51 protein-coding genes and 3 pseudogenes (1 of these 54 only partly in view) are annotated in these 50,974 nt (G+C 71.5%); 30 read left to right on the top strand and 24 right to left on the bottom strand.

What is annotated here, in order from left to right; all coding sequences use genetic code 11:
• Window positions 1-153, top strand: partial view of an MFS transporter gene (locus LIU39_RS17935; protein WP_227047756.1) — the final stretch only. 1,116 nt of this gene lie to the left of the window's left edge; the window shows 153 of its 1,269 coding nt (coding positions 1,117-1,269); the start codon falls outside the window, past its left edge; the stop codon is at window positions 151-153.
• 21 nt (window positions 154-174) lie between these two features.
• Here LIU39_RS17935 and LIU39_RS17940 read toward each other — a convergent pair whose 3' ends face one another.
• From LIU39_RS17940 to LIU39_RS17950, 3 genes are all read right to left on the bottom strand, one after another.
• Window positions 175-966 (bottom strand): spermidine synthase, encoded by a 792-nt coding sequence (locus LIU39_RS17940; RefSeq protein ID WP_227047806.1) that lies wholly within the window; start codon window positions 964-966, stop codon window positions 175-177.
• A gap of 309 nt (window positions 967-1,275) precedes the next feature.
• A complete protein-coding gene (gene tuf / locus LIU39_RS17945) occupies window positions 1,276-2,454 on the bottom strand; it encodes an elongation factor Tu (protein ID WP_227047757.1) in 1,179 nt (392 codons plus the stop codon).
• Window positions 2,455-2,563: 109 nt separating this feature from the next.
• Window positions 2,564-2,716, bottom strand: a complete 153-nt coding sequence (locus LIU39_RS17950; protein WP_227047758.1) for a hypothetical protein — start codon at window positions 2,714-2,716, stop codon at window positions 2,564-2,566.
• A 163-nt stretch (window positions 2,717-2,879) separates the two neighbouring features.
• Between LIU39_RS17950 and LIU39_RS17955 the strand changes: the two genes are divergently transcribed.
• A complete protein-coding gene (locus LIU39_RS17955; RefSeq protein ID WP_227047759.1) occupies window positions 2,880-3,581 on the top strand; it encodes a TVP38/TMEM64 family protein in 702 nt (233 codons plus the stop codon).
• Between the two features lie 369 nt (window positions 3,582-3,950).
• Window positions 3,951-4,814: an undecaprenyl-diphosphate phosphatase gene (locus LIU39_RS17960; RefSeq protein WP_227047760.1), complete on the top strand. Its 864-nt coding sequence runs from the start codon at window positions 3,951-3,953 to the stop codon at window positions 4,812-4,814.
• A gap of 1,011 nt (window positions 4,815-5,825) precedes the next feature.
• Here the strand turns inward: LIU39_RS17960 and LIU39_RS17965 are convergent.
• Window positions 5,826-7,043 (bottom strand): GDSL-type esterase/lipase family protein, encoded by a 1,218-nt coding sequence (locus tag LIU39_RS17965; protein ID WP_227047761.1) that lies wholly within the window; start codon window positions 7,041-7,043, stop codon window positions 5,826-5,828.
• Window positions 7,044-7,258: 215 nt separating this feature from the next.
• Between LIU39_RS17965 and LIU39_RS17970 the strand changes: the two genes are divergently transcribed.
• The 3 genes from LIU39_RS17970 to LIU39_RS17980 all read left to right on the top strand — a co-directional run bounded on the left by LIU39_RS17970 (window position 7,259) and on the right by LIU39_RS17980 (window position 9,759).
• Entirely contained in the window at window positions 7,259-8,410 is a 1,152-nt protein-coding gene (locus tag LIU39_RS17970) for a serine hydrolase domain-containing protein (protein WP_227047807.1), read from the top strand.
• A 373-nt stretch (window positions 8,411-8,783) separates the two neighbouring features.
• Window positions 8,784-9,386: an alpha-ketoglutarate-dependent dioxygenase AlkB family protein gene (locus LIU39_RS17975; protein ID WP_227047808.1), complete on the top strand. Its 603-nt coding sequence runs from the start codon at window positions 8,784-8,786 to the stop codon at window positions 9,384-9,386.
• Window positions 9,387-9,501: 115 nt separating this feature from the next.
• The gene (locus LIU39_RS17980; protein WP_227047762.1) at window positions 9,502-9,759 is read left to right on the top strand and encodes a DUF2277 domain-containing protein; all 258 of its coding nucleotides are present in this window, start codon (window positions 9,502-9,504) and stop codon (window positions 9,757-9,759) included.
• A gap of 30 nt (window positions 9,760-9,789) precedes the next feature.
• On the opposite strand, the gene LIU39_RS17985 is transcribed toward LIU39_RS17980, so the two are convergent.
• Window positions 9,790-10,407, bottom strand: coding sequence for a flavin reductase family protein (locus LIU39_RS17985; protein WP_227047763.1), 618 nt, complete (start codon window positions 10,405-10,407; stop codon window positions 9,790-9,792).
• Window positions 10,408-10,535: 128 nt separating this feature from the next.
• Here LIU39_RS17985 and LIU39_RS17990 point away from each other — a divergent pair, with 128 nt between their 5' ends.
• A complete protein-coding gene (locus LIU39_RS17990; protein ID WP_227047764.1) occupies window positions 10,536-11,120 on the top strand; it encodes a phosphotransferase-like protein in 585 nt (194 codons plus the stop codon).
• Between the two features lie 24 nt (window positions 11,121-11,144).
• Here LIU39_RS17990 and LIU39_RS17995 read toward each other — a convergent pair whose 3' ends face one another.
• From LIU39_RS17995 to LIU39_RS18010, 4 genes are all read right to left on the bottom strand, one after another.
• Window positions 11,145-11,516, bottom strand: a complete 372-nt coding sequence (locus LIU39_RS17995; protein WP_227047765.1) for a hypothetical protein — start codon at window positions 11,514-11,516, stop codon at window positions 11,145-11,147.
• A 224-nt stretch (window positions 11,517-11,740) separates the two neighbouring features.
• Window positions 11,741-12,520, bottom strand: coding sequence for a VOC family protein (locus LIU39_RS18000; RefSeq protein WP_227047766.1), 780 nt, complete (start codon window positions 12,518-12,520; stop codon window positions 11,741-11,743).
• Window positions 12,521-12,593: 73 nt separating this feature from the next.
• Complete coding sequence (locus LIU39_RS18005) at window positions 12,594-12,920, bottom strand: plasmid stabilization protein (protein WP_227047767.1); 327 nt, start codon at window positions 12,918-12,920, stop codon at window positions 12,594-12,596.
• Between the two features lie 239 nt (window positions 12,921-13,159).
• On the bottom strand, window positions 13,160-13,657 hold the full coding sequence (locus tag LIU39_RS18010; RefSeq protein WP_227047768.1) for a MarR family winged helix-turn-helix transcriptional regulator: 498 nt from the start codon (window positions 13,655-13,657) through the stop codon (window positions 13,160-13,162).
• Between the two features lie 58 nt (window positions 13,658-13,715).
• Between LIU39_RS18010 and LIU39_RS18015 the strand changes: the two genes are divergently transcribed.
• The 3 genes from LIU39_RS18015 (at window position 13,716) to LIU39_RS18025 (ending at window position 17,010) form a co-directional block, all read left to right on the top strand.
• The gene (locus LIU39_RS18015; RefSeq protein WP_227047769.1) at window positions 13,716-14,669 is read left to right on the top strand and encodes an amidohydrolase family protein; all 954 of its coding nucleotides are present in this window, start codon (window positions 13,716-13,718) and stop codon (window positions 14,667-14,669) included.
• Window positions 14,670-14,884: 215 nt separating this feature from the next.
• Complete coding sequence (locus LIU39_RS18020) at window positions 14,885-15,409, top strand: hypothetical protein (protein WP_227047770.1); 525 nt, start codon at window positions 14,885-14,887, stop codon at window positions 15,407-15,409.
• Window positions 15,406-17,010, top strand: coding sequence for a M48 family metalloprotease (locus LIU39_RS18025; protein WP_227047771.1), 1,605 nt, complete (start codon window positions 15,406-15,408; stop codon window positions 17,008-17,010). Before LIU39_RS18020 ends, LIU39_RS18025 begins: the two co-directional genes overlap by 4 nt.
• A 53-nt stretch (window positions 17,011-17,063) precedes the next feature.
• On the opposite strand, the gene LIU39_RS18030 is transcribed toward LIU39_RS18025, so the two are convergent.
• Entirely contained in the window at window positions 17,064-18,200 is a 1,137-nt protein-coding gene (locus LIU39_RS18030) for a baeRF2 domain-containing protein (RefSeq protein WP_227047772.1), read from the bottom strand.
• Between the two features lie 812 nt (window positions 18,201-19,012).
• Between LIU39_RS18030 and LIU39_RS18035 the strand changes: the two genes are divergently transcribed.
• Window positions 19,013-19,522 (top strand): GNAT family N-acetyltransferase, encoded by a 510-nt coding sequence (locus tag LIU39_RS18035; RefSeq protein WP_227047773.1) that lies wholly within the window; start codon window positions 19,013-19,015, stop codon window positions 19,520-19,522.
• Window positions 19,523-19,594: 72 nt separating this feature from the next.
• Here the strand turns inward: LIU39_RS18035 and LIU39_RS18040 are convergent, their stop codons facing one another.
• On the bottom strand, window positions 19,595-19,852 hold the full coding sequence (locus LIU39_RS18040; protein WP_227047774.1) for a WhiB family transcriptional regulator: 258 nt from the start codon (window positions 19,850-19,852) through the stop codon (window positions 19,595-19,597).
• Window positions 19,853-20,057: 205 nt separating this feature from the next.
• Window positions 20,058-20,240 (bottom strand): hypothetical protein, encoded by a 183-nt coding sequence (locus LIU39_RS18045; protein ID WP_227047775.1) that lies wholly within the window; start codon window positions 20,238-20,240, stop codon window positions 20,058-20,060.
• 953 nt (window positions 20,241-21,193) lie between these two features.
• Here LIU39_RS18045 and LIU39_RS18050 point away from each other — a divergent pair.
• On the top strand, window positions 21,194-21,601 hold the full coding sequence (locus tag LIU39_RS18050; RefSeq protein ID WP_227047776.1) for an ATP-binding protein: 408 nt from the start codon (window positions 21,194-21,196) through the stop codon (window positions 21,599-21,601).
• A gap of 30 nt (window positions 21,602-21,631) precedes the next feature.
• Here LIU39_RS18050 and LIU39_RS18055 read toward each other — a convergent pair whose 3' ends face one another.
• On the bottom strand, window positions 21,632-22,522 hold the full coding sequence (locus LIU39_RS18055) for a SigB/SigF/SigG family RNA polymerase sigma factor (protein ID WP_227047777.1): 891 nt from the start codon (window positions 22,520-22,522) through the stop codon (window positions 21,632-21,634).
• Window positions 22,523-22,767: 245 nt separating this feature from the next.
• On the opposite strand from LIU39_RS18055, the gene LIU39_RS18060 reads away from it, so the two are divergent.
• Complete coding sequence (locus LIU39_RS18060) at window positions 22,768-23,271, top strand: NUDIX domain-containing protein (RefSeq protein WP_227047778.1); 504 nt, start codon at window positions 22,768-22,770, stop codon at window positions 23,269-23,271.
• Between the two features lie 22 nt (window positions 23,272-23,293).
• Here LIU39_RS18060 and LIU39_RS18065 read toward each other — a convergent pair.
• Both LIU39_RS18065 and LIU39_RS18070 read right to left on the bottom strand, forming a co-directional pair.
• Window positions 23,294-23,497: pseudogene (locus tag LIU39_RS18065) on the bottom strand (hypothetical protein); the annotation flags it as partial.
• 106 nt (window positions 23,498-23,603) lie between these two features.
• Window positions 23,604-24,506, bottom strand: coding sequence for a UbiA family prenyltransferase (locus LIU39_RS18070; protein WP_227047779.1), 903 nt, complete (start codon window positions 24,504-24,506; stop codon window positions 23,604-23,606).
• 119 nt (window positions 24,507-24,625) lie between these two features.
• Between LIU39_RS18070 and LIU39_RS18075 the strand changes: the two genes are divergently transcribed.
• The 4 genes from LIU39_RS18075 to LIU39_RS18090 all read left to right on the top strand — a co-directional run bounded on the left by LIU39_RS18075 (window position 24,626) and on the right by LIU39_RS18090 (window position 27,903).
• Window positions 24,626-25,702, top strand: a complete 1,077-nt coding sequence (locus LIU39_RS18075; RefSeq protein ID WP_227047780.1) for a type III polyketide synthase — start codon at window positions 24,626-24,628, stop codon at window positions 25,700-25,702.
• Window positions 25,703-25,709: 7 nt separating this feature from the next.
• The gene (locus tag LIU39_RS18080) at window positions 25,710-26,237 is read left to right on the top strand and encodes an isoprenylcysteine carboxyl methyltransferase family protein (RefSeq protein ID WP_227047781.1); all 528 of its coding nucleotides are present in this window, start codon (window positions 25,710-25,712) and stop codon (window positions 26,235-26,237) included.
• The gene (locus tag LIU39_RS18085) at window positions 26,234-27,250 is read left to right on the top strand and encodes an NAD(P)/FAD-dependent oxidoreductase (RefSeq protein ID WP_227047782.1); all 1,017 of its coding nucleotides are present in this window, start codon (window positions 26,234-26,236) and stop codon (window positions 27,248-27,250) included. The genes LIU39_RS18080 and LIU39_RS18085 overlap by 4 nt, the downstream gene beginning before the upstream one ends.
• A gap of 83 nt (window positions 27,251-27,333) precedes the next feature.
• Window positions 27,334-27,903 (top strand): I66 family serine proteinase inhibitor, encoded by a 570-nt coding sequence (locus LIU39_RS18090; protein WP_227047783.1) that lies wholly within the window; start codon window positions 27,334-27,336, stop codon window positions 27,901-27,903.
• A 74-nt stretch (window positions 27,904-27,977) separates the two neighbouring features.
• Here LIU39_RS18090 and LIU39_RS18095 read toward each other — a convergent pair whose 3' ends face one another.
• Complete coding sequence (locus LIU39_RS18095; RefSeq protein WP_227047784.1) at window positions 27,978-28,328, bottom strand: FluC/FEX family fluoride channel; 351 nt, start codon at window positions 28,326-28,328, stop codon at window positions 27,978-27,980.
• A gap of 402 nt (window positions 28,329-28,730) precedes the next feature.
• Here LIU39_RS18095 and LIU39_RS18100 point away from each other — a divergent pair, with 402 nt between their 5' ends.
• Both LIU39_RS18100 and LIU39_RS18105 read left to right on the top strand, forming a co-directional pair.
• A complete protein-coding gene (locus LIU39_RS18100) occupies window positions 28,731-29,582 on the top strand; it encodes an MIP/aquaporin family protein (RefSeq protein WP_227047809.1) in 852 nt (283 codons plus the stop codon).
• A gap of 318 nt (window positions 29,583-29,900) precedes the next feature.
• On the top strand, window positions 29,901-31,334 hold the full coding sequence (locus tag LIU39_RS18105; RefSeq protein WP_227047785.1) for an APC family permease: 1,434 nt from the start codon (window positions 29,901-29,903) through the stop codon (window positions 31,332-31,334).
• Between the two features lie 82 nt (window positions 31,335-31,416).
• On the opposite strand, the gene LIU39_RS18110 is transcribed toward LIU39_RS18105, so the two are convergent.
• The 3 genes and pseudogenes from LIU39_RS18110 to tatA form a co-directional block, all read right to left on the bottom strand.
• A complete protein-coding gene (locus LIU39_RS18110) occupies window positions 31,417-32,226 on the bottom strand; it encodes a hypothetical protein (protein WP_227047786.1) in 810 nt (269 codons plus the stop codon).
• 52 nt (window positions 32,227-32,278) lie between these two features.
• A complete protein-coding gene (locus tag LIU39_RS18115) occupies window positions 32,279-32,866 on the bottom strand; it encodes a TerD family protein (protein ID WP_227047787.1) in 588 nt (195 codons plus the stop codon).
• Window positions 32,867-33,189: 323 nt separating this feature from the next.
• Window positions 33,190-33,435 (bottom strand): annotated as a pseudogene (tatA, locus tag LIU39_RS35615) (Sec-independent protein translocase subunit TatA); the annotation flags it as partial.
• Window positions 33,436-33,581: 146 nt separating this feature from the next.
• Between tatA and LIU39_RS18125 the strand changes: the two are divergent.
• Window positions 33,582-35,096, top strand: coding sequence for an LCP family protein (locus LIU39_RS18125; protein WP_227047789.1), 1,515 nt, complete (start codon window positions 33,582-33,584; stop codon window positions 35,094-35,096).
• A gap of 67 nt (window positions 35,097-35,163) precedes the next feature.
• On the top strand, window positions 35,164-36,519 hold the full coding sequence (locus tag LIU39_RS18130; RefSeq protein WP_227047790.1) for a hypothetical protein: 1,356 nt from the start codon (window positions 35,164-35,166) through the stop codon (window positions 36,517-36,519).
• A gap of 56 nt (window positions 36,520-36,575) precedes the next feature.
• Here the strand turns inward: LIU39_RS18130 and mgtA are convergent, their stop codons facing one another.
• Both mgtA and LIU39_RS18140 read right to left on the bottom strand, forming a co-directional pair.
• On the bottom strand, window positions 36,576-39,260 hold the full coding sequence (gene mgtA, locus LIU39_RS18135; protein WP_227047791.1) for a magnesium-translocating P-type ATPase: 2,685 nt from the start codon (window positions 39,258-39,260) through the stop codon (window positions 36,576-36,578).
• Window positions 39,244-39,639, bottom strand: coding sequence for an ArsR/SmtB family transcription factor (locus LIU39_RS18140; protein ID WP_372463951.1), 396 nt, complete (start codon window positions 39,637-39,639; stop codon window positions 39,244-39,246). Before LIU39_RS18140 ends, mgtA begins: the two co-directional genes overlap by 17 nt.
• A 314-nt stretch (window positions 39,640-39,953) precedes the next feature.
• Here LIU39_RS18140 and LIU39_RS18145 point away from each other — a divergent pair, with 314 nt between their 5' ends.
• Window positions 39,954-40,121: a hypothetical protein gene (locus LIU39_RS18145; protein ID WP_227047792.1), complete on the top strand. Its 168-nt coding sequence runs from the start codon at window positions 39,954-39,956 to the stop codon at window positions 40,119-40,121.
• A 15-nt stretch (window positions 40,122-40,136) separates the two neighbouring features.
• On the opposite strand, the gene LIU39_RS18150 is transcribed toward LIU39_RS18145, so the two are convergent.
• The 3 genes from LIU39_RS18150 to LIU39_RS18160 all read right to left on the bottom strand — a co-directional run bounded on the left by LIU39_RS18150 (window position 40,137) and on the right by LIU39_RS18160 (window position 44,721).
• The gene (locus tag LIU39_RS18150) at window positions 40,137-42,431 is read right to left on the bottom strand and encodes a family 2 encapsulin nanocompartment cargo protein terpene cyclase (RefSeq protein WP_227047793.1); all 2,295 of its coding nucleotides are present in this window, start codon (window positions 42,429-42,431) and stop codon (window positions 40,137-40,139) included.
• Between the two features lie 38 nt (window positions 42,432-42,469).
• Complete coding sequence (locus LIU39_RS18155; RefSeq protein ID WP_227047794.1) at window positions 42,470-43,876, bottom strand: family 2B encapsulin nanocompartment shell protein; 1,407 nt, start codon at window positions 43,874-43,876, stop codon at window positions 42,470-42,472.
• 461 nt (window positions 43,877-44,337) lie between these two features.
• Window positions 44,338-44,721: a winged helix-turn-helix transcriptional regulator gene (locus tag LIU39_RS18160; protein ID WP_227047795.1), complete on the bottom strand. Its 384-nt coding sequence runs from the start codon at window positions 44,719-44,721 to the stop codon at window positions 44,338-44,340.
• A gap of 122 nt (window positions 44,722-44,843) precedes the next feature.
• Here LIU39_RS18160 and LIU39_RS18165 point away from each other — a divergent pair, with 122 nt between their 5' ends.
• The 8 genes and pseudogenes from LIU39_RS18165 (at window position 44,844) to LIU39_RS18200 (ending at window position 50,959) form a co-directional block, all read left to right on the top strand.
• Window positions 44,844-45,695 carry an SDR family oxidoreductase gene (locus LIU39_RS18165; protein ID WP_227047796.1) on the top strand — a complete coding sequence of 284 codons (852 nt, stop codon included), beginning with the start codon at window positions 44,844-44,846 and terminating at the stop codon, window positions 45,693-45,695.
• A gap of 32 nt (window positions 45,696-45,727) precedes the next feature.
• Window positions 45,728-46,130, top strand: a pseudogene (locus tag LIU39_RS18170) (IS5/IS1182 family transposase); the annotation flags it as partial.
• Between the two features lie 223 nt (window positions 46,131-46,353).
• Window positions 46,354-46,959 carry a carbonic anhydrase gene (locus LIU39_RS18175; protein WP_227047797.1) on the top strand — a complete coding sequence of 202 codons (606 nt, stop codon included), beginning with the start codon at window positions 46,354-46,356 and terminating at the stop codon, window positions 46,957-46,959.
• 76 nt (window positions 46,960-47,035) lie between these two features.
• Window positions 47,036-47,506 carry a cyanase gene (gene cynS / locus LIU39_RS18180; protein WP_227047798.1) on the top strand — a complete coding sequence of 157 codons (471 nt, stop codon included), beginning with the start codon at window positions 47,036-47,038 and terminating at the stop codon, window positions 47,504-47,506.
• A 104-nt stretch (window positions 47,507-47,610) separates the two neighbouring features.
• On the top strand, window positions 47,611-48,108 hold the full coding sequence (locus LIU39_RS18185; RefSeq protein ID WP_227047799.1) for a nucleoside deaminase: 498 nt from the start codon (window positions 47,611-47,613) through the stop codon (window positions 48,106-48,108).
• Window positions 48,109-48,540: 432 nt separating this feature from the next.
• On the top strand, window positions 48,541-49,080 hold the full coding sequence (locus tag LIU39_RS18190) for a transglycosylase SLT domain-containing protein (RefSeq protein ID WP_227047800.1): 540 nt from the start codon (window positions 48,541-48,543) through the stop codon (window positions 49,078-49,080).
• Between the two features lie 40 nt (window positions 49,081-49,120).
• On the top strand, window positions 49,121-50,239 hold the full coding sequence (locus LIU39_RS18195; RefSeq protein ID WP_227047801.1) for an LCP family protein: 1,119 nt from the start codon (window positions 49,121-49,123) through the stop codon (window positions 50,237-50,239).
• 216 nt (window positions 50,240-50,455) lie between these two features.
• Window positions 50,456-50,959 (top strand): C40 family peptidase, encoded by a 504-nt coding sequence (locus LIU39_RS18200; RefSeq protein WP_227047802.1) that lies wholly within the window; start codon window positions 50,456-50,458, stop codon window positions 50,957-50,959.
• The last annotated feature ends 15 nt before the right edge of the window (window positions 50,960-50,974 follow it).

Raw genomic sequence — 50,974 nt, forward strand, 5'->3', positions numbered from 1 at the left:
GCCCTGTGGGGCTGCTCCGTCCTGATCGCCCTGCTCACGGCGGCCGTGCTGTGCGTCCCTGACGTACGGCGGCTGACCCGGCGCCCTCCGGAGGAGCCGGGCCAGGCGGACGAGCCGGCCACGGCGGCGACGGTGGAAGAACCTGCGGGATAGCGGGCGGGAGCCCCGGTCGCCTCAGCCGATGCTGAAGGCTCCGTCGGGCGGCACGGGCGAGGCGACCGCGTCCGCATCCCCGACGGGTGCCGCGCCCGCGATCAGTTTCCGCAGCGCCGCGCCGTGTTCGACCCGGGCGGGGAAGGCGTCGCCGGCCGCCCGCCGGGCCAGTTCGGCCAGCGGCAGCGGGACGCGCGAGGCGGCCAGCACCGCGTTGCCGAAGCGGCGGCCGCGCAGCACGGGCGGCTCGGCGATCAGCGCGAGGTGGGCGAATTCCGTGGCGAAGGTGGCGAGTTGGCCGCGCAGGAAGCCGAACGGCGCGCTGTCGGCGAGGTTCGCCGCGTAGATCCCGTCCGGCCGCAGCACGCGTGCCACGGCGCGGGCGTACTCGACGGATGTGAGGTGCGCCGGCACCCGGGAGCCGCCGAAGACGTCGCCGACGACGACGTCGGCGCTGTCCTCAGCCGCCGCTTCCAGCGCACTCCTGGCGTCCGCCGCCCGTACCTCGACACCGGATCCGGCGGGCAGCGGCAGCCGCTCGGCCACCAGGCCGAGAAGCCCGCGGTCGGCCTCGATGACGAGCTGACGCGAGCCGGGACGGGTGGCCGCGAGATACCGCGGCAGGGTCAGCGCCCCGCCGCCCAGATGCAGGACGTCGAGCGGACGGCCCGGGGCCGCGGCCTCGTCCAGGACGTGGGCCAGCCTGCGGACGTACTCGAATTCCAGGTGGGCGGGCGCGTCGAGGTCGACGTACGACTGCGGTGCGCCGTCCACCGTCAGCAGCCAGGCGCGCGGCCGGTCGACATCGGGCATCAGCTTGGCGGTGCCGCAGTCCACGGCCCGGGTGACCGGTATCGGCTCGGGTGTTTCGTCCACCGTCCCATTGTGACCGGTCGGCCGGCCCGGCCGTACCGCGCGGACCTCGTCGACGTGCGCGGCCGCCGGGACACGGGCCGCGTCCGCCCGCCTCCACCGGGGAGCGAGGCGGACGGTTCGGACGCGCCACCGCATCCGTACCGCCCGCCCTCACGCGCCGGTCGCCGGCACCGAACACCCGCACCGGCCGGGCGACTTCGGACTCTTGGCCCCGGTCACCCCGTCATCCGGCATCCGGCCCTCCGATCACCTCTGGCCTTCGACCGAGCGCACCGTGCCCGCGCCGACCGTCCTGCCGCCCTCACGGATGGCGAAGCGGAGGCCGGGCTCCAGCGGCACGTCCCGGTCCAGTTCGACCGAGACGGTCACCGTCTCACCGGGGCGTGCGACCGCCTTGTCGCCCAGGTCGAGGTCGCCCGCCACGTCCGCGGTGCGGAGGTAGAACTGCGGCCGGTAGCCCGTGGCCAGCGGCGTGCGGCGGCCGCCCTCCTCCGTGGACAGGACGTACACCTCGGCGGTGAATCGGCGCCGCGGGGTGACGCTGCCCGGCGCCGCGACGACGTGTCCGCGGCGCACCTGGTCGCGGTGGAGTCCGCGCAGCAGCAGCGCGACGTTGTCCCCGGCCTCCGCCGACTCCATCGGTTTGCCGAACGTCTCCAGGCCGGTGACCGTCGTCTCCGCCGCCGCGCCGAGCACCGCCACCCGGTCACCGACCCGTACGGTGCCCCGCTCGACGGCGCCGGTGACGACGGTGCCGCGCCCGGTGATGGTCAGGACGTTCTCCACCGGCAGCAGGAACGGCGCGTCGATGTACCGCTCGGGCATCGGGACGTAGGTGTCCACAGCATCCAGCAGCGCGTCGATCGCCGCCGTCCAGCGCGGGTCGCCCTCCAGCGCCCGCAGCCCGGAGACGCGGATGACGGGGACGTGCTCGCCGTCGTAGCCGTGCGCGCCGAGCAGTTCGCGCACCTCCAGCTCGACCAGGTCGGTCAGCTCCGGGTCGCCGGCGTCGGCCTTGTTGAGGGCGACGACGAGGTGCCGCACGCCGACCTGCTTGGCGAGCAGGACGTGTTCGGCGGTCTGCGGCATGATCCCGTCGAGCGCCGAGACGACGAGGATGCCGCCGTCGAGCTGCGTGGCGCCGGTGACCATGTTCTTGATGAAGTCGGCGTGGCCCGGCATGTCGACGTGGGCGTAGTGCCGGGTACCGGTCTCGTACTCGACGTGCGAGAGGGAGATGGTGATGCCGCGGGCGGCCTCCTCCGGGGCCCGGTCGATCCGGTCGAACGGGACGAAGGTGCCGCTCCCCCGGTCGCTGAGGACCTTGGTGATGGCGGCGGTCAGGGTGGTCTTGCCGTGGTCGACGTGTCCCATGGTGCCGATGTTGAGATGCGGCTTGGTGCGTACGTATGCCGTCTTGGGCATGGCGTTCTTCCTCGCAACACTGCGGTGAGGACGGCGGCTTGGCGCCGTGGAGACCCCTGAGGACTTCCGACCCTCCCCCTGCGGGGTCCGCCGGACGATCCGGAGAGGGTCAGCTTCGCGTGCCGCCGGCTGCGACGGAGACGGCGGCGGCCTGTGCCGCTGCGGCGGTTGCCCCGCCTGCTACGGGGACGTCGGCGGCAGCCTTCAGCGCATCGGCGTCCGCGAGGGCGGACGGGAGCGGGAGGAAGGCGGGCCGGAACATGACGCCCATGGTGCCGGGCCGCGGACGGGCCGTCGAGCGAATTAACGGGGGCCGCCATCCGGTTGGCCCGTACGCCGGGAAGCCCGCAGGCGACGGAGCCGCACCCGTGACCGTACGGGCACGATGACGGGCCCCGGGCAGCCAGGTCGGTTACGCTCCCCGGATGCTCGAACCCGCCGCGACGCCCGACGGCCTCGCCGCGCGCTGCACGCGTGTGCTCTTCTCCCCGTGGGCCCGGCTGGGCCTGCTCCTCCTCCTGCTCGCCTGCGCCGCGGCCGCGATGCTGCTGTGGCAGCCGCAACGCCTCCTGGCCGACGGCTGGCCGCCGCAGATGTCCGGCCCGACGGCTCTGGTGGTCTTCGCCGTGGCGTACGGCGTGCTCACCACGGCGTTCGTGCCGCGCCCGGTGCTGAACCTCGCGGCCGGCGCACTCTTCGGCAGCCAGGCCGGCCTCGCCACCTCGCTCGCCGGAACGGTGCTGGGCTCCGCCCTCGCCTTCGGACTCGGCCGCCTGCTCGGCCAGGACGCGCTCCGTCCCCTGCTGCGCGCACGGTGGCTGACGGCCGCCGACCGGCAGCTGAGCGACCACGGATTCCGCTCGATGCTGGCCATCCGCCTCTTCCCCGGCCTGCCGTTCTGCGCGACGAATTACTGTGCGGCGGTCTCCCGGATGGGCTGGCTGCCCTTTCTCCTGGCCACGACGCTGGGCAGCGTGCCGAACACCGCCGCGTACGCCATCGCCGGGGCGCGGGCGTCGGCCCCCACGTCGCCGGCGTTCCTCATCGCCACGGGATTCATCGTCGTCAGCGGCCTGGCGGCCCTGATCGTCGCCTGGTGCAAGCGGAAGTCCCTGCGCGGAACCTGAGCGCACACGCCGGGCAGCCGCGCAGCCCGGCCCCGGCACCAACCGGCCCTACGGGCCTGCCGGTCGACCGCTCGCCCTGCCCCGCGCCCCGCAGGCACCCGATGGCCAACGGAATGTAGCCCTTTGGCCATCTCCCGTCGCTACGCTGCCGCGACTGCCCCCTGATCTCCCCGCTACGGCGGTTCCTGCCGCCGCCCACCCTTCTCTGCCCTTCCCCGCCCATCTTCCGCAGCAGAACCTCCCGCCGATCTCCGCTCATTGACCGTGCCGCTTCCCTCCACTTTCGTCTGCTGATGCGGCTGGTCGGATCGGCCGGCTCGGACCGGCTGGTCGGATCAACGCCCGATCATCCCTGGATTGCCTCATTCCATGAGCTGGTTTGCCTCTTTCGTTCTCGGACTCGTCCAAGGGTTGACCGAGTTCCTGCCCATCTCCTCCAGCGCGCACCTGCGGCTGACCGCCGCGTTCGCCGGCTGGCACGACCCGGGCGCGGCCTTCACCGCCATCACCCAGATCGGCACCGAGGCCGCCGTACTCCTCTACTTCCGCAAGGACATCGCGCGGATCGTCTCGACCTGGACCCGCTCACTCGTCAACCGCGGCCTCCGGCACGACCACGACGCGCAGATGGGCTGGCTGGTGATCGTCGGCTCGATTCCGATCGGCGTGCTCGGCATCACCCTCAAAGACGCCGTCGAAGGACCGTTCCGCGACCTCCGGCTCATCGCCACCACCTTGATCGTGCTCGGCATCGTGCTCGGCATCGCCGACCGGATGGCCGCCAGGAACGAGACCGGCGGCCGGCACCGCGCGGCAAGGCGGCGTAAAACCCTCGACGATCTCGGCGTCAAGGACGGCCTGCTGTTCGGCATCTGCCAGGCCATGGCCCTGGTCCCCGGCGTATCGCGCTCGGGCGCCACGATCAGCGGCGGCCTCCTGATGGGCTACACCCGCGAGTCCGCGGCCCGCTACTCGTTCCTCCTCGCCGTACCGGCCGTTCTGGCGTCCGGCGTCTACGAGTTGAAGGACGCGGGCGAGAGCCACGTCGCCTGGGGCCCCACCCTCTTCGCCACGGCCATCGCATTCGCCGTCGGCTACGCGGTCATCTCCTGGTTCATGAAGTTCGTCTCCAGCAAGAGCTTCCTGCCGTTCGTCGTCTACCGGATCGCCCTGGGCATCGCTCTGTCCGCACTGATCGGAGCAGGTTCTCTGGACCCGGAAACGGGCGCCTGAGTGGGGTGACAGGCCACTTTCGCGAGCTGCTCGGCACCTCAATCGGTCGGCCGGATGCCGCGCCGGTCGGACGCCAGACAGGCGATCCTCTGCCTGGCCGCGCAGTGCAACGTGGAGTCGTCGCGGTCGGCACGATCCACGGAAACGTTCCGACCGCGACGGTTGACGGGGCTTCCGGACCGAGCTCCACCTCACGGATCGGTGCCTCGCCCCTGTGCGCTGTCACAGGGGCGAGGCGGATCCGAGGAGCGCCAGCAGCTCGGACAGTGGCGTGAACCACGGTACGGGCGACCACTGACAATGCCGTACGCGATCAGCCCACGACGGGTCGCCGTCGGCCGATTCCGCGGCCCGCGCGCACAGCCACCCACCGCACGAGGTCACTCGATCGAGAGATGCGGCGTCGGCGGCCTCCGGTCGCGTCCGGCGTGGTCGCTGAGCGTGTGGGACTGGACACATGCGGACAGCTGCACCGCATCCGGTTTGCGACTGTCTTTGCTGGTCAGCGAGTTGGCGGCGCGTTGAGGAGGTGTCGCGGCAACGCCCCTTCCTGGCTCGGGGCGTTCACGAGGTGAGGCGTTGTCAGTGGCTGCCCCTAGCATGTCTCACATGTCCCCAACTCCCTCTGCCCACCCGGGCCCGTCCGTTCCTGCCTCCGAAGCGAACGAAGCAATCCGACGTTTTGTGTGCGCCAGGCGCGGCTGGTCGTGGACCGCACAGGACATGACGGAGTACGCGGAGCTGCTTGAGAACTGGACGTTCGCGGTGCGCGCGGAGGTCGTCGAGGCGGCGTAGGGAGTTCCGGCGTGAGGCGTTCCGGCGCGGCCTGCTCGGGGCGTTCCGGAGCGCGGAGTTCCGACTCGGGGCGCCCCCGCCCGGGGCATTCCAGCTCGGCCCGCTCGGCGAACCGGTCGTCCGTCTCCGGGACACGGGATGCAGGAACTCCGAGGTGCCGGCCGCGCTCCTCATCCGGCTCAGGCCCTGACCGGTGCCGGATGAGGAGCGGGCGGCTCAGGCACGCTCGGTGGTGAGCGGGCCGCCGGTGCCGAAGGCCAGCGCGGCGAAGCGTTCGCCGATGCGGTGGTGGGTGGCGGCGTCCGGGTGGAGCTGGTCGGGCAGCGGCAGTTCGGCGAAGTCCGCCTCGCCGTAGAGGTCGCGGCCGTCCAAGTAGTGCAGGTTCGGGTCGTCGACCGCCCGCTGTTTCACGATGCGGTCCAGCTCGGCCCGGATGACGTTGAGGGTCAGCTTTCCTGCGGCCCGTTCCGCGGGGTCGCCGGTGGCCTTGAACTGGAGCTGTCCCTCGCTGAGGTTGCTGAAGTCCGGGGCGGCGGGGCCGGGGGTGTCCTCGTGGATGGGGCACAGGATGGGCGAGACGACCAGGAGCGGGGTGGTGGGATGCCCCTCGCGGATGGTGTCGAGGAAGCCGTGCACCGCCGGGGTGAAGGCGCGCAGCCGCATCAGGTCGGCATTGACCACGTTGATGCCGATCTTGACGCTGATCAGGTCCGCAGGAGTGTCCCGCAGGGCGCGGGCGGTGAACGGGTCGAGCAGGGCGCTGCCACCCAGCCCGAGGTTGATCAGCTCCACGCCGCCGAGGGAGGCGGCCAGCGCCGGCCAGATCGTGGTGGGGCTCGCGGCGTTGGAACCGTGGCTGATCGAGCTGCCGTGATGCAGCCACACCATGCGCCCCGCGTCCGGCACGGCCGCGACGGGCGCATCGGTGCGCAGCGCGACGAGCTGGGTGATCTCGTTGTACGGCAGCCAGATCTCGACGTCCTTGACGCGGTCGGGCAGGCCGGAGAAGTGGACGGTGCCGACCGGCCCCGGCCGGGTTTCCGCTGACCCGGTGGCCATGTCCACCAGGAGGACGTTGCCGCCGGTCACGCTGGTCCGACCGGCCGGCCGGCCGTCGACGAGCAGGTCGTACAGGCCGTCCGGGCGGGGCGGGGCACCCTGGTAGGCCATCTTGGTGCGGAGCGTGTCCAGCTCGATGGCAGTGGCCCGCGTGCGGAACACCAGCCGTACGCCGGAGGGTTGGGCCTCCGCCATGGCCAGCTGCCCGTCGGCGTTCTGCGCGCGGGCGCGGGCGGGCAGCCGGTGCGGCAGCAGCCCGTGTTCGGTGCGCTCCAGGTCGAGCGCTCCACGCAGGAGGTCCGCGGTGAGGGGCGTGGTGATCCAGTCCGTTGCCCCGGGCGTGGTGGAGGGGCCGGGGTCGTGCTCAGAGTTCATGGCCCCAGCCTGTCAACCGAATACCTGATCCGCACATGTTTTTCCGGTCCGCCACTCTCCGTGGCCGAGCCCCGGCGACGGCCGTCCGTAGGGCGGCTCGGGACGCGGAAAACCGCTCGTGGACGGGGCACGGGTCACGTACCGTGACACGCCGGCGTCGGGGCGTTCGGTCCCGGCCCGGGTACAGCCACGAGATGGATGCGGGCACGGGAGAGATGCGAGCGGTGGATCACAACGGTGGGGCGGACGAGCGATTCGGGGCCGTGGCGGACGAGTTCGCCAGGAACTTCGCGGATTTCGGTGAACTCGGCGCGGCAGTAACGGTGTTCGTCCGGGGGCGCAAGGTCGTGGACCTGTGGGGCGGCGTCGCGGACCGGCGGACGGGCAGGCCGTGGCAGGAGGACACCGTCGTCCCGGTCTTCTCCTGCGCCAAGGGCATCGTCAGCATCTGCGCCCATCTCCTCGCGCAGCGCGGGCTGTTGGACCTCGACGCTCCGGTGCGCCGCTACTGGCCGGAATTCGCCCAGGCCGGCAAGGAGCACATCACGACGCGGATGGTGCTCGGGCACCGGGCGGGTCTGCCCGCTCTCGACGGCGCGCTCAGCTTCGACGACGTCGCCGGATGGACCCCGGTGATCCGTGCCGTCGAGGAGCAGAAGCCCTACTGGGAGCCGGGCGAGGCGTACGAGTACCACGGTCACGTCTTCGGGTTCCTCGTCGGCGAGGTGATCCGCCGGATCACCGGGCTCACGCCCGGCAAGTACTTCCGGGACACCGTCGGCGACGCGCTGGGGGCGCAGTGCTGGATCGGCCTGCCGGAGGACGAGACCGGCCGGCTGGCCCGGCTCGTGGAGGCCGACGGCCGGCCCGCCATGCCCGACGCCGCGTCACTGGTCATGCGCATCGTGACGATGAACGGCGCCCTCGCCTTCCCCGGCCTCGACGAGCCGCACGGCTGGAACGACCCTGCCCTGCTGCGGGCGGAGCTGCCCGGCGCCGGGGCGGTGGCATCGGCGCGCGGCCTGGCGACGGTCTACGCGGCGACGCTCACCGGAGTGGACGGGCAGGCGCCGCTCCTCGATACCGACACCGTCACCGATGCGACGCGGGAACTGTCGTCCGGCGCCTCGTGGTCGGGCTTCGACATGGGCACGCGCTGGGGATCGGGCTTCCTGCTCGACTCCGCGTTCCACCCTCTGCTCGGCCCGCGCAGTCTCGGAAACGACGGCGCCGGCGGGCAGTTCTGCTTCGGGGACGACGCGCACGGGGTTGGTTTCGCCTACGTCGCCAACAAGATGATCGGGCACGGCGATCCTCGGGCCACTCGGTTGGTGGCGGCGGTACGGCGGTGCCTGGGCGAGGCGTGATCTGACGGCTGTCTGGGGGCGTCTCGTGTGGTGATCCGGCGGCTGCCGCGGGCCGATCCCGGTCCGGGTGTCCCCGTGAGGTCGGTTTTCCGCCGGTCCGATGGCGCCCGGTAGCGGAGAATCGAAGACGTAACGGGCGGGAGGTGCATGGTCCGGCGAACGTGACACGCTGAAAGGGACGCCACCCATGGACAACCCTCCCGCTCCACCCCACCCACCTGCACAGCCGAGGTACCGATCGATGAGCACGCCGCTTCCCGGCTTCGAAGACCTGGGCGGCCCCGATGGCGACTCCACCAACGGGCCGGTCGGCGGACGCTCCGCCGCGCCCTCCCGGCCGGCCCGGCAGATCCTCGCGCCGGGTGCCGTCCACATGCCGGGCTGGCTGTCCCCGGAAGAGCAGCGGCAGCTCGTCACCGCCTGCCGTGGCTGGGCGACCGGTCCGGTGCCCATCCGGCACACCAGGCTGCCCCGTGGCGGCGTGATGTCGGTCCAGACCGCCTGCATCGGCTGGCACTGGCAGCCGTACGCCTATACGCGTACCGCCGATGATGTCAACGGCGCGCGGGTGCCGGAGTTCCCGGACTGGCTGGCCGAGTGGGGGCGTCGCGCGCTGGTCGCCGCGTACGAGGATCCGTCGGCGGGGGACGGCTACACGCCCGATACCGCGCTGATCAACTTCTACGACGGCCAGGCCAAGCTCGGGATGCATCAGGACAAGGAGGAACGCTCAGCGGCACCGGTGGTGTCGCTGAGCATCGGCGACACCTGCGTCTTCCGGTTCGGCAACACGGAGACGCGCACCAAGCCGTACACCGACGTCGAGCTGAGGTCCGGTGACCTCTTCGTCTTCGGCGGACCTTCCCGGTTCGCGTACCACGGAGTGCCCAAGGTCCACCCGGGCACCTGCGACCCGGCCTGCGGCCTCACCCATGGCCGCCTCAATGTCACCATGCGTGTCACCGGCCTCACCTGAGCGTCTCGGGCACCGGCCGCCCCACCCCCCTCGGCCGTTCCCGCCGTCGGCGCCTCACGCCACGCATCCCACCGGACCGGCTGTTCCGTCCGGCCCGTAGCGGCAGACTGGACACATGTGCCGCAGCATCAAGACGCTCCGCCCACCCGCCACCCCCGACGTCACCGACGAGGACATCCGGGCCGCGGCCTTGCAGTACGTGCGCAAGGTGTCCGGGTTCCGCGCCCCGGCCGCCCACAACCATGCCGTGTTCGAGCGGGCCGTGGAGGCCGTCGCGGCCGCCACCCAGGAACTCCTCGACGGCCTCCAGGTCCGCGGGGCAGCCGCTCCCCCGGCCCCGGCCGGCAGCCGCGGCGCGCCCACGCGCCGTTGAGCCGTCGCCCGGAGCGGGGCGCCTCCGCCCTCACCGACCGCCCGCAGGCCCCCGCCAGTCCGCGTGCCGGATGCGCGTGATCTCCCGGATCTCGCCGAGAGTGCCCCACTCGTCCTTGCCCAGCCGGCTCAGCGGTCGCAGCCTGGTGATCTCCGCGTGCCCGTCGACCAGCACGTCATCGGCCACGGACGCATGCACCACGCGACCGAGTACGAGAGTGGAGTCGCCGATACCGACCGTGCTGTGCAACTCGCACTCCAGCGCCACCGGCGAGGCCGCCACCCGCGGCGGCTTGACCCGCAGGCTGGGCTCGGAGGCGATCCCGGCCGCGTCGAACTCGCTCACGCCGTGCGGGAAGTCGGTGCCCGTGTCGTTGATCTGCTCGAACATTTCCTCCGGCGCGAAGTTGACCACGAACTGTCCGGTGGCCTCCACGTTCCGCAACGAGTCCTTACGGCCCACGGACGTGAACTGGACGACGGGCGGGGCGACACTGGCGACGGTGAAGAAGGAGTGCGGCGCGAGATTCGCGGTCCCCTCCGGGCCGAGGGTGGAGACCCAGGCGATGGGGCGCGGCACCACCACCGCGGTCAGGAGGCGGTAGAAATCGTTGCGGGGCATGGCAGCAGGGTCGAAGTCGGTGCGCATGATGATCAGTATCCATGCGCACGGGCGGAGCCCCTACGGTGGCATCCGGTACCGCACGGCATGAGGGGCCACACCGGAGCGGTCGGTACGGACCGGCCACCGGTACAGCGAAGGAAGGGAAAGCCGGCATGACTGCACCGGGACGGGCGATCGTCCTCGCGGGGACGTCCGGAGCGGGCAAGAGCTCAACGGCCGCGCAGCTCCAGGAGATTCTTCCGGACGCCTTCCTCGTTCCGGGCCTGGACACCTTCTTCGGCATGCTGCCGCACCGCTGGACGAGCGAGGGGACGGCGAGCGCCGAGGGGTTCTCCTACCTCCGGGACACCGATCCGCGGGACGGCGGCGCGCGCCTGCGGATCGGCTACGGCGCGGTCGGTGCACAGATGCTGGCCGGCCTGCGCGGGGCGGTGGATGCCCTGCTGCGGGAGGGAAACAACGTCATCGTCGACGAGATGCCGGTCGACGCCGGAGTCATTCCGGCCTGGCAGCGTGCTCTTCAGGGCCACGACGTGATGTGGGTGCACCTCACCGCTCCCTTGGCGGTGCTGGAGGCCAGAGAAGCGGCGCGCTTCCCCGAGAGGTTCCGCGGCCTCAGCAGGGGCCACCTCGACGTATGCGTCCCGGACGACTTCGATCTCGTCATCGACTCCGCCGCGCTCGATCCCCGGGAACGCGCGCAGCGCATCGCGGCGGCGCTACCGCCACGTCGCTGACCGGGTCGCCTGCACGGAATGCCGCTACCGGTGGGCGGCTCGGTGTCCGAAGAGGTGCGGGCGGCGGTGGTGGCGGGCCTCGACCGGCGGCGCCTCGTCATCGCGGCGCACCGCGGCGGGCTCCTGACGGGGCTCCGCAAGGCCGCGCCGCGCAATGTGCCGTTCACGGCGAGGCGTCCTGTGCATACCGGCCAGCAGCATGCTCAGCCCCAGGATGGCCACCGCGCCGACGATCACGCCGAAGAGGAACAGCGCGCCGGTCGTGCCGGTCGCGTGGTAGCCGAACACCTTGAACGCCTGGGTGAGTTCGTGCGCGGCGCCGACGTTCGTGATGATGGCGGCTACCCCGACGACGATCGCGGCGACCAGCAGGATGAGACCGAGAATCACGATCATGACGTGCTCCGAAGCTGACGAAAAGCGAAGACGAAAGGCGAAGGGGGAGATAGGAGAGTGGATGGCGCATAGCCCTCCTGTAGGTCTTGGACCTCGTAGTTCTCAGCCTGGACCCGTCAGCGCCCGGCAGCCACTCGAACGGCCCGCGGCGGCTTGCGCGCACCGTCCATGCGTGCTGTGGACGACCGGCGGGCCCCCGCCCCGGCTTCGCTCGTTCCGGCCGGTTACGGGGTGGAGACCGTGAACAGTCCCCCGTCCGGATCGCGGATGACCGCCTGCGCGCCGGACGTGCCGACGCTTGGCGGCAGGGGCAGCACGAAGCCGCCCGCGGCGGCCGCGGCCGCCGCCGTCCGTTCGACGTCGGTGACGTGAAAGTGGATGTGCCACTGCGGGCGCACGTGCGGGTCGGGGGCGGCCTCGACTCCGCCGCCCCGCAGCGTGGCGACCGTCCGGCCGTTGACGCTCACCACGACATCCTCGTCCGCGTACGTGACGTCGCAGCCGCCGGGACGGGCGGATGCCCAGCCGAAGACCTCTGCGTAGAAGATCGCCGCGTCGAAGGCGTCGCGGGTGCGCAGTTCCAGAAGGGGAGGCGCGCTGCCGTGGCCGACGGACCAGGCGGGGGTGTGTCCCTCCCAGAAGCCGAAGTTGGCGCCGTCGCGGTCGGCCGCCAAGGCCACGCGCCCGTGTCCGAGGCGGAGCGGGCCGACAGCGACCGTGGCGCCGCGTTCCCTGATCCGGGCCGCGGTGTCGTCGGCGCTGTCGACGGCGAAGTACGGGGTCCAGACGACCGGCAGGTGCCATGTCGGCGCGACGGCGGCCAGGCCCGCCACCGGCTGCCCGTCGGCGAGCGCGACGGTGAAGTCGTCGCCCAGGCTGCCCGGCCGGAAGCTCCAGCCGAGCACCTGACCGTAGAAGTCCTGCGCGCTGCGGAGATCGCGAGCCGTCAGGCTCACCCAGCACGGAGCGCCCGGCACGGGAGTGACATACTCCGCGGTCGGCATGGCGTCAGCCTCCTGTTTCCGTCCGGCCGGATCGCCCGGGGCGCCGCTCCGCGTCCCGGGCGGCCGGGACCGGTCAGCGGTCGAGGGCCCTGCGCAGCTGCTGCTTGTTCATCTTCGAGCGGCCTTCGACGTTCTTCTTCCTGGCCTCCTCGTACAGCTGGTCCTTCGTGGGCCCCTGCGCACCACTGTGGGAACGCTCCCCGCCGCGCTGCGACGCGGACTTCGGGTCGCGGGTGGAGACCCTGCCCGGCTCCTTCGCCTCCCCCGAGCGGGCCCGCTCCTTGTTCACGGTGCGCGCCGCGATCTCCTTGGCCCGTCCCACCGATTCACCCCGCTGTTCGGCGCTCTCCTTGACGTGCTCGTACTGGCGCTCGCGCTTCGCATTCGCACCTGCCGGCATGGCACTTCTCCCGCCTGAAGATTCCTGATCGTGCGCCGGGGCGGCCCGTCCCCCCGTCCGGCGCGTACCCGTGGCCGGGCAGCCGGACGCGGAGACGGGCCGCCCTGGGCCACTGCCGCTCCCCCACCACTTCACGCCGAAAGTCCGCCGGCCGCGACACGGGGGCAGCCGAGCAGGTGCCCGGCGCGACGGGAGGGCTTGGCGCACCCCGCCGGAAGGCGGAACGCGTCCCGTTTCCGTCAGGCGTCCAGGGCTGTGATCGCGTCGGCCAGGCCGTGCAGTTGGCGGGTGAGGCGAGCGCGCTCGTCGGGCGGGATGTGGCTGAGGGTACGGGTCTGGCGTTCGCGCAACCGGGCACGTACGGCGGCGAGTTGGCGGCGGCCTTCTTCGGTGAGGGTGACCAGGACCCGGCGTTCGTCGGTGGGCGAGCGTTGCCGGTGCACGCTCCCCTTGCCCTCCAGTTGCTGGAGCATCCGGGTGGCGGTGGGGACGCTGACGTCCGCGGCGGCGGCCAGCCGGCCGACCGGCAGCTCGTCCGCCGTCGCCAGCGGGTCGAGCAGGGCCAGCTGCGCCAGGGTCAGGCCGGAACCCGCCTGGCCGGCGACCGAGCGGGCGCGCCGCATCGCATAGAAGAGGGCGTCGGCGGCCTGTGCCAGCTCCTCCACTCCGGCGGCCGATGCCGCGGATGCGTCCGGCCCCGTGCTCACGTCCGGGGCGCCGTTGTCTCTTTCCTCCATGACGGTTAGCTTACTCAATGAAATCATTAGGAAGCTAACCTATAGGTAGGCAACTGAAATGAACTTCCCCGCACGCATCGATGTTCACCAGCACCTCGTCCCGCCGGTCTGGGCGGCGGCCCTGGAGGCCCGCGGCCTGGACTCCGGCGGCTGGGCGATCCCGGCCCCGGCCTGGAGCGCGGCCGACGCGCTGGCGATGATGGACGAGCAGGGCATCGCCGCCGGCATCCTGTCCGTCACCGCGCCCGGCGTACACCTCGGCGGCGCGGACGCCGAGGCCCGCGCCCTGGCCCGCGCCGTCAACGAGTACGGCGCCGAAATGGCCAAGGACCATCCCGACCGGATCGGCTCCTTCGCCTCCGTTCCGCTGCCGGACGTGGACGGCGCCCTGGAGGAGGCGGCGTACGCGCTGGACACCCTGGGCACCGATGGTGTGGTGCTCATGTCCAACACTCGGGGCCGCTACCTCGGAGACCCGGATTTCGAGCCGCTCTGGGCCGAGCTGGACCGGCGCGATGCGGTGGTGTTCGTGCACCCCGCGCAGCCCCCGATGGCGCTGCTTCCCGGCACCCCGGCGCCGCTCGCCGATTACGTCTTCGACACCACCCGCACCGCCGTGAACATGCTGCTCAACGGCGTGCTGAGCCGGTATCCGAAGGTGCGGGTCATCCTGTCGCACGGCGGCGGCTTCCTGCCGTACGCGGCCTACCGGTTCTCCGGCCTGACCTCGACCGTGATCGACCCCGGCCGCACGGCCGATGACGTCCTCCACGACCTCAAGCGGTTCTACTTCGACACCGCGCTGGCCGCCGGCCCCAGCGCGCTGCCTTCACTGCTGGCGTTCGCCGAGCCGGGCCACGTCCTCTACGGCAGCGACTGGCCCTTCGCCCCGCAGGACGTCGGCAGCTACCACAACCACTTCCTGGAGACCTATCCCGACTTCACCCCCGGCCAGGCCGAGGCGATCAACCGCGACAGCGCCGCAGCCCTCTTCCCCCGCTTCGCCAGCTGAGCACCGGCCGGCGGACGCGGCGCCCTGACGTGGCCAGGGCTCACCGGGCCGAGTCCGCGTCGCTGACGCACCGATGGTTACCCCCGTACGCAGCTGGGCCGCCCCGCCCACCCCGTCACCTTTCGTGAGAGGGAAATCGCGAAAGGTGACCTCACGGGGGCCTTCCGGTGGGAGCATCGGCGTCAACCGTCGGGCGAGGGGGAGCGGTTGACGTCATGAAGTCCGAGAACGCAGAGGGCCGCAGCGCCCTCGTTTTGCACGACAGGCTCGCGCGTCGCGTCGTGGCGCGGGTTGCGCCCGACGAACTGGCGGCGTTTCCGCTGCTCGCGGGGCCTTACCTCGGGGACTCCCGGCGGGGCGCGCGAAGGGCGGCGCGGGACAGGCCGCTGGGGAGTGGGCTCAGCGAGGTATCAGGGGCTGTCACGCCGGTGGTTGTCGTGGTCACCGGCTGGGCGGTCACCGCGCTGGCGGGAGGCGCGGCGGAAGAGATCAAGGGCCGTGGGATGCGCCTGACGAAGGCATTGCTGGACGGATTGTGGCGCCGGCGCCGGAACGGCGAAGCCGTGGAGGTGCCCGTCGAGGCGCTGAGCGAGGGGCAGTTGCGCGCCGTGCACACGTCGGTGCAGGCCAAGGCGGAGCAGCTCGGAATGGATGCGGTCGCGGCGGGGGTTCTTGCCGACGCCGTGGTCGGCGAGCTGGTGCTGCTGCGGGCCGACGGCAGTCAGGAGCCGGCGCCATGACCACCCGTCGCGCACCGGGTCTCGACATCCGGGCCTTTCCGTCCGATCTCGCGCTGCTGCTCGGACTGCTTGCCGCCACCGTGCTGACCGGAGACCTGTTCTTCTCCCTGTGGCTGGCCACTCTGGAAGCCCCGATGGACTGCCCCATCGGCCAGTTCACCCACTGCCCTCGGGATGCCTTGGCGGTGTTCACCGGCACGTGCAAGCACCTGATGGTGGTACTCGTTCCGGGCCTGACGGCATATCAGTTCGTGGCCTGGCGAAGGATTCAGCGCTCCACGCCGTTGACCGAGGCACCGTTCTCGGCCGGGACCGAAGCCATTCGTCGGCTGGTTCAGGAAGCGGGACTGTGGCGCGAGCCGACGGTGATGGTGGATCCCGCGCTGAGAGCGGGCGCGTATGTCACCGGCCGGATCGGAGGGCTGCCGCGCCTGATGCTCGGGCCTGAGCTGCTGGCGCTCAGCGGCAAGGACGCAGCTTCGCGCCGGATCTTCGAGGCGGTGGTGCGGCACGAGCTTGCCCACCTGCACGGCACGGACCTGCAGTCCTACGCCGTCATGACGGCACTGCGCTGGTCGAATCTCTACGCCGGCCTCTTCACCACGTTCACGTGGACGCTCCAGCCCGACGAGTTGGGCGGCGCCCCCACCTTGGTGCGGATCCTCCTCGTGGTCCTGCTCGGCGAGCTGATCGCGCGCGCGTACCTGCGGTTCCGTGAGCATCACGCGGACCTGCATGCCGGGCTGGCGGACCGGGAAGGACTGGTGGCCGCCCTGCGCGCCGCACACAGCGGGACGGCGGTGAAGCTGCGGTCCTGGCTGCGCCACCACCCGATGGGCAGCGAACGGCTCGACGTGCTGGAGGTGCCGGGACGGATCCTGGCGTCCTCGCCCGGCGTGGTGTTTCTCGGCGCGACCACGGCCGGTGTGCTGCTGGCGACGTTCCAGGACATGCTGATGAGGTTCTACGGTCCGCGCGACAAGCTGTTCACCCCGTTTCTGTGCGGGATGCTCGTCGGGATGGGCCTGACCGTGTTCTTGGCGTTCACACTGTGGCGTCACCACTGGTACGCGGGCACCACCACTGTGGTGCGGACCGTGTCCACCGCCGTGCTCGCGGCGGCCGGGATCGTCGTCGGCACCTGGGTCGCCGTATACACAAGGGGCTCCGGCGAGGGCATCTCCGGTTTCCCACTGGCTCCGTCTGCGCTCGCCGCGCTCGTCGGCGGCATGCTGCTGCTGTGCGGGTGGCTCACGCTACTGGGCAGCCTCTGGTACCGAGTTGATCCGTACGCGGAACGGATTCCGCGGTTTCTCAGGGCGGCCGTGCCCGCTGCCTGCGTGGTCGGCGGATGGCTGTTCGTCGTGCTCTGGACGTGGGCCGTTGCTCTGCGCGGTGTGCTGCTGAGCTGCTCGGGGCCGGAGTTCACCTGCTTGTCCCCCGCTCCGGAACGTGACGTGGCCGCCTCGGTCGTGAGGATCTTCGGCCCGGGGCCGGTCATGACGACGGTGGTGCTCGTCGCGTGGGGTGTCCCGCTCGTCCTGTGGTCCCGGCACAGGCTGGGACCGTCGGCGAAGGCCCGTGCGGACCTGCGGGAATAGCCCGGTTACGGGAATCCGCGGGGCGCACACCGGGGTGGCGGGTTCCGCACGCGTCAGCCCTGCGTGGGCTCCGTCCAGCGCAGCAGGGCGCCGAGTCCGCCGGCCGGCGCCTGCGTGGCATCGTGGACGACCACGGCCTCCGCACCGTTCGCCACCGCCGAGCACACCAGCGCATCGTCGGCCCGTGCCGGGGCCGGATGCACCTCGCCCAGACGCCGCAACTCCGAACCGTGTACGGCCAGTTGGTCGGCCCGTGACCCCACCCAGACCTCGCGGCCCACGTCCGCACCGTCCGGGCTGATGAGCAGCGTGTCGATCCGGTGCTCCCGCGCCGCGTCGACGAGAGAGGCAACACCGGCCACCACGTTGGGGGCCGCGCTTCCCTCGGGCCCTGCGCCCGCCTTGAAGCGCCCCAGCACCTCCTCGACGTGCTCCTGTTCGCGGGCCGCCCGCACCTGGGCGATGTCCCGCACCACCCGCTCGCTCTCCGCTCCCGGCCCGCGCCCGCCGTGATCGGTTTCGTAGGTCACGGCACGGAGCGGTTCGGGGAGCTTGCCGAACACCGCGCGGCGCTCGCCTGCGTCGCCGGTCAGCAGCATGATCTCCGCCCCGCAGCTTTCGAACGCCGCACCGGCCGCGGCGGCGATCTCGCCCGCGTTCCGCTCCCAGGTGTTCTCCGTCTTCGTCCGGAAGCGCCGCTCGGACCAGTCCGCCGTGGACGTGCGACGGACCGGCCGGTCGCCGCCCGCCGCATGGCCTGCATCCCGGTTCCCGTGGTCGTCACGCACCACGAAGTCGGCGCCGGTCCGGTCGACGTGCACGACGAGGCAGACGGGGTCGTCTCCGAAGGCTTCGAGCAGCGGTGTCAGGCGGGGCAGGTGCGACCAGGTGGCGAACGGTCCGGTGGGCCGCCCGGGAAGCCGTTGGTCGAGCACCACCTCACCGTTGGCGGCGAACAGCGCCCGGCCACGGTTCGCGGCCGATTCCCCTCTCGCCGGAGTGACCAGCGCCTCGTGCACCGCACCGCACGTGGCCTCGTCCGCACCCAGCTCGAACAGACGGTCCGTGACGGCCTTCGCCGACAACTCCTGCTGCCCGGCCGCATCCTCCGCGCGGTAAGAGGCGTCGGCATACACGGATATCCATGGGCCGGGCCGATCGATGACGGGCCGCAGGAGCGAGAGTCGCATGGCACTGCCTCCTCGTATTCATGCTGAGGATTCGCACGGAGGATTCTTACGGGGTGCTGAGGATTTATCCGGCGGATGCGTAGCGTTTTCATGGAACCGGCCGGGCCGCGAGAGCCACATCAGCCGCGGGCCCTGTTCAGAAGCATTCATTCGGGATTGTTGGGCTCATTCCCGCTGCTGGAGGCGGCATGCACAAGACGAAGACCCACGGAGCCACAATACGCCCGCGATCCGCTCTCCGCCCGGCGCGACCGAATCCAGGCGGATTCCCGATAAATCCCGGACATACGTCAAGCACTAACTGCCAGTTGACGCAAGCCGTGGCAGCGGGTGCAAGTGCGCGGGCCCGTTCCGGAAGGCGGCTTCGAAGTGCGGAGTCACGGTAGCAGCGGGGCGCACGGAGAGCATTTCGCACATCGTTCCCACGTCTCCGATAGTGGTTGAGCACGTCTGTGCCCCGCAGCTACCATGACTCCCCGCAGCGGCAACACCGCCGGCTGCGCGGGACCGGAAGCGGGAGGTGAGTTGATGACTGTCGTAGAGGCCGCTGCTGTCCGCAGCGCCCGGACCATCCTCACGTCCCGGGCCCCGGTCTGATCCGACGTTCCCCGCCGCTGTCCGGACATGCGCCCGCGGCCGGCGAGTTCCGTGCTCTCATCGGGGCCCCTGCCCAAAGGGTCTCTCCGTTGCCGCCGCCTTTCTTCTCTTCTGCCTTTCCCGACCGCTTTCGTGAGGCGTGCGCGCACGCCTTCGCCCTCTCGCCCCGCCCTCAGCGCGCCACCCGCCGTCACGCGCACACGAACGGAATCACCATGCCCACCTGGACCGCCCGCCCCGAGACCACCGCCGACATCCCGGCCATCCGCGCGATCAACCTCGCAGCCTTCCCCACCGCCGAGGAAGCCGGCATCGTCGACGCCCTGCGTGCCGACCCGCAGGCGTGGCTCGACGGCCTGTCCATGGTCGCCGAGGCCCCCGACGGCACCCTCGTCGGGCACGCCCTGCTCACCCGCTGCCACGTCGACGGCCGGCCCGCCCTCACGCTCGCGCCGTGCGCGGTCCTGCCCGCCCACCAGGGTCAGGGCGCCGGCTCCGCCGCCATCCGCGCCGCGTTGGAGGCGGCCCGTTCCCTGGGCGAAAACACCGTGCTCGTCCTCGGACACGGCACGTACTACCCGAGGTTCGGCTTCATCCCCGCGTCCCGTTTCGGCATCCGCGCACCCATCGACGTACCGGACGAGGCGATGATGGCCCTCGCCCTGAACCCGGCTCGCCCCACCCCGACAGGCACCATCCAGTACCCCGCCGCCTTCGGTATCTGACCGCACGGCGGCCGGCCCCGGGGCTCCTGCCCCGGGCCGGCCGCACCGTCGGTGCCGTGCCTCAGCCGGGTCTTATACGGACACCTTGCGCGCCCGCATACGGGCCGCGCGGCGCTTCATGGCGCGGCGTTCCTCTTCACTCGTGCCGCCCCAGACCCCGTGTTCCTGACGGGAGTCGAGCGCCCATTGCAGGCACCGGTCCCTGACGGGGCAGTGGCGGCAGACGGCCTTCGCCTCCTCGATCTGCAGGAGGGCCGGTCCCGCGCTGCCGATGGGGAAGAACAGCTCGGGGTCTTCTTCGCGGCAGGCGGCTTCCTGGCGCCAGTTCATGCGGGCCTCCATTCTCCGCGGACACGCGCGGTCGAAGATCATTTCTGGGAGTTGGCCACCGTGTACGTCGGCCTCCGCTCTCCACTGCGTGCCGTACGCGCGTGCCCCGCAGAACGGCCGCCATGCATGCGGTGCACGAGACACGGGCAATCCGTCCGCCACGGCGCGGGGACGCCGGGCGCCGCGGCGAATCTCGTCCAGGACGTCAATGCCAGGTCTGCATCCACGACGTGAGCAGCGTGACGATGCTCCCGCCCGCCGCGTACGCGGCGCCGCGCAGCAGGTCGTGCCACAGCGGACGGGTACGTTCCATCGTCCGGCGGCGCTTGCGCAGAAGCCGGGCGGGTGTCGTGGACAGCTTGTGAGGGCGCGGGATACGGTCGTTCACGGGTGTTTCCTCCTGATCGCTGGTCTTCGTCGGCTTGCCCGGGTGGTGCACCGCGCGAGGAGCCCTCCCGACCAGTGGCCTCAGAAACCGGGTCGGGGCCGGGCTCCTCTTCGCGTGTTCCACGCATCCGAGGTCACGCCCGCAGGCCGCCTGACTGCTTCCTTCCTGTTCCGTGCGGTGCGGGAGGTGGGGATGCGGGATACGGAGGTGAGGGATGCAGGATGCGGGGCGCCAGGCGGTTTGCCGGCCGGTACAAGAGACCGCCGACGCCAGGGTGTTGCCGATGCCTTGCACGGGAGAGCGGCAGCGCCCCCGTACCGGGGTTCCGGTGCGGGGGCGCTCTGCGCGTCATCTCGTGCGTGCGGAGTGCTTCACCCTTCACCAGAGAATGGGATGCGGTTCCCCCGGAAATCGAGGGTTAAGACGACGTTAGGCCGCCCTACAGGGTGCGTTCGACGACACGCGCGAATTCGCCTGACCGTTCACCCTTCAGGGCGCGCAAGGGACGTCCGGCGGGGGTACCGGTCCCCTGGGCGGCTGCTCCACGGGCGCAACTGCCGGGCCCGGGGCCGTTCTTCGGCTCGGGTCTTGCGGGGGGCGCGGGCCATCGAACGGCTTGCCTGCGCCGGGCCGGTGCCCCGGCCCACGCGTCTTCGCCATGCACCGGACCGCCGCCCTCTCGTGAGCCGGACCGGCGTCCGGGCGTCCGGCGCGAGGGCCGGGCGTCGCTGCGGTCGGGCGCCCGGATATTCTGGACACCGACGACATCCCGGCTCTGCCGCATGCCGACCCGTTCGGGACATCCCGGAACGGCGCTGCCGGGGATCTCTCACGGGCGCCTGCCACGCATCCTTTTCACCTGGGTTCCGCTGGGTAGACGGACCTGGAACGCAGGCGGACGCCTGGGGAAAAGCGACCGAACGAGAGGCCCCACCCACAGGGGTGAAGAAGTGATGCACCAGCTTGCGAAGGACGATCACGCGGCCCGGCCCGCCCCACCCGTCTGCCGTCCGGGAACGGCGGCGGACGCCCGCGACTTCGCCGCGGGCTTCGTCGCCGCGCTCAGCCCCGAGCTGCCCGCGCCCACCGTCCAGAACCTTCTCCTGCTGGTGTCCGAGCTGGTCGCCAACGCCTTGCGGCACGCGGGCGCCGTCACGGCCCTTCATCTGACCGCGGACCTCGACAGCATCCTGGTCGGCGTCGAGGACCCCAGCCCCGCGCACCCGCAGGAGCGCCGCCCCGACCTCACAGGCCGTACGGGAGGCTTCGGCTGGCCCATGGTGCGCAGCCTGGCCCGTGACATCACGATCCGGCCGCACCCCTGCGGCGGCAAGATCCTGCTGGCCACCCTCGCACGGTGATCACGAGGGCCGGCGGGCCCGCGCGGCCGCTCACTCCTCGGCGAGCAGGCCCTTGCGCAAGGTGGTGAAGGCGCGGCTGAGGAGGCGGGAGACGTGCATCTGGGACAGGCCCAGCTCCGCGCCGATCTCGGACTGGGTCATCTCCGCGCCGAAGCGGAGCCGGATGAGGGTGCGCTCCCGCTCGTCGAGCTGCGCGAGGTGCGGCTTGAGCGCGTGCAGGTCCTCGGCCAGCGCGAGCGCCGGGTCCTCCTGGCCGATGAGGTCGGCGACGAGTCCGGTCTGCTGCTTGCCGCGCGCCTGGATGGGACGGTCGATGGAGTCGGAGTCGTAGCCGTTGCAGGCGACGAGTCCCTCGTTGACCTCTTCCTCCTTCAGACCGAGGTGGCCGGCCAGATCGGCGACGCCGGGGTCGTGGACGCCTTCGCCCTCCAGGTCCTCGCGGGCGCGGGCGAGGTCGACGCGCAGTTCCTGGAGCCGGCGCGGCACGCGTACGGACCAGGTGGTGTCGCGGAAGAACCGCTTGATCTCGCCGCTGATGTAGGGGATGGCGAAGGTCGTGAACTCGTTCTCCAGCAAGGGGTCGAACCGGTCGATGGCCTTGATCAGGCCGATCGTGCCGACCTGCACGATGTCGTCCATCTCCTGTCCCCGGCTGCGGAAGCGGCCTGCGACGTACCGCACCAGTGACAGGTTCATCTCGATGAGGGTGTTGCGCGCGTACTGATACTCGTGCGTCCCCTCCTCCAGCACCGTGAGCCGGTCGAAGAACAGCCGCGACAGGTCACGGGCGCCGGACGGGGCGACGGTCCGGGGAGAGGCGATCCGAGGCAGTGCCGACGGGGCCTCGGAGGCGCCCGCCTCCGGCGTGTGCCGCCCCGCCGGGTGTGCGGTGTCCATCGTGATCGTTCCGGTGTCGCGCATGTCGTGGCTCCCGCCGGTTGCTCGGTCTCCGTCTTCCACCCCCATGCCCGTCATCTGCCGTGACATGTCCCTCCGGCGCCAACTCTTCGGACTGACGGGGAAGGTGGGCCACCGGAGACGGACCGCGGCCGCACGCCCGAAAATCCCGGGCACGCCCGATGCGGCTTTGGCTAGGGTCGCGCAGAGCGAACAGGCCGGAGCAGAGCAGCGCGTCGGGCCTGTTCGCCATATCGGAGGAAACGCCCATGGACCGCACGGCCCGTCTCTCGTCCGGACATCCCCCCGAGCGTTCGCTCACGGCGCCGGCCGTCTCCTGTGTCTTCGTCTGCCACGACGGCCGTGGCCGGATCCTGCTGGCCAGGCGTGGTGCGGGCGCGCGGGACGAGCCGGGCACCTGGGACACCGGGGCCGGGGCGCTGGAGCACGGGGAGTCGTTCGAGGCGGCCGTGCGGCGTGAGGTCCGCGAGGAGTACGTGGCCGATCCCCTCGCGATCGAGACGCTGGGAGTGCGCAACATCCTGCGCGGCGATCCCGTCTCGCACTGGGTCGCGGTGCTGTTCGCCGTCGAAGTGGATCCCGGCCGGGTCGCCCTCGGTGAACCCCATAAGTTCGACGCGCTGGGCTGGTTCAGCCTGGAGGATCTGCCCCGGCCGCAGCATTCACAGCTCGGGGAGACCCTGGCGCATTTCCGCTCCTGGAACGGGACCGGCAGAGAGGCAACGACCGCCATGGCCAAGGCCGTTGAGTGAAGGTGCGACGGCACTCGGCCCGTCAGTCCGGTTCCGCTGCGGGCAGTGGGGGCAGCGGGAGAGGGAGGCCCGGCAGGCCGTCGATGCCGGCCGAGATGTGCGGCTTCTTGTGGACGCGGACGTGGACGCGCACGATGTTGGGCGGGCCGGTGAAGGCGCACCACATCAGGGTGATGCTGCCGTTCTCGCGGAGGTGGGCGATCGTCTCGGCGTTGCTGCCGGCGAAGCCTGCCGTCGATGCCCTCGTCAGTCTTCCCCATGGTCGGAACGATGAAGTCGGCACGGTGTCGGCACGATGAAGCTGTGCCGACGGGTTCGCTTCGGCCGTCGCGTCACGCCAGGGCGGTGCCGCGCAGCAGGAGCAGGGCGACGGCGGTTCCCGCCATCGCGAGGGTGGCCAGGAACGGGAGCCTGCTGCGTGAACCGGCCCGCGCGGGAAGGACGGTGCCGACGGCCGCCACCGCGGTACCGGCGAACGCCGCCCACCCCGCGGCCCCGGCCGGTCCCGGCGGCGCGAACACCAGCACCGCCGAGGCGCCGAGCAGCGGTACGGGAGCGAGCAGGCGGGCCCGCCGCAGGCCGAGGCGCTGCGGCAGTCCGCGCACCCCCGCCGCCAGGTCCGCGTCGATGTCAGGCAGCACATTGGTGACGTGCGCGCCCACCCCCAGCAGGGCTCCCGCGGCAACGGACCAGGCCGGCGGCCAGGGGCGGCCGGGCAGCCCGAGCGTGACGAACGCGGGCAGCAGGCCGAAGGCCAGGGCGTAGGGCAGCCAGGAGGCCACAGTCTTCTTGACGCCGAGGTTGTAGCTCCAGGCCGCCGCGACACCGGCCAGGTGGGCGGCGCCCGCGGCCGGTCCGCTCGCCCAGGACAGCGGGACGCACAGGGCCAGCGCGCAGACCGCGGCGAAGGCGACGGTACGCGGCCCGGCAGCGCCTGCCACCAGGGGTTTGTCGCTGCGGCCCGCGTCGGTGTCCCGCCCGATGTCGACCCGGTCGTTGCACCAGCCGACCGATAGCTGGCCGGTGCACACCGCCGCGGCGACGAGCAGGCAGCCCAAGGGGCTCCGGCCGGACGCCGCCGCGAGCACGGTGATGAGGGCCGTGACCGCCAGGGCGGGCTCGGGGTGACAGGCCCGGAAGAGCCCGGTCAGGACCGCGCGGGGCGAACGCGGCGGCGTCGCGTCCGGGACGTCGGTACCACGGGTGTCGGCAGCGCTGGCTCCGGTGCTGGGCACGGCACGATGCTAGATCCTGGCCGGTCGATCCCGTCGGATCGGCCGGGCCCGCCGGACACTCCGCCCCGTCTCGCACTCCGTGCACGGGATTTCGCGCGGGGTCTTCCTATGCTGCGGAAATGACGCGCATCGCAGCCGTGCACGGGGTGCTTCCGCCGCACCGGTACGAACAGCACGAGATCACGGACGCACTCTCGGCCATAGGGCTGGCGGCGGACCGGGACGGGGACCGGGGGCGTGGCGTGCTCGACCGGCTGCACGACAGCTCCACGGTCCGCACCCGTCAACTCGCCCTGCCCCTGGAGCGGTACGCCACCCTGACCGGCTTCGGCGACGCCAACGACCGGTTCATCGAAGTGGCCCTGGAGCTGGGCGAACAGGCGGTGGCTGCGGCGCTCGACGAGGCCGGGCTGCGGGCGCGGGACGTGGAGCTGATCGTGTCCACGTCGGTCACCGGCATCGCCGCCCCCTCGATCGAGGCGCGGCTGGCCGGGCGGCTGGGGCTGCGCCCGGACGTGAAGCGGGTGCCGATCTTCGGCCTCGGCTGTGTGGCGGGCGCCGCCGGTATCGCCAGACTGCACGACTATCTGGCCGGCCGGCCCCGCGGGGTGGCGGTCCTGCTGTCGGTGGAGCTGTGCTCGCTGACGTTGCCGCGTACGCACGCGTCGGCGGCGGATCTGGTGGCCAGTTCGCTGTTCGGTGACGGCGCCGCTGCGGTCGTCGCGGTGGGCCGGGACCATCCGAGCAACCAGCCGGACAACGGTCCCTTCGTGGTGGCGACCCGCAGCCATCTCTTTCCGGACACCGAGGACCTGCTCGGCTGGGACATCGGCGACGGTGGATTCCGGATCGTGCTGGGCGGCGAACTGCCCGAGCTGGTCCGGCGCCATCTGGGCCCCCAGGTCCGCGCGTTCCTGGCCGACCACGATCTCAAGCCCCAGGAGGCGACGGCCTGGGTCTGCCACCCGGGAGGACCGAAGATCCTGGAGGCCGTACGCGAGGCCCTGGATCTGCCGGCCCGCGCGCTGGAGCTGACGTGGCGTTCGCTGGCCGAGGTCGGCAACCTGTCGTCGGCGTCGGTCCTGCACATCCTGCGCGACACCTTGGCGCTGCGTCCGCCGCTGCCCGGATCGGCGGGGCTGATGCTCGCCATGGGACCGGGATTCTGCTCCGAACTCGTGCTGCTCCGCTGGTAGGCCGAAGATGACCGGATATGTACTGCTCGTTCTGCTGGTGGCCGCCGAACGACTGGCCGAACTCGTCACCGCCCGCCGCAACGCGGCCTGGAGCCGCCGCCGTGGCGCCCTGGAGTACGGCCGCGGCCACTACCCGGTGATGGTCCTGCTGCACACCGGCCTCCTGGCCGGCTGCCTGGCGGAGACGGGCTGGGCCGACCGGCCGTTCGTGCCCGCGCTCGGCTGGCCCCTGCTCGTCCTCACGGCGGCCGCGCAGGCCCTGCGCTGGTGGTGCATCGGCACGCTGGGACCGCGCTGGAACACCCGGGTCCTCGTCGTGCCCGGCCTCCCCCTGGTCACCGGCGGGCCGTACCGGCTGCTGCGGCATCCCAACTACCTCGCGGTCGTCGTCGAGGGCGTCGCGCTGCCCCTGGTGCACAGCGCCTGGATCACCGCGCTCTGCTTCGCACTCGCCAACCTCCCGCTGCTGGCCGTCCGCCTGCGCTGCGAGAACGCCGCGCTGCGCACGGCCGCGACGCCGGCCACCGCGACGTGATCGATCTGCTGGTCGCCGGCGGCGGCCCGGCCGGGCTCGCGACGGCGATCCATGCCGCGCGGGCCGGCCTGGAGGTCGTGGTCGCCGAGCCCCGTACCGGCCCGGTCGACAAAGCCTGCGGCGAAGGGCTGATGCCCGGGGCGGTGCGCGCGCTGGCCGGACTCGGCGTCGCCGTCGGCGGCCAGCCCTTTCGCGGCATCCGCTACGTCGGCCCCCGCCACCAGGCCGAGGCGCGCTTCCGTACGCAGCCGGGCCGCGGGGTGCGGCGGACCGACCTGCACGCCGCCCTCTCCCTGCGGGCGGCCGAACTCGGCGTGCCGGTACTCCCGTTGCGGGTGGACTCCGTCCGCCAGGACGACGCGAGCGTCACCGCGGCCGGCCTCACGGCCCGCTACCTGGCCGCCGCGGACGGCCTGCACTCGCCGATCCGCCGCAGCCTCCACCTCGGCGAGCCGCCGGGACCGCACGTGCCGGCCAGGTACGGGCTGCGCCGTCACTTCGCCGTGCCGCCGTGGACGGACTGCGTCGAGGTGTACTGGTCCGCAGGGGCCGAGGCATACGTCACGCCCATCGGCCCGAACCTGATCGGCGTCGCCATCCTGACCTGTGACCGGGCCCCGTTCGACGCGCAGCTCACGCGGTTCCCGCGGCTCGCCGGCCGGCTGCCGCCCGCGGTGACGGCCACCCGGGGCGCGGGGCCGCTGCGCCAGCGGGTGCGGGCCCGGGTGTCCGGGCGGGCGCTGCTGGTCGGCGACGCGGCGGGCTATATCGACGCGCTGACCGGCGAGGGCATCGCGATGGCGCTCGGCGCGGCCGAGCAGTTGGTGCGGTGTGTACGGGCCGGCCGGCCGCAGGAGTACGAGAGCGCCTGGCGCCGGGTGTCGCGGCGGTACCGCCTGCTGACCGGCTCCCTTCTGTGGCTGCGCGGACACCCCGCACTGGCCGCCCGGATCGTCCCCGCCGCCGCCCGCTTCCCGTCCGTCTTCACCGCCGCCGTCAACGGACTGGCCTGAGCCCCGGTCCCGGCGGGTTACCCGCCGCCCCGCGGATCGTTGAACCGGTCACCGGTAGGTCTCGGACACGAGGAGCAACGGGCATGGCGGCAGGCGGACTTGGGCGCAGGGGCGTACTGAAGGGCACGATGGCGGGTCTTGCCGGCCTCGCGGTCCGGGCACCGTTGGCGGCGCGGGCGGCATCGCCCGGCGGTCTCCGGGATCTGACGGACCGGCCGGTCACCCTCACGGTGGGCGGCGCTCCGGCCGTCGTGATCCGTGGGCGGCTCTACGCAAAGCTGCTGGACGTGCCCGAGACGGCCCGCTGGATCATCAGGCGGCAGCCCGACGAGGGCCAGGACGTCTACACGGTGGAATCCGAGCGCGGCGAGGGAGGGCTGGTGGCACCGGTCGACGGGGAGGACCAGCAGCTCACGGTCCAGCCGCTGGCCGTGCTGCCCGCGCTCTCGCCGCGGTTCACGCCGAACGAGCTGTGGCGGCTCGCGCCGGCCGATGACCAGGGCCCGGGGTTCACTCTCCAGTCGTGGTCCACGGGGCGGTACGCCGGCCGGCAGTACTGGGCGGAGGACAGGTCCCTGAACCCCAAGAAGGTGGCGGTGCTGCCCCGCGAGGTCTCCCGGGAGGACGCCCGCATCGACATCACGGCCGTGTAGGGGCATCGGCGGCCGCCCGCGGCGCGCGGGCGGCCCGTCGGACCCACCGACACGTAACGGCCGTGCGGGCGGCGTCAGTTCAGGCTCACGAAGACGCCCATGGCCGCGGCGGGCAGGCCGATGCACCACCCGGTCAGGACGTGGCGCAGCGCGGGCCCGCGCCGGCCGCCGAGCGCCAGGCGCCCGTTGTCGTAACCGGCGACGCTGTACGCGGTGACGGCGCCGCCCAGCAGGATCAGGACGCCGGTCATCCGGTGCAGATGCGCCCATCCCGCGAGTGCGCCGAGCAGGAAGCATCCCGCGGCGTTCAGCGCGAACGTGCCCCAGCGGGCGAGGTGACGGCCGCACGACCGCAGCCCGCGTTCCGCGCCGTAGCGCAGCGCGGCGCCGCTCAGTCCGCCGAGCAAGGTCAGGAGCAGAGACACGGGGCAGCTCTCTTTTCGCACCGGGAGCGGCAGCGGGGCGGGGGCGGGGCGGGGGCGCTCCCGCCGCCCCGGTGCCGTGATCCGGCTGGGCCGGGGGCGTATCAGACCGGAATGCGGGGCGTTCACCAGTGGTCAAAGAGGGTTGTCCGGCGATTCCCTTTCGCCGCGATTGTGCACCCTAATCGCTGATATTCGGGTGGCGCGGAGGCCGCCACGTGGGCGGTGACGCCGCGTGGTGTGCGGCAACTCGGACGGCGCAGCCTCGTCACCCGGCCGGATCAGTTATGGCTGGTGGGACGGACTCCGGGTGGCGCGATGGTCCGCGGTGCAATGACGATCAGTGATGATGCCCTCGACTCGGGCAGGCCGGGCCCCGAATTCATCGAGGAGACGCCGAATCCCATGAGCGAACCGGTTCCCAAGTCCCAGATCATCCGCGAGATGTCCGCGGAATTCCTGGGCACCATGGTGCTCATTCTCTTCGGGTGCGGCGTGGTCGCCCAGGTGGTGGCCGGGGGCGCCCTCACCGATCCCAAGGGGGGCCTGGGAAATCACGACAGCATCGCCTGGGCCTGGGGGCTTGGCGTGACGCTCGGTGTCTACGTCGCGGCGCGGATCAGCGGCGCCCACCTCAATCCGGCCGTGACGCTGGCGCTCGCGGTTTTCAGGGACTTCTCCTGGGCCAAGGTCGTGCCCTATGCCCTCGCTCAGACAACGGGCGCTTTCGTCGCCGCGCTCCTGGTGCGCTGGAATTACACCGAAGTGCTGGCCAAGGCGGATCCGGCGCATTCCCTCAAAACACAGTTCGTCTTCTCCACACTGCCGGGGAACGGCTCGACCACGGCGGGCATCCACGAATGGGGCGCATTCCGTGACCAAGTGATCGGGACTGCCCTGCTGTTGCTTCTCATCTTCGCGATCACGGATCTGCTGAACACACCACCCGGAGCCAACTTGGGAGCGTTGATCATCGGCCTTGTCGTGGTCGCGATCGGCATGGCATTCGGGGCCGACGCCGGTTACGCGATCAATCCGGCGCGCGACTTCGGGCCCCGGCTCGCCAGCTTCCTCACCGGCTATCGGGGTGCCTGGCGGGATCAATGGGGCAATTTCTATTTCTGGGTGCCCATCGTCGGACCGCTGGTCGGCGGCGTCCTCGGCGCCGGTCTCTACAAGTACCTCGTCGGCATCTTCCTGCCGACGGCCGAACCCGAACCGACCGGCCGCGTCCCGGCCCCCGAGGACACCCGCTGAGCCCCGCACGGATCGCCCACTCACGTACCGGCGCCGGGGAGCCACTTCCGGCCACGGAGGAATCCGAAGCGGTCGGCTGCACGAGGACCATGCAACTGATTCCGCGCGTACCTCGCATCTCCTAGGCGGAGAAGCACCTCAAGGCTGGCATCCGTCAACGGATTTCGTTGCCATCCGATCCTTACGAGACCTTGACGTACGTCCCCGGCAGGGGTTGTATTCGGTCACCGAAGCGACGCCCGCGATCCACCGGAAGGCCGTTTCGAGGCACTCTCCCCCAAAGATGCCCCTCCTGCCGCCAGCACTGATGGGACACGGATGACCCAGACGCCCACCACACCCGTTGCTTCCGCGCCGCCCGCGAGGGACACCCGCCGGGCGCCGGACGGGGACGCACCCCAGCTCAACCGCTCCATCGGTGTGGTGGGCGGCACGCTCCTCACGCTGTCCTGCCTGACACCGGCGTCGTCGCTCTTCGTCATCGTGCCGGATTCGTTCGCCACTCTGGGCACCGGGACCGCACTCACGATCGCCGTCGCGGCCCTGCTGTGCATAGGCGTCGCCTTCACTTACTCCGAGCTGGGCACGCTGGTTCCCAGCTCCGGTGGCGAGTACGCGATGGTCGGCACGCTGATGGGACGGCTCGCCGGTTGGCTGGTTTTCGTGCTGTCCCTGATCGTCGTCATGATCGTTCCGCCGATCATCGCCCTGGGCACCGCCGACTATCTGGCCCCGCTCATACATCTGGATCCGCAGCTCACCGCCGCCGCGGTCATGCTGCTCGCCACCGCCATGGGCCTGCTCGACCTGCGCGCCAATGCCTGGATCACCGGCATCTTCCTGGTGCTGGAGGTCGTGGCCTGCGCGGTCGTCGCGTTCCTCGGCTTCGGCCACGCCGCCCGGCCCGCTTCGGTGCTGATCCGTCCCGTGATCGACGCGGGGCACGGACACAGCACCGCGATCACCGCGGGTCTGATCGTCACGGGCTTGGCCACCGCGCTCTTCATCCTCCAGGGCTTCTCCACCGCCGTGTACCTCGCCGAGGAGATGGACAATCCGCGCCGCAACGTCTCCCGCACCGTGCTGTGGACCCTCGGCATCGGCGTGGTCATCGTCCTGGTCCCGGTGGTCGCGATCACGCTGGGCGCGCCGGACCTGGCGGCGCTGGGCGCCGGTGACGTCGCCGGCATGGTGGCGGGCTGGAGCAACTCGGGTGTCGGCACGTTCGTCAGCCTCTGTATCGCCCTGGCCATCATCAACGCCGCGATCGTGATGGTGATCCAGAACTCCCGGGTGGTCTTCTCGTCGGCCCGCGACGCGGCCTGGCCCGACCGGGTCAACCGCGTGTTCTCGCACGTCGGCAGGCGCTTCGGATCGCCGTGGGCGGCGACCTTGGGAGTGGGCATCCCGGGGGCGGCGCTGTGCTTCGTCAATCTCGACACCCTGAGCGAGGTCACGGGGGTGGCGGTCGCGGCGATGTACGTCTTCGTCGCGCTGGGCGCCCTGGTCTCCCGCCGCGGGGTGCACAAACACCGGATGGCCTGGCGTATGCCGCTGTGGCCGGCGATCCCGGTGGCCCTCGTCGTGGTGCTCGTGTGGGTGCTGTGTCAGCAGAGCACCAAGAGCCTGGTCATCACCGGCGTCATCGTCGCCGCGGCCGCCCTGTACTGGGCGGGTTATCTCCGCCCGCGGCGGGCGACGCACTGGGTGATCTCGGTGCCCGAGGACGAGCGGGCCCCGGCGGCCGGGTAGCGAGCCGACCGGTACGCCACCGCCTGCCGCAAGGCCGCCCGCCCCCGCCAGGAGGCCGGCGGCCTGCCGCCTTGTGGCCCGGTCATTCCCGGCTCGGTGCCTCGGGCCCGGTGAAGTCCGGGCTGCTGAAGTCGGGGCTCGCGAAGTCGGGCGCGCTGTACCCGGGCCCGCCGCGCCGCCGCTGACGGCCGGCGCCCGCACGGCCCGCCGCCTCCGCGTCGTCCACTCCGGTCACCGGCAGCGCCCGCCCGGCGTTCGGTCCCGGACTCCCGGCCGGGAGTCCGGCGTCGAGCCGGCCGAGCAGGAACGGCAGCACGCCGCGTTCCAGCAGCGCGCCGTGCCACGCCTCGCGCGCCCGCACCAGTGCCGCGTGCGGGTCCTGATCCGCACCCCCGTCCGGCACCGCGCGGTTGCGCGCCGCCACGACCAGCATCCAGAACAACCCGGCCAGCGTGGCGGCCGCGGCGATGCAGGCTGCCGTCAGACCGGCGAAGACCAGCTCGTCGGCGAGGCGGGACGGCATGCCGACGGCGCGCAGCCCGTAGCCGATGAGCAGGAAGATGGCGGCGGCGGTGGCCGCAAGTCCCGGCACCAGTACGCCCAGCGCGGGCAGCAGTCCGCCGGTGGCCCGTGCCGTCCGGCCGGGCCGACGCGGCAGGGGGCCGGGCCGGGCGCCGGACGTACGGAGCCGGAGGTAGGTCCGGTACTCGGCGGCGGCCGCCGCGGCGATGGCGGCCTGCGATCCGAGTGCCTGGGCGCGCAACTGCCCGGCGTCGATGCCCTCGCCGGACCGGCGCAGCGCGTCCGTGATCTCCGGCGTCCGCAGGGCGCGGTCCAGCAGCTGCTCGAAGTCGGGTCCGTCCTCCGCTCGTAAGCGGACTGGCTCATACACGTTTTCCCCCGGGTCAGGTGAAGAGGGGCGGGCGAGTGGGGCGGCGCCGGTGTCAGCCAATGCCGATCCCGTAGTCGGTGGCGATGCCGGCCAGACCGGACGCGTATCCCTGGCCGATGGCCCGGAACTTCCATTCGCCGCCGCGGCGGTAGAGAGCGCCGAAGACCATGGCGGTCTCGCCCGCGGCGTCGTAGGAGAGTTCGTAGCGGCACATCTCCCGGCTCGTGAGGTTGTCGACGACGCGGATGTAGGCGTCGTCGACCTGGCCGAAGTTCTGGCCGCGTGCTTCGGCGTCGTGGAGGGAGACGGTGAAGACGACCTGCTCGACCTCGGCGCCCGGTGCGTCCAGCCGGTCGAGGTCGACGAGGAGCTGTTCGTCGTCGCCTTCGCCGTCGCCGGTGGTGTTGTCGCCGGTGTGGCGGACCGCGCCGTCGGGGCTGGCGAGGTTGTTGTAGAAGATGAAGTGCCGGTCGGACAGGGCCTTTTGGCCGGCGCCGCAGATTATTGCCGAGGCGTCCAGGTCGACATCCTGGTCCCCGACGGGCCGGGCGTCCCAGCCGAGGCCGACCGTGACATCCGCGAGCGGGGTGCCGTCCTGGTTGAGGACGACGTTCTGGCCCTTGGTGAGGCTGACGCCCATGGTGCTGCTTCTCCTCTTGCCTGCGATGGGTGACCGGACGGCAAGCCCTCCGGCGTCGTACGGAACCGTCAAGGTGCCCTCCATGATGGTTCCCTGCTTGCGCAATATCTAAAGTATTACCCATAGGTGGAAGCAGGTCGGCGCCCGGCAAGGACCAGCCGCATCAGGCCATCTCTGACGCAACGTCAGGAAGCGTGCCCCCCGGGGCGGTTCACAGGTTCCGGATGTTCGGGGCGTTCCGGATTTTCCGGTGCCGGGTATCCGGCGCCCCCGCGCGTCGCACCGGAACCGAACGCCCCCGGGCCGGCCGTTCCCCCGGAGTGCCCCGTGGCCGGGCCGCCCGGCATGGCGTGGATCGTGTGCGGCTCCGGGCGCGCCGGCTCGCCGGACTCGTACGTGGCGGCCGGTTCCGCGCCGTCGTTCTTCATGGCCTTGGTCTCGCTCTTGAGGATCCGCAGCGACTTGCCCAGGGCGCGTGCGGTGTCCGGGAGCTTCTTCGAACCGAAGAGCAGGATCACCACAAGCGCCACGATCAGCAGGTGCCAGGGCTCAAGTCCGTTGCGCAGCATCGTGTGCCCGCCTCTCAGATTGTCGTGCGCCGGTGTCCTGCAGGACCCGGCCCGGATTTCACTTGCTACATTGCGCAACTGTATAACCAAGGCGGTGCCAACCGCCTTCCCCTGCAAGAAAACACCGCACGGATAAGGGTGCACACGTGACAGGCAGCCATACGGCACGAGTAGGACGCCGCAGCGGTGACGGGCCTGCCCGAGGGCGACGGCGCAAGCGCAGCAAGGTCCGGATAGCCGCGATCACCGTGGCCTCGTTCCTCGTACTGCTCACCGCCGGTGCCGGGTGGTTCTACGTCCACATCAACGGCAAGATCACCACGTTCGGCGCCGACGGGGTGAGCCGGGACCGGCCCGCCGCCGGAACCGGCGGCAGCAACGTGCTGGTCATCGGCTCGGACTCGCGCTCGGGCGGGAACAGCAAACTGGGCGGCGGGGAGGGCGCGGTGGGGCGCTCGGACACCGCGTTCCTGCTGCACATCTACGGCGACCGCCGGCACGCCGTCGCGGTGTCCATACCGCGCGACACGCTGGTGACCATACCGGCGTGCAGACTTCCCGACGGGCAGTGGAGCGGCCCGAAGGACAACACCATGTTCAACGTCGCGTTCACCATCGGGGAGACACCTCAAGGCAATCCCGCCTGCGCCCAGAACACGGTCGAGAACCTGACCGGACTGCGGGTGGACCACACCGTGGTGGTCGACTTCGAGGGGTTCTCGAAGATGACGTCGGCCGTCGGCGGCGTCCAGGTGTGCCTGCCCAACGAGGTCCGCCAGGGCAACCTGAACCCCAACCGCGGTTCGCTCGGCAAGATCATCCTCCCCAAGGGACCGCAGACCGTCTCCGGCCAGAAGGCCCTGGACTACGTGCGCCTGCGGCACGGCATCGGTGACGGCTCCGACATCGGCCGCATCAAGCGCCAGCAGGCGTTCGTCTCCAGCCTGATCAAGAAGGTCAAGTCGCAGGGGATGAACCCGGCGGCGCTGCTGCCGCTGGCCAACGCCGCCACCGAGTCGCTGACCGTCGACCCCGGACTGGGCTCGGCGGACAAGCTGATCTCCTTCGTGATGGAACTGAAGGACATCGACCTGCACAACACCAAGTTCGTGACCCTGCCCTGGCGTTACCAGGGCGCGCGGGTCGCGATCGTGCACCCGGAGGCCGACGCGCTGTGGGCGGCGCTGAAGGCGGACCGCACCATCGACGGCGAGGACGCCCGGGGGGACAAGAGCGGGGCGAAGGACGAGGACGGCAAGGAGAGCCCGGCCCCCAGCGCCTCCGTGTCCGGCGCGGGCATCGACGTCAGCGTCTACAACGGCACCCTCGTCACGGGGCTCGCGGGCCGTGCGGCCGACGATCTGAAGCACGCGGGCTTCACCGTCAACCGCACCACCACCGCCTCGTCCCAGCACCTCGCCACCACGGTCATCGCCTACGGCCCGGGGCAGGAGGACCAGGCCCACACCGTCGCGCGCCTCTTCCCCGGTGCGACGACCCGGCAGGCCACCACCCCCGGCATCGACGTCACCGTCGGCGCCTCCTACGCGCAGACTCCGGCACCCGGCGCGTCGCCGTCCGCCACCGAAGTGCCGCCCGACCTGGCCAAGAAGGCCCGTTCCGCCGATGACAACCCGTGCTCGGACCTGTCGTACGGCTAGGGCGCGTCGTCGGATCCCGCCGCGCCTCCCCGTTCACCACTCCGCACCTCCTGAAGGAGATCCGTCCATGTCTGCCCTCAGCCGGGCCCTGCTGCCCAGGCTCCTGACGGCCGTTTTCCTGGCCGTCCTCACGCTGGTGGCCGCGGCCGCCGTGGTGCCGCGGCCCGCCCATGCCGCGGGCGGTCTCGACGCGGTGGCCGCCGCCCTCGCTAAGCGCCCGGTGTATGTCGACCCCCGGGTCGCCGGCCAGTTCCCCGAGGCCGCCGCCGACGCCCTGGCGAAGAAGATCAGGGAGGCGGACCGGCCGGTGTTCGTCGCGGTGCTGCCCGACGCACCCGAGTTCCCCCGCCGCACCCTGCTCCAGGACCTGCGCACCAAGGTCGGCATCGCCGGTGTGTACGCCGTGCACCTCGGCGACGACGGCTTCAACGCCGGGGCCGACCCGCAGGTGATGCCCCGCAACTCGGTCAGCAACCTCAAGGGCGCGGCGCGGCGGTCCCACCCCGGCGACACCCGGGCCACGGTCGACGAATTCGCCGGGCAGGCCGCCGCCCAGGCCCACGGCCATGCGCCCGCCTCATGGAGCAAGGACGGCGCGGACGACGATGACGGTGGCGGCAGCGCGGGCGGGCTGCTCATCGGCGGCGGCGTCATCGTGGCCGCAGGCGCGGGCAGTTACGCGCTGTACCGGCGGACCAGGAAGAAGCGCGAGGAGCGCGAGCAGGCCGAACTCGCGGCCCTGCGGCTGGTGGTGGACGAGGACATCACCGCCTTCGGCGAGGCGCTCGAACGGCTCGACTTCCGCCCCTCCGAGCCCGGCGCCGACGACGCCATGCGGCAGGACTACACCCGCGCGCTGGACGCGTACGACACCGCCAAGGCCGCGATGGACGCCGCGCGCCGCCCCGAGGACGTGCGGGCGGTGACCGAGTCGCTGGACGAGGGGCGGTTCGCGCTGGCGACCCTCGCCTCGCGCCGCATCGGCGAACCGCTGCCCGTCCGCCGCTCCCCCTGCTTCTTCGACCCGCGGCACGGCCCCTCCACCGTCGACGTGCAGTGGGCGCCCGCGGGCGGCGCGCAGCGCACCGTCCCGGCCTGCACCGCGGACGCCACCCGGCTGTCCGCGGGCGAGGAGCCGATGGCCCGCACGGTGCAGACGCCGGACGGACCGCAGCCCTACTGGAACGCCGGGCCCGCCTATACGCCGTGGGCCGGCGGGTACTTCGGCGGCGGCATGCTGACCGGGCTGGTCGCCGGCACCGTGCTCGGCTCGTTCCTCAGTGCCCCGTCCGCCTTCGCCGGCTCACCGGCGGGCGAAGGCGGCGCCGAGGGCGGGGACTTCACCGGGTCCGGCTTCGATGCGGCCGACTTCGGAGGCGGCTTCGGTGACAGCGGCGGCGGCTTCGGCGGCGACGACTGGTGAGGGCCGGAGCCGGCGAATGAACCCGGGTCGCCCGGCCACGGTTCGGACACCGGCTCTCAGCCCTCGCGGCGCGCGTACCGGGCCCTGACCGCGGCCAGCGCCGCACCGTACAGCGTGAGGACCGCCGCCAGCAGCAGGTAGTACAGCGCGGGCGGCGGCGCCATCTCCAGCAGCGGGCCCAGCGGCGAGAGCGGCAGCAGGACACCGATCACCGCGAGGGCCGCGACGGCGATCCGGACGGGGTCCGCCGTACGGCCTTCCGCCGCGCGGCGCCCGCCGCGCAGCAGCAACATCACCATCGCCTGGGTCAGGAGGTTCTCGGTGAACCACGCGGCATGGAACGCCTCGGGGGCGCCGGAGCCCGATGTCGTGTGCAGGGTGAAGGCGAGGACCGCGAAGGTGGCCAGGTCGGCGGTGGCGTTGAGCAGGCCGAAGGCGGTGATGAAGCGGAGGAAGGGGCGCGGGCGCAGCGCCGACGGCCTGCGTACCGCGGCGGGCCCCGGGCGGTCGAAGGCGAAGGCCAGCTGGGCCGCGTCGAAGCAGAGGTTCTGCACCAGGACCTGGGCCGGCAGCATCGGCAGGAACGGCAGCAGCAGGCCGGCGAAGAGCATGGCGATGACGTTGCCGAGGTTGGACGAGAGAGTGATGCGCAGGTACGCGGCGATGTTGCCGCTGCTGCGGCGCCCGGCGGTGATCGCACGGTCGATGGCCGTGAGGTCCTTCTCGGCGAGCACGACGTCGGCGCCCTCGCGCGCGACGGTCACCGCCCCCCGGGGGCAGATCCCCACATCGGCCGCGTGCAGCGCGGGCAGGTCGTTGACGCCGTCACCGAGGAAGCCGGGGGTGCGGCCGCTCTCCCTCAGTGCCGCCACGATGCGGGCCTTGTCCCGGGGCGTGCAGCGTGCCACGACCGTGGCCCGTTCGACGGCCTCGGCGAGCGGCGGCCCGGCCAGCCCGCCGAGCCGGTCGGCGGTGAGGACCTCGCCCGGCTCAAGACCGAGGTCCCGGCAGGCCCGCGCCGCGGTACCCGGGTGATCGCCGGTGAGCACCTTCACCGCCACGCCACGCCGGGCGATGACCCCCAGCGCGTCGGCGGCGGACGGCGCGAGGGCGTCGCGGAAGGCGACGAATCCGATGAAGACCAGGCCGCGCAGGTCGCGGTCCTGGTAGGGGCCGTTGCGGGCGGGCCGTTCGGCGAGCGCGACGGCGAGCAGGCGCAGGCCGCCGGCCGCTTCGTCGGCTGCGAAGCGGAGCAGCCGCGCGCGCCCGGCCTCGTCGAGCGGTGCTTCCGTGCCGTCGGCAGCGCTCCGCCCGCAGCGGTCGATGACGTCCTCGGCCGCGCCCTTGACGACGAGCGTGCGGGTGCCGTGCCGGCCGGGGCGGCGGACGACGGCGGTGGCGAGCCGCCGGGCCGGGTCGAACGGGAGGGCCGCCACGCCCTCGTACGCCATGGGGTCGGCGCCGTGTTCCTCCGCGGCGTCCAGGATCGCCTCGTCCAGGGAGTCCGGGGCGGGCAGTTCGGCGAGTTCGAGGGTCCAGAAGCTGTTGACGGCCGCCCAGCGCAGCACGCCGGGATCGGGGCGGCCGCGTGCGTCGACGGACCGTTCCACGACCGGCCGGTCCTGCGTCAGCGTGCCGGTCTTGTCGAGGCACAGGACGTCCATCGCCCCGAGGTCGTGCAGCGCGGGCAGCCGCTTGACGATCACGGCGCTGGTGCGGGCGAGCGCGGACGCGCCCCTGGCCAGCGCGGCGGTCACGATGACCGGCAGCATCTCGGGGGTCAGCCCGACCGCCACCGCGACCGCGAACGGCAGCGTCTCAAGTCCCCGCCCGCGCACCGCGGCGTCGGCCATCAGCACCAGCGGCGGGGTCAGCAGCATGAAGCGGATCAGGGTCCAGGCGATGCCGTGCACCGAGCGGTCGAACGCCGTCTCGCCGCGCCGCCGCGCACCTCCGCGGTAGGCGGCGGCGAACCGGGTGGCGGCGGCGGTGGCCACGACCAGCGCCGTCCCGCTCCCGGAGGCGACGCTGCTGCCCTGGAAGCACATGTGCGGCGGCTCCGGCCCCGCGCCGCCGCTCGCCGGATCGTCGACGGCCTGCTTCGGCACCGGTACGGATTCGCCGGTCAGCGCCGCCTGGTGCACGGTCAGCCCGCTCGCCCGCAGCAGCCGCACATCGGCCGGGACGAGGTCGCCCGCGCCCAGCCGGATCACGTCGCCGACGACGAGCTGTTCGACGGGTATCTCGCGGGCCACGGGCGGCGACGCGTCGTCCGTGCGCCGCTGTACGGAGGCCGTGGTGGCGACCATCTCGCGCAGTGCGGCCATCGACCGGCTGGCGTGGTGCTCGCCACCGGAGCGCAGGGCGCAGCTGACCACGACGAGGACCAGGATCACGCAGGCGGTGCCCCAGGAGGCGACGACCGCGGACACCAGGCCAAGGCACAGCAGGACCGTGGTGAACGGATCGCGGACGCTGCCCAGAAAGCGCCGCGGCCAGGAGATCGGCCGCCAGGCGGGGACGGTGTTCTCGCCGTCCCGTACGAGGCGTTCGTCGGCCTGCTGCTCGGTCAGGCCGCGCGGCCCGCTGTCCAGCAGCCGCATGAGCTGAAGGGTGGTGAGCGCGGCCGGTTCGCTCGCTCCGGAGCCGTCCGGCAGGTCCGTGCCCGGCCGCGGCCGCGCCTGATCGCGGGACGGTGGGCCGACTCCGGTCGCCTCGGAGGTCTCAGGCACCGATGTCACGGAGCGGTACCGGAAGTGCCTGTCCGGCGCGGGCGGCCAGTTGCACGACCAGGAGCCGTACCACCGCCACGACGTCGGGGTCGTCGACCAGGTAGACGACCCGGCGGCCCTCGCGGCGGGACCGCACGAGTCCGGCGAGCTTCAGCTTCGTCAGATGCTGGCTCACCGCGGGCAGCGCCCCGCCGATCCGCTCGGCGAGCCCGCTGACGTCGCTCTCCCCTTGTGCGAGTGCCCACACGATGTGCAGCCGCGGGGGCGATGCCAGCAGCCCGAACATCGCGGCCGCCTCGGTCAGCACTTCGGCGGACGGGTCCGCCGTGCCGCCTTCGCCCTCGATGCCCATCACCACTGCCGCTCCCCGTCCGTCCGGAGCGCTCATTCTAGGGCGTCACTCGTTCCGAGGTGGCGGGTCACGGATCCTGGCCGACGGCTCCACCGGCACGGGGGGCGAAGGCGGAGTGTGACGAACACGGCATTCTTCGGCGAGAGGGACGGCCCCAGGCCAACGCCGCAGCCGCGCGCGGCTGATGGGCACCGACGCGAATCGCTGGGAAGGTCCGCAATCGAGGCCGGTTTTGATATGTGCGCTTCGGCGCGATATCCACTGGGCCTCTTACGGAATCTCCACATAGTATGCACACCATGTGCCCGACTCCTGCATCGCGACCGGTTCCTGCCCGGTCCTTGGCCGACGTGAACGCCGAAATCCGGGCGTTCATGTCCGACCGGGCAGGGCGACCCCTGGGGCCCGAGGAACAGGCCGAGTACGAGCAGCTGCTCGCGGCGTGGACGGCGGCCGTTGAGCGGCCGCCGTCCGTACCCCGGCCCGGTCCCCCGCCGCTGGCCCAGGCCGGGCAGTAGGCGTCCCGCCCCGGTTCACCGCACCGGCACCCGCGCGCTCCTGCCGATGCGGGCGGCCGAAGTGCCCAGGCCGCGCGGCCCGGCGAGGCGTCGCACCGGGGTGCCGACGGGGCGACGGAGTTCCGCCTCCTCGTAGCGGTGGCAGTCCTGGTGCCAGGTGAGGATTCCGGCGAGCCAGTTCTTGAGTTCCTCCGCGTACCCGGTCAGCGTGGCGCGGGCCCCGGCGTCGAGGCGGAATTCGTCGAACAGGGCCGGGAGTTCGACGCCGACGATGTGCTCGAACTGGCGCATCCGGGACGTCATCAGGTCGTTGACGACGCCGAGGGCTTCCTGGAGGCCGCAGTCGAAGAAGTTCTGGACGACGAGGACCGCGTTGTGCACCTCGCCCTCGAACTGGATCTCCTTCTGGTACGAGAACAGGTCGTTCAGCAGCCCCGCGTAGTCCGCCGCCGCGTTCTCCATGGCCTGGACCGGGCGGGCGCGGTAGACCTCGGGCGGGACCGTCCTGCCGTGCGCGAGGCGCGACAGGCTCATGGTGAGGTCCGCGCCGAAGGTCTTGCGGCGCATCTCGACGTAGTCGACGGGGTCGGGGATGCGGTTCTCCCGGTGGTTGGCCAGTTCCCACAGCCAACTCTCCGTCATGTCCTCGATGGTGCGACGGAAGGTGCGCCGGGCCGCCACGGTCATGGGCCCTGCCGTACGGGTCCACAGGTCGGCAAGCGTGCGCTCCAGGGCGTTCGCCGGGGGCGGGACGTCGGTGGTGGACTCCACCGGCATGAAGGCCGACAGCCGTTCGGTGCAGACCCGGGCACCGGCCACGTCGTGGGTGCGCCCGAAGACCACGGGGTAGTAGTCGTCCCCGTAGGTGCCCCAGGTGAGCCAGCCGGTGGTGAGGTCGAGTTCGTCCAGGGACGCGTCGGGGTGGATGCCGGCCGAGCACAGCGCGAAGTCGAAGGCGCGGAGCTTGTGTTCGTCCCAGATGCCGGGTTCGGGAAGGGCGGGGGCGGACACGCCGGGGGCGGCGGTGCCTGGCAGGCCGTCGAGCATGCCCATCCGGCGCGCCCAGACCACCACGTTTTCGCGCGAGGCGGCCAGGTGCGGGCTGAGCCGGGTGGTGTAGGGCATGTGGAGTTCGGGGACGGCCACCTGCCCGACGGCCTGGAACGGCACGTGGGTGTGCCGCCTGACGCGGGCCGGCATCGTGGCCGCCAGCGAGGCGGCGATCCGGGCCGCCGACGTCCCGAGCCCCGTCGGGCCGCCCAGCACGCGCGCCCCTGGGGCGGGCAGGCCGCCGGGGTGCGCGGCCGAACCCGGGGACGCGGCGTCGTTCATGTAGCGGCTGGACCGCAGATGCCATTCGTGGCCGCCGGACTGCCAGTCCTGGAGTCCCTTGACGTACGCGGCGACGTCGGCGGTGGCACCCGGGTCGAGGGCGTACTCCGCGCACAGCGGCGGCAGTTCGGTGATCGCGGTGTGCTCGAACTGGTGGAGCCGTGAGGTGAGCAGGTCGTTGACCGCGTCGGCCGCCTGCTGGGTGGTGCAGCCGAGGAACTTCTCGAAGACCAGGACGCCGTTGGACAGTTCGCCCTCCTCCTCGATCTCCCGCTGGTAGGAGAAGAGGTCGTTCCGCAGGTGCACCGCGTCGGAGAAGGTGTCCTTCAGTACCCGCAGGGGCCGGCTGGCGGCCACCGCGGCCGGGATCTCGGCTCCGGCCGCGTATTCGACGAGCCCGGCGGACCAGGGGGCGCCGCCGACCTTGCGGCGCATCTCGATGTACTCGACGGGGTTGGCGACCCGCCCGTCCTGGATGTTGGCCAGCTCCCACAGCGACTCTTCGAGCAGGTGCTGGGTGCTTTCGGCGAAGCGGCGCCGCCAGTCCTGCGACATGGCGGGCACGGTGCGCTGCCACAGGTCGGCGAGGCCCCGCTCCACCGCGTTGACCGGCTCGGGCGCGGCGGCGACGGGGTCGACCGGCATGAAGGCGGGCAGCCGGTCCAGGTATGCCTTCGCCCCCGCCATGTCCTGGTTCCGCTTGAAGCTCTCCAGAAAGTGGTCGTCGAAGAAGAAGACCCACACGTACCAGTCGGTCACCGTCGCCAGCTCCGCGGCCGGCGCGTCCGGGTGGGTGTAGGCGCAGAGCAGGGCGTAGTCATGGGCGTCGAAGTCACGCTCGTCCCAGATACCCGACCCCTCGATCATCTCCATCTCGCGGGCCCACGCCTTGGAATGGCTGCGTACCGTCTCCAGATGCGGGCTGAGCCGTGCCGGATACGGCTCGTAGAACTCCGGAAGCCTGAAGGGCTGTGTCATCTGCGCCTCACCTCTCCTCGTCTCGTCCGGGTCTCCGGTTACTCCCGGCCGCGGCCGATCTCGACGTTCTCCAGCACGCCGAGCGCGTCCGGGACCAGGACCGCGGCCGAGTAGTAGGCGCTGACCAGGTAGGAGATGATCGCCTTCTCGTTGATGCCCATGAACCGGACGGACAGGCCGGGCTCGTACTCGTCCGGGATGCCCGTCTGGTGCAGGCCGATGACGCCCTGGTTGTCCTCGCCGGTACGCAGGACGAGCACGGAGCTGGTGCGCTCCTTGGTGATCGGGATCTTGTTGCAGGGCAGGATCGGGACGCCGCGCCAGGCGGGGACCTGGTTGCCGTGCAGGTCGACGTGGTCGGGATAGAGGCCGCGGGCGTTCATCTCGCGGCCGATGGCAGCGATGGTGCGCGGGTGGGCGAGGAAGAACTTCGAGCCGCGGCGGCGGCTGAGCAGCTCGTCGAGGTCGTCGGGGGTGGGCGGGCCGGAGTGGGTCTGGATGCGCTGGCGGTAGTCGGCGTTGTGCAGCAGCCCGAACTCCGGGTTGTTGATCAGCTCGTGCTCCTGGCGCTCGCGCAGCGCCTCGATGGTCAGCCGCAGCTGGTGCTCGGTCTGGTCCATCGGCTCGTTGTAGAGGTCGGCGACGCGGGTGTGCACCCGCAGCACGGTCTGCGCGACGCTCAACTCGTATTCGCGGGGCGAGAGTTCGTAGTCGGCGAAGGTGCTGGGCAGAACCGGTTCTCCGACGTGGCCCGACGACAGGGCGATCTCGGCCTCGCCGTGCTTGTTCTGCCGCTGCTGCGGCAGCGAGCGGAACTCGCGGATGTGGGCCTGGAGGGACGGGGAGCCGTCGAGGACGGCGTCGAACTCGCGGCGGGACAGCGTCAGGACGGTGCCCGCGGTGGCTGCCTTGGCGGTGTACTCCCAGACCGCCTCGGAGTCGAGCAGGCCCTCGGCACCGAAGTGGTCACCGTCGGCGAGTACGCCGAGGGCGGCCGGGTCTCCGTAGCGGCCGTCGGTCAGCTTGTTGACGCGTCCGTGGGCGAGCAGGAAGACCTGGTCGGCGGGGCTGCCCTGGGCGGCCAGGACCTCGCCGGCTTCGACCTCGCGCTGGACGAACCGGCCGGCGAGGGTGGCGAGTACGTCGCCCTCGTCGTAGCCGCGCAGGGCGGCCAGCTCGCCCAACTCGCGCGGGATGACGGCGACTCGGGAGCCGGTCTGGTTGAAGTCGATCCGGCCGTCGCCGACCGTGTAGGTCAGCCGCCGGTTGACCCGGTAGGCGCCGCCCGCCGTCTGCACCCAGGGAAGCATCCGCAGCAGCCAGCGCGAGGTGATGCCCTGCATCTGTGGCGCGGACTTGGTGGTGGTCGAGAGGTTCCGCGCTGCCGCGGTTCCCAGGCTCTGCTGCGTACCGTGCTGTCCCTCGGTGCCGGCATCGATCGACATCCGACGCTCCTCTTCGTGATGATTGCGCACCCACTCGCTCCGTGCCGCAGGCGCGGCAAGGCCCTTGCGCCGGGCGGGAGTTGAGTATGTGCAGGCAGGGGGGTTGCGGGGCGCGAACCTGCGGGCAAGCCAGGCAGGGCGGACCCCGTTGAACTGTTGATCACACTAGGGGCCGAAAGCAGTGCCCAGGAACCGGATCCGGGGATGGCCGCGACATTGAACACGGACGAGTGACAGTGATCGTTTTAAACCCTCGAAAAGTCCTCGATCATCCGCCCGAAGGGGTCTTCGTACCGTCCTCGACAGGTGGGGAGCAGGTGTGAAGAAGCGCTGATAGGGGGCGGCGGCGCGGGAACCGGACGTGAGACAGCGATTCACTTGGCGAGCCGACAGTGGTTGATCAGGCTGGTGGCTACGGCAGGGTCACGCGAGCGGCATCGCGAGTCGGCGCGTCCGTGATGTCAATGCTGGTCGGTCGAGCGGGCGTCGTACGCGGCGCGGGCTGTATGCACGCGGGCTGCGTTGGTCTTGGACCAGTCTGCGATGGCGGTGGTGAGTGCTCCCGCTTCGCGGCCGAGGCCGGTGAGGGCGTAGTCGACCCGTGGGGGGATGGTCGGGTAGACGGTGCGGCTGACCAGGCCATCGCGTTCGAGGTTGCGCAGCGCCTGGGTGAGGGACTTCTGGGTCACGCCCTCGATGTGTCGGCGCAGCTCGGTGAAGCGGAGCGGCCGGTCGTTCCGGCCGAGCACGCCCAGGACGTAGAGCGACCACTTGTTCGCCAGCACGCCCAGGACGGTGCGCGACGGGCAGTCCTTCGAGTAAGTGATTTTCGAGTTGGTATCCATCAGGTACCTATATATCCAAACGGTGCCTACTTCATAAACGATACAGGCCGTGTGCAGCATGAAGTGATCTGCACCGCGTTGCGGAACAGATCACTCCCCTGGGAACTGATGACGGAGGCACCATGATTTTGACAACGGGAGCGACGGGCAGGATCGGCGCCGAAGCGGTTCGGCTCCTGGTCGGCAAGGGCCTTCCCGCCCGGGCCCTGATTCGCGACGCGACGCGCGTGCCGCAGGACGGAAGCTGGGGCGGCGTCGAGATCGCTGTGGGCGATTTCGACCAGCCGGACACGCTGGATGCGGCGATGACCGGCGTCGGCACCCTGCTGGTCATCAGCCCTTCGGTACCCGCCCAGGAGATTGCGGTCATCGACAGCGCCGTCCGTCAGGATGTGAAGCACGTCATCAAGATCACGAATCACAAGGCGACCGAGGATTCTCCCGTCGACCGCCGTCGCGACCATGCGCGTATCGAGGCTCACCTCAAAGCGAACGGTCTGACGTACACGCTGCTGGCGCCGAACCTGCTCATGCAGAACCTCTTCCTCGTGGCCCCGATGATCAAGCAGACGCACGGGTTCGTGATGTCGGCCGGTGACGGCCGGTTCGGCATGATCGATTCACGTGACGTGTCCGCAGCCGCGGCGGCGGTGGCAGCCGCTCCCGCCGGCCATGAGGGGCGCACATACTTGCTGACCGGTCCGGAGCTTGTCACCTACGCCGACGTGGCCGCCGAGCTGACCCGGGCCCTGGGCCAGGAGATCGAGTACCGCCGGGTCACGCCCGATCAGCACCGCGAGGGAATGATCCAGGCAGGGCTTCCTGAGCCGGTCGCCGCCTCCAATGCCCAGGTCTTCGGGCTGATCGCCGAGGGAGATGCCGCATGGCTGTCCGATGACGTTGCCAGCCTCACGGGACACAGCCCCCGCAGTCTGCGCACCTTCGTCACCGACCATGTCGCCGCTTTCCAGTAGCCCCTATGACGCCGTGACGCGTTGAGCCGGGCATGAGGAGTTCTGTCGAACGGATGGCGCCCGAGGAGTGGTGGGAGCCGTTTCGGCGGGTGGCGCCGGAGACGGTCGTACGCCCGCAGGGCGGCGGACGCCGGAGGGCAGGAGACCGTGACCGCCCGCCCGCGGCCCTTTCGTCGCCACCTCTGGCCGCTCCTGGTGGTAGCTGCCGCCGGTCTTCGGGCCGACCTGGCCCACCATCCACCGACGTTTCGCCCGGTGATCCAAGGACCGCGCCCAAGCTCGCCTGCACCGCGTCGTCCTCGATGAGCTCGGAGCCGCCGGTGACCTGGACCGGTCGCGGTGCGCGATCGACTCCGTCAGTGTGCGCGCCCTCGAAGGGGGCTATTGACGGGACCGAATCCGACCGATCGCGGCGAGAACGGATCGAAGGTCCACCCGATCACCTACCGCAGACTCACCGAGTGAAACGACGTCTTGTGACGTCCGGTGCCGCGGCGGCCGGAGCCGGCTCGCACGAAGAGCATCATAGATGTCATCGATAGCAGTGATGGTTATTGCGTCTTGGACGCTATAGATGCAGGTGGTGCATGGTGGATTTCGTCAGCCCCTCGGGGCGGCAACCACCGGAAACCACCGGTTTTCACCGAAGGGAGTCACCGTGCACGACCTCGCAGCGGGCGTGAAGATCTTCCAGCAGGACGTCTTCCCGGCCAAGGCCCCCCTGTTCGCCGGGCTCGCCGGCCGGCACCGGCCCACCACCTTGTTCATCAGCTGTTCCGACGCCAGGGTCGTGCCGGAGCTGATCACCCACAGCGAGCCCGGTGAACTGTTCGTCATCCGGACCGCGGGCAACCTCGTACCGGCCCATGCGCCGGGCGGGGACGGCGTGGCGGCCAGCATCGAGTACGCGGTGGAGGTGCTGGGAGTGTCCGGCATCGTGGTGTGCGGACACTCCGGATGCGGCGCGATGACCGCCCTGGCCGAGGGCCACGAGCTGACGGCGCTGCCGATGATCGCCGACTGGCTGCGCCACGCGGACGCCTCACGGCCGGACGAGGGCGCGGATGACGGCGCGGACGAAGTGGCCGCGTGGGTACGCCGGAACGTGCTCGCCCAGCTCGCGAACCTGGCCACCCATCCTTCGGTGGCCCGTGCCCTGCGGCGCCGCACGGTCTCCCTGCACGGCTGGGTCTACGACATCGCCACCGGCACCGTCGAAGAACTCGACCCGGCGACCGGCCGGCCCGAACCCGTCGCGCCCTGACCCCGAGGCCGCTGCTCCCCCATACCTCGGCCCGGCACCATGAACCGCCGGACCGGACACCCGAAAGGAAACCGACATGATCCACGCACAGTTCGACCCGACCGCCCGTCAGAACCTGGCCATCGCCGCCGTGGAGGCCAAGACCCGCAAGGACCTCTCCTGGCAGCAACTCGCCGACGTCGCGGGCCTGTCGGTCGCGTTCGTCACCGCCGCGGTACTGGGCCAGCACGCCCTGCCCGCGCCCGCAGCGGAGGCCGTCGCCGAGCTGCTCGGCCTGGACGAGGACGCGGCGATGCTGCTGGCGACCATCCCCACCCGCGGCTCGCTGCCCACGGGCGCGCCGACCGACCCGACCATCTACCGCTTCCACGAGATGCTCCAGGTCTACGGCACCACCCTCAAGGCCCTGATACACGAGCAGTTCGGCGACGGCATCATCAGCGCCATCAACTTCAGGCTCGACGTCAAGAAGGTCGCCGACCCGGAGGGCGGCGAGCGCGCGGTGATCACTCTCGACGGCAAGTACCTGCCGACCAAGCCGTTCTGACCCAGGGTGCGGGGAGCGGGCCGGACGTCTTCCCGGCCCGCTCCCCCGCCGCCACCCGCCGGCCGGCACCGGCCGGCCCCATGGCCCGATCCCGGAGGCTTCCCATGGACTTCGCCCAGCGCACCATCGACATCGCCCGCCGGAACGTCGAAGAGGGCGGCCGCCCCTTCGCGACCGTCATCGTCAAGGACGGCCGGATCCTGGCCGAGAGTCCCAACCTCGTCGCCCAGACCCATGACCCCACCGCGCACGCCGAGATCCTCGCCATCCGCGAGGCGTGCCGGAAGCTGGGCACCGAGCACCTGACCGGCAGCACGATCTACGTGCTCGCCCTCCCGTGCCCGATGTGCCTGGGCTCGCTGTACTACTGCAGCCCCGACGAGGTCGTCTTCCTCACCACCCGCGACGCCTACGAGCCGTACTACGTCGACGACCGCAGGTACTTCGAACTGGACACCTTCTACGGCGAGTTCGCCAAGGACCACACCGAGCGGCGGCTGCCGATGCGCCACGATCCGCGCGCGGCCGCCACCGACGTGTACAAGGCGTGGAACCGGCACAACGGCGGCGAGCGCCGGGTGTCCGGCGCCCCCATCGCCTGACCGCCTGCGTGCGGCGGGCCGTCGCCCGTGGGCCGCGTCCGGGCCTTCCACGGGATGCGGACGGTGACAAGTGAGCGACGTAGGGCCACGATCCGGGGCTCCTGAGACGCCCTCCGGGCCCGTCGACTGTGAGCCCGCCCATAGGTCGCCGATCACGTACGGAGCGCGGTAGTAGACGGGGCGGGGGCGGCGCCCGGAGCCCACGGCGGGTGTGTGTCCGCCGTGCGGCCTCCGCTACGTCATGGGGTAGTACGGGCGGGCATTGCCCCGATCCGTCCGGTTCGCTAACCATGGCTGACGTCCCGGGAAGCCGATCGCCGGACCGGGCGGGATTCGCCCGCCGCTGCCGATCGGGCCCACCGCGTACAGCGCCAGTCGCTGCCGCAGGGCGCCCGGGGCCCGTCCCATCACCGAACGAAGAGGTACTGCTGCATGACCGCCACCACCCGCACCGCCACCAGCACGCGCTTCCGTAAGCTCGCCGTCACCGGCGTCGCCGCACTCGGTGCCGCGGCCGCCGCCCTCACCATCGCGCCCTCCCCCGCGCACGCCGCCGCGCCGGCCCCGCACAGCGTCGCCGCCGCCACGGTCTCCACGTCCGGCGTCACGGAGCAGGCGAACTCCGCCGCCAAGGCCGGGCAGGACTCCTCGTCGGGCAACCTGGACGGCTGGATCCGTCAGTCCCTCGACGTCATGAAGTCCAAGGGCATCCCGGGCAGCTACGAGGGCCTGCACCGCAACATCATGCGCGAGTCCGGCGGCAACCCGAACGCGGCCAACGGCTGGGACGTCAACGCCCAGAACGGCACGCCGTCCAAGGGCCTGCTCCAGGTCATCCAGCCGACCTTCGACGCGTACCACGTCTCCGGCACCAAGCACGACCTGACCGACCCGGTCGCCAACATCACCGCGGCCGCCCAGTACGCCGCCGACAAGTACGGCTCCATCGACAACGTCGACTCCGCGTACTGAGCCTCCGGGCACGAAGAGCGCACGTAGAAACGGACAGCAGATGCCGCACGAGAGCGGGAGTGACACACCGGAGCCTGCCGGCCTCGCGCCGGCCGGCGACGGACCGCGCACGAGGCGGCGCCCGCGGCGCAAGGCACTGCGGATCACCGCCTGGGCCGCCTTCGGAGTCCTGGTGCTCGGAGGGTCGGGTGTCGCCTGTCTCTGGGCGCACCTCAACGGCAACCTCCAGGGCGTCGACATCGATGCGGCCCTCGGCAAGGACCGGCCGAGTGAGGCGCACAACGGCGCCATGAACATCCTCCTGCTGGGCTCCGACTCACGGGCCGGCACGCACGGCGAGTACGGCCACGGCGTCAGCGGCGCCCGGTCCGACACGACGATGGTGCTGCACGTCGACAAGGCCCACGACAAGGCCGGCATCGTCAGCATCCCGCGGGACACGATGGTGAACCGTCCGGCGTGTCCGACGCCGAAGGGTGGCACCGCACCGGCCGCCCAGCAGGCGATGTTCAACGAGTCCTACCAGGTGGGCGGCCCCGGCTGCACCGTGAAGACCGTCGAGAAGATGTCCGGCGTCCGCATGGACCACTACCTGGAAGTCGACTTCACCGGCTTCAAGAAGATCATCGATGAGCTGGGCGGCGTGGACGTCACCACGCAGCGGGCCGTCAAAGACGCCAACAGCAAACTCGACCTGACCGCCGGCAAGCACCGCCTCAAGGGCGAGCAGGCGCTGAGCCTGGTCCGCACCCGGCACGGCGTCGGCGACGGCAGCGACCTCGGCCGCATCCAGCTCCAGCAGGCGTTCATCAAGGCGCTGACCCAACGGATCGACAGCATCGGCCTGTTCAGCAACCCGGCCAAGCTCTACGGCCTCGCGGACACCGCGACCCGCACCGTCCGCGCCGACTCCGGCCTGGCGTCCACCGGCAAGCTGCTGGGCCTGGCGAAGGACCTCAAGGGCATCGGCCCCGGGAACATGAACATGGTCACGATGCCGGTCACCTACGACCCGCAGAACCCGAACCGGGTGCTGCCGCTCGACAAGGCGTCGCAGCAGGTCTGGAAGGCGCTGCGGGAGGACCGGCCGATCCCGAAGTCCGCGGACAAGAACTCGGTGGGCGACCAGGGCAACTCGCCGGTGACCGCCAGCTCTTGACCTCTCGGGGCCGGTGCGGCGACGCCTGGCCCGCACCTCCGGATCCGCAGGTCCGGGGATGCGGAGGCACGGAAGGGCCCAGCGGCCCCGCCTGGCCCTTCCATCCCTCCGTGCTCGCTCAACTCATCGCACGCATCCTCCCCATGACGCTCCATCACCGGTGAATATGGGTATGACCTCCAGGAATCCTTCTTTTCGGGTCTCCCGGAGCCGCACATGATTCATTCCGAACCCCAGCCCGGCGACATAGGGCTCACCCAGATACCCGGCACGGCCGGCCGGCTGATCCGTATCGGCCAGTGGCTGAACGGCAACGGCTTCGCCGACTACCAGCACGCCTTCCTGGTGCTGCCCGACGGCAAGCTCCTGGAAGCGGAGCCGGGCGGGGCGCGCATCAGGCCGCTCGACTCGTACGCGGATTCCGACGTGCTGTACGTCGGTCCGCCGGAATACTCGCCGCAGCACCGCGCGGACGTCTGTGCCGCGGCCTCGAAGTACGTGGGAGTGCCGTACAGCTTCCTCGACTACCTGGCAATCGCCACCCACCGCATCCATCTGAACGTCCCGGGGCTGCGCCGCTACGTCGCCGCCACCGGGCACATGATCTGCTCCCAACTCGTCGACCAGTGCTACCAGGACGCCGGGATGCACCTCTTCGACGACGGCCGCTGGCCCGGCTATGTGACGCCGCTGGCGCTGCACCAGCTGCTGGCCGACTGACCAGGGCCGCGAACC

The organism is Streptomyces pinistramenti (assembly GCF_020564935.1).
Taxonomy (GTDB): Bacteria; Actinomycetota; Actinomycetes; order Streptomycetales; family Streptomycetaceae; genus Streptomyces; species Streptomyces pinistramenti.

Bases quoted from the DNA above. Each gene is read 5' to 3' on its own strand.
- LIU39_RS18080 (WP_227047781.1), top strand. From the start codon at position 25,710: ATGACCGGATATGTACTGCTCGTTCTGCTGGTGGCCGCCGAACGACTG.
- LIU39_RS18115 (WP_227047787.1), bottom strand. From the start codon at position 32,866: ATGGGCGTCAGCCTCACCAAGGGCCAGAACGTCGTCCTCAACCAGGAC.
- LIU39_RS18090 (WP_227047783.1), top strand. From the start codon at position 27,334: ATGGCGGCAGGCGGACTTGGGCGCAGGGGCGTACTGAAGGGCACGATG.
- LIU39_RS17965 (WP_227047761.1), bottom strand. From the start codon at position 7,043: ATGAACTCTGAGCACGACCCCGGCCCCTCCACCACGCCCGGGGCAACG.
- LIU39_RS18130 (WP_227047790.1), top strand. From the start codon at position 35,164: ATGTCTGCCCTCAGCCGGGCCCTGCTGCCCAGGCTCCTGACGGCCGTT.
- LIU39_RS18155 (WP_227047794.1), bottom strand. From the start codon at position 43,876: ATGTCGATCGATGCCGGCACCGAGGGACAGCACGGTACGCAGCAGAGC.
- LIU39_RS17970 (WP_227047807.1), top strand. From the start codon at position 7,259: ATGCGAGCGGTGGATCACAACGGTGGGGCGGACGAGCGATTCGGGGCC.
- LIU39_RS18020 (WP_227047770.1), top strand. From the start codon at position 14,885: ATGAAGTCCGAGAACGCAGAGGGCCGCAGCGCCCTCGTTTTGCACGAC.
- LIU39_RS17980 (WP_227047762.1), top strand. From the start codon at position 9,502: ATGTGCCGCAGCATCAAGACGCTCCGCCCACCCGCCACCCCCGACGTC.
- LIU39_RS18100 (WP_227047809.1), top strand. From the start codon at position 28,731: ATGAGCGAACCGGTTCCCAAGTCCCAGATCATCCGCGAGATGTCCGCG.
- LIU39_RS18035 (WP_227047773.1), top strand. From the start codon at position 19,013: ATGCCCACCTGGACCGCCCGCCCCGAGACCACCGCCGACATCCCGGCC.
- LIU39_RS18185 (WP_227047799.1), top strand. From the start codon at position 47,611: ATGGACTTCGCCCAGCGCACCATCGACATCGCCCGCCGGAACGTCGAA.
- LIU39_RS18015 (WP_227047769.1), top strand. From the start codon at position 13,716: ATGAACTTCCCCGCACGCATCGATGTTCACCAGCACCTCGTCCCGCCG.
- LIU39_RS18025 (WP_227047771.1), top strand. From the start codon at position 15,406: ATGACCACCCGTCGCGCACCGGGTCTCGACATCCGGGCCTTTCCGTCC.
- LIU39_RS18160 (WP_227047795.1), bottom strand. From the start codon at position 44,721: ATGGATACCAACTCGAAAATCACTTACTCGAAGGACTGCCCGTCGCGC.
- LIU39_RS17955 (WP_227047759.1), top strand. From the start codon at position 2,880: ATGCTCGAACCCGCCGCGACGCCCGACGGCCTCGCCGCGCGCTGCACG.
- LIU39_RS17950 (WP_227047758.1), bottom strand. From the start codon at position 2,716: ATGTTCCGGCCCGCCTTCCTCCCGCTCCCGTCCGCCCTCGCGGACGCC.
- LIU39_RS18190 (WP_227047800.1), top strand. From the start codon at position 48,541: ATGACCGCCACCACCCGCACCGCCACCAGCACGCGCTTCCGTAAGCTC.
- LIU39_RS17940 (WP_227047806.1), bottom strand. From the start codon at position 966: ATGCCCGATGTCGACCGGCCGCGCGCCTGGCTGCTGACGGTGGACGGC.
- LIU39_RS18075 (WP_227047780.1), top strand. From the start codon at position 24,626: ATGACGCGCATCGCAGCCGTGCACGGGGTGCTTCCGCCGCACCGGTAC.
- LIU39_RS17960 (WP_227047760.1), top strand. From the start codon at position 3,951: ATGAGCTGGTTTGCCTCTTTCGTTCTCGGACTCGTCCAAGGGTTGACC.
- LIU39_RS18000 (WP_227047766.1), bottom strand. From the start codon at position 12,520: ATGCCGACCGCGGAGTATGTCACTCCCGTGCCGGGCGCTCCGTGCTGG.
- LIU39_RS18105 (WP_227047785.1), top strand. From the start codon at position 29,901: ATGACCCAGACGCCCACCACACCCGTTGCTTCCGCGCCGCCCGCGAGG.
- LIU39_RS18030 (WP_227047772.1), bottom strand. From the start codon at position 18,200: ATGCGACTCTCGCTCCTGCGGCCCGTCATCGATCGGCCCGGCCCATGG.
- tuf (WP_227047757.1), bottom strand. From the start codon at position 2,454: ATGCCCAAGACGGCATACGTACGCACCAAGCCGCATCTCAACATCGGC.
- LIU39_RS18005 (WP_227047767.1), bottom strand. From the start codon at position 12,920: ATGCCGGCAGGTGCGAATGCGAAGCGCGAGCGCCAGTACGAGCACGTC.
- LIU39_RS18055 (WP_227047777.1), bottom strand. From the start codon at position 22,522: ATGCGCGACACCGGAACGATCACGATGGACACCGCACACCCGGCGGGG.
- LIU39_RS17975 (WP_227047808.1), top strand. From the start codon at position 8,784: ATGCCGGGCTGGCTGTCCCCGGAAGAGCAGCGGCAGCTCGTCACCGCC.
- LIU39_RS18195 (WP_227047801.1), top strand. From the start codon at position 49,121: ATGCCGCACGAGAGCGGGAGTGACACACCGGAGCCTGCCGGCCTCGCG.
- LIU39_RS18050 (WP_227047776.1), top strand. From the start codon at position 21,194: ATGCACCAGCTTGCGAAGGACGATCACGCGGCCCGGCCCGCCCCACCC.
- LIU39_RS17990 (WP_227047764.1), top strand. From the start codon at position 10,536: ATGACTGCACCGGGACGGGCGATCGTCCTCGCGGGGACGTCCGGAGCG.
- LIU39_RS17995 (WP_227047765.1), bottom strand. From the start codon at position 11,516: ATGATCGTGATTCTCGGTCTCATCCTGCTGGTCGCCGCGATCGTCGTC.
- LIU39_RS18140 (WP_372463951.1), bottom strand. From the start codon at position 39,639: ATGAGCGCTCCGGACGGACGGGGAGCGGCAGTGGTGATGGGCATCGAG.
- LIU39_RS18150 (WP_227047793.1), bottom strand. From the start codon at position 42,431: ATGACACAGCCCTTCAGGCTTCCGGAGTTCTACGAGCCGTATCCGGCA.
- LIU39_RS18200 (WP_227047802.1), top strand. From the start codon at position 50,456: ATGATTCATTCCGAACCCCAGCCCGGCGACATAGGGCTCACCCAGATA.
- LIU39_RS18060 (WP_227047778.1), top strand. From the start codon at position 22,768: ATGGACCGCACGGCCCGTCTCTCGTCCGGACATCCCCCCGAGCGTTCG.
- LIU39_RS18040 (WP_227047774.1), bottom strand. From the start codon at position 19,852: ATGAACTGGCGCCAGGAAGCCGCCTGCCGCGAAGAAGACCCCGAGCTG.
- LIU39_RS18010 (WP_227047768.1), bottom strand. From the start codon at position 13,657: ATGGAGGAAAGAGACAACGGCGCCCCGGACGTGAGCACGGGGCCGGAC.
- cynS (WP_227047798.1), top strand. From the start codon at position 47,036: ATGATCCACGCACAGTTCGACCCGACCGCCCGTCAGAACCTGGCCATC.
- LIU39_RS18165 (WP_227047796.1), top strand. From the start codon at position 44,844: ATGATTTTGACAACGGGAGCGACGGGCAGGATCGGCGCCGAAGCGGTT.
- LIU39_RS17985 (WP_227047763.1), bottom strand. From the start codon at position 10,407: ATGCGCACCGACTTCGACCCTGCTGCCATGCCCCGCAACGATTTCTAC.